General features: G+C 62.8%; 57 protein-coding genes and 2 tRNA genes (2 of these 59 only partly in view). 31 read left to right on the top strand and 28 right to left on the bottom strand.

The genetic code is table 11. The annotated features are described in order from the left end of the window. From AC3WT6_RS07705 to AC3WT6_RS07670, 8 genes are all read left to right on the top strand, one after another. A protein-coding gene (locus AC3WT6_RS07705; RefSeq protein WP_492652999.1) for a heavy metal translocating P-type ATPase crosses the window boundary here: on the top strand, window positions 1-709 show its end. The gene continues 1,385 nt to the left of window position 1, outside the view; 709 of the gene's 2,094 nt are visible here — the last part of the coding sequence; its start codon lies beyond the left edge, outside the window; it ends in the stop codon at window positions 707-709. 83 nt (window positions 710-792) lie between these two features. Then, the gene (locus tag AC3WT6_RS07700) at window positions 793-1,269 is read left to right on the top strand and encodes a DUF411 domain-containing protein (protein ID WP_492652998.1); all 477 of its coding nucleotides are present in this window, start codon (window positions 793-795) and stop codon (window positions 1,267-1,269) included. After that, window positions 1,266-1,814 carry a hypothetical protein gene (locus AC3WT6_RS07695; RefSeq protein ID WP_492652997.1) on the top strand — a complete coding sequence of 183 codons (549 nt, stop codon included), beginning with the start codon at window positions 1,266-1,268 and terminating at the stop codon, window positions 1,812-1,814. The genes AC3WT6_RS07700 and AC3WT6_RS07695 overlap by 4 nt, the downstream gene beginning before the upstream one ends. 187 nt (window positions 1,815-2,001) lie before the next feature. Then, complete coding sequence (locus AC3WT6_RS07690) at window positions 2,002-3,228, top strand: efflux RND transporter periplasmic adaptor subunit (RefSeq protein ID WP_492652996.1); 1,227 nt, start codon at window positions 2,002-2,004, stop codon at window positions 3,226-3,228. A gap of 12 nt (window positions 3,229-3,240) precedes the next feature. Then, the gene (locus AC3WT6_RS07685; RefSeq protein WP_492652995.1) at window positions 3,241-6,357 is read left to right on the top strand and encodes an efflux RND transporter permease subunit; all 3,117 of its coding nucleotides are present in this window, start codon (window positions 3,241-3,243) and stop codon (window positions 6,355-6,357) included. A 118-nt stretch (window positions 6,358-6,475) separates the two neighbouring features. Then, a complete protein-coding gene (locus tag AC3WT6_RS07680; protein WP_492652994.1) occupies window positions 6,476-7,462 on the top strand; it encodes a rhodanese-like domain-containing protein in 987 nt (328 codons plus the stop codon). Between the two features lie 15 nt (window positions 7,463-7,477). Then, on the top strand, window positions 7,478-8,536 hold the full coding sequence (locus tag AC3WT6_RS07675) for a DMT family transporter (RefSeq protein ID WP_492652993.1): 1,059 nt from the start codon (window positions 7,478-7,480) through the stop codon (window positions 8,534-8,536). A 458-nt stretch (window positions 8,537-8,994) separates the two neighbouring features. Further along, window positions 8,995-9,345 (top strand): DsrE/DsrF/TusD sulfur relay family protein, encoded by a 351-nt coding sequence (locus AC3WT6_RS07670; RefSeq protein WP_492652992.1) that lies wholly within the window; start codon window positions 8,995-8,997, stop codon window positions 9,343-9,345. Between the two features lie 293 nt (window positions 9,346-9,638). Here AC3WT6_RS07670 and AC3WT6_RS07665 read toward each other — a convergent pair whose 3' ends face one another. The 20 genes from AC3WT6_RS07665 to AC3WT6_RS07570 all read right to left on the bottom strand — a co-directional run bounded on the left by AC3WT6_RS07665 (window position 9,639) and on the right by AC3WT6_RS07570 (window position 28,872). After that, window positions 9,639-10,430, bottom strand: coding sequence for a cytochrome c3 family protein (locus tag AC3WT6_RS07665; RefSeq protein WP_492652991.1), 792 nt, complete (start codon window positions 10,428-10,430; stop codon window positions 9,639-9,641). Continuing rightward, window positions 10,427-11,122, bottom strand: coding sequence for a hypothetical protein (locus AC3WT6_RS07660; RefSeq protein ID WP_492652990.1), 696 nt, complete (start codon window positions 11,120-11,122; stop codon window positions 10,427-10,429). Before AC3WT6_RS07660 ends, AC3WT6_RS07665 begins: the two co-directional genes overlap by 4 nt. Before the next feature lie 4 nt (window positions 11,123-11,126). Then, entirely contained in the window at window positions 11,127-12,986 is a 1,860-nt protein-coding gene (locus AC3WT6_RS07655; protein ID WP_492652989.1) for an FAD-binding oxidoreductase, read from the bottom strand. Between the two features lie 128 nt (window positions 12,987-13,114). Then, the gene (locus AC3WT6_RS07650; protein WP_492652988.1) at window positions 13,115-13,423 is read right to left on the bottom strand and encodes a hypothetical protein; all 309 of its coding nucleotides are present in this window, start codon (window positions 13,421-13,423) and stop codon (window positions 13,115-13,117) included. Continuing rightward, entirely contained in the window at window positions 13,414-14,397 is a 984-nt protein-coding gene (locus AC3WT6_RS07645; protein WP_492652987.1) for a copper resistance protein B, read from the bottom strand. Before AC3WT6_RS07645 ends, AC3WT6_RS07650 begins: the two co-directional genes overlap by 10 nt. After that, on the bottom strand, window positions 14,394-16,097 hold the full coding sequence (locus AC3WT6_RS07640) for a copper resistance system multicopper oxidase (protein ID WP_492652986.1): 1,704 nt from the start codon (window positions 16,095-16,097) through the stop codon (window positions 14,394-14,396). The genes AC3WT6_RS07645 and AC3WT6_RS07640 overlap by 4 nt, the downstream gene beginning before the upstream one ends. A gap of 11 nt (window positions 16,098-16,108) precedes the next feature. Further along, a complete protein-coding gene (locus tag AC3WT6_RS07635) occupies window positions 16,109-16,636 on the bottom strand; it encodes a hypothetical protein (protein WP_492653842.1) in 528 nt (175 codons plus the stop codon). Further along, window positions 16,566-16,841: a DUF2933 domain-containing protein gene (locus AC3WT6_RS07630; protein WP_492652985.1), complete on the bottom strand. Its 276-nt coding sequence runs from the start codon at window positions 16,839-16,841 to the stop codon at window positions 16,566-16,568. The genes AC3WT6_RS07635 and AC3WT6_RS07630 overlap by 71 nt, the downstream gene beginning before the upstream one ends. Window positions 16,842-16,925: 84 nt before the next feature. After that, window positions 16,926-17,348, bottom strand: a complete 423-nt coding sequence (locus AC3WT6_RS07625; RefSeq protein WP_492652984.1) for a hypothetical protein — start codon at window positions 17,346-17,348, stop codon at window positions 16,926-16,928. A 29-nt stretch (window positions 17,349-17,377) separates the two neighbouring features. Continuing rightward, window positions 17,378-17,719 carry a hypothetical protein gene (locus AC3WT6_RS07620; protein WP_492652983.1) on the bottom strand — a complete coding sequence of 114 codons (342 nt, stop codon included), beginning with the start codon at window positions 17,717-17,719 and terminating at the stop codon, window positions 17,378-17,380. A gap of 230 nt (window positions 17,720-17,949) precedes the next feature. Beyond that, entirely contained in the window at window positions 17,950-18,342 is a 393-nt protein-coding gene (locus AC3WT6_RS07615) for a MerR family transcriptional regulator (protein WP_492652982.1), read from the bottom strand. Window positions 18,343-18,382: 40 nt separating this feature from the next. Then, window positions 18,383-19,660, bottom strand: a complete 1,278-nt coding sequence (locus AC3WT6_RS07610; protein WP_492652981.1) for a type II restriction enzyme NmeDI-related protein — start codon at window positions 19,658-19,660, stop codon at window positions 18,383-18,385. After that, complete coding sequence (locus AC3WT6_RS07605; protein WP_492652980.1) at window positions 19,657-20,175, bottom strand: DUF411 domain-containing protein; 519 nt, start codon at window positions 20,173-20,175, stop codon at window positions 19,657-19,659. The genes AC3WT6_RS07610 and AC3WT6_RS07605 overlap by 4 nt, the downstream gene beginning before the upstream one ends. Before the next feature lie 8 nt (window positions 20,176-20,183). Beyond that, a complete protein-coding gene (locus AC3WT6_RS07600) occupies window positions 20,184-22,523 on the bottom strand; it encodes a heavy metal translocating P-type ATPase (RefSeq protein WP_492652979.1) in 2,340 nt (779 codons plus the stop codon). Window positions 22,524-22,546: 23 nt separating this feature from the next. Beyond that, complete coding sequence (locus tag AC3WT6_RS07595; protein ID WP_492652978.1) at window positions 22,547-23,599, bottom strand: nuclear transport factor 2 family protein; 1,053 nt, start codon at window positions 23,597-23,599, stop codon at window positions 22,547-22,549. A gap of 14 nt (window positions 23,600-23,613) precedes the next feature. Next, on the bottom strand, window positions 23,614-25,077 hold the full coding sequence (locus tag AC3WT6_RS07590) for a multicopper oxidase family protein (RefSeq protein WP_492652977.1): 1,464 nt from the start codon (window positions 25,075-25,077) through the stop codon (window positions 23,614-23,616). Next, complete coding sequence (locus AC3WT6_RS07585) at window positions 25,077-25,358, bottom strand: hypothetical protein (protein WP_492652976.1); 282 nt, start codon at window positions 25,356-25,358, stop codon at window positions 25,077-25,079. The genes AC3WT6_RS07590 and AC3WT6_RS07585 overlap by 1 nt, the downstream gene beginning before the upstream one ends. 49 nt (window positions 25,359-25,407) lie before the next feature. Beyond that, complete coding sequence (locus tag AC3WT6_RS07580) at window positions 25,408-27,267, bottom strand: TolC family protein (RefSeq protein WP_492652975.1); 1,860 nt, start codon at window positions 27,265-27,267, stop codon at window positions 25,408-25,410. Window positions 27,268-28,123: 856 nt separating this feature from the next. Further along, window positions 28,124-28,510 carry a hypothetical protein gene (locus AC3WT6_RS07575; protein WP_492652974.1) on the bottom strand — a complete coding sequence of 129 codons (387 nt, stop codon included), beginning with the start codon at window positions 28,508-28,510 and terminating at the stop codon, window positions 28,124-28,126. A gap of 2 nt (window positions 28,511-28,512) precedes the next feature. Then, window positions 28,513-28,872, bottom strand: coding sequence for a hypothetical protein (locus tag AC3WT6_RS07570; protein WP_492652973.1), 360 nt, complete (start codon window positions 28,870-28,872; stop codon window positions 28,513-28,515). A 208-nt stretch (window positions 28,873-29,080) separates the two neighbouring features. Between AC3WT6_RS07570 and AC3WT6_RS07565 the strand changes: the two genes are divergently transcribed. The 7 genes from AC3WT6_RS07565 (at window position 29,081) to AC3WT6_RS07535 (ending at window position 32,712) form a co-directional block, all read left to right on the top strand. Further along, on the top strand, window positions 29,081-29,365 hold the full coding sequence (locus AC3WT6_RS07565) for a helix-turn-helix domain-containing protein (protein ID WP_492652972.1): 285 nt from the start codon (window positions 29,081-29,083) through the stop codon (window positions 29,363-29,365). 277 nt (window positions 29,366-29,642) lie between these two features. Next, complete coding sequence (locus tag AC3WT6_RS07560) at window positions 29,643-29,864, top strand: hypothetical protein (RefSeq protein WP_492652971.1); 222 nt, start codon at window positions 29,643-29,645, stop codon at window positions 29,862-29,864. Window positions 29,865-30,016: 152 nt separating this feature from the next. Next, window positions 30,017-30,364: a hypothetical protein gene (locus AC3WT6_RS07555; RefSeq protein WP_492652970.1), complete on the top strand. Its 348-nt coding sequence runs from the start codon at window positions 30,017-30,019 to the stop codon at window positions 30,362-30,364. Between the two features lie 32 nt (window positions 30,365-30,396). Then, window positions 30,397-30,897, top strand: a complete 501-nt coding sequence (locus AC3WT6_RS07550) for a hypothetical protein (RefSeq protein WP_492652969.1) — start codon at window positions 30,397-30,399, stop codon at window positions 30,895-30,897. Between the two features lie 11 nt (window positions 30,898-30,908). Continuing rightward, entirely contained in the window at window positions 30,909-31,238 is a 330-nt protein-coding gene (locus tag AC3WT6_RS07545; protein WP_492652968.1) for a hypothetical protein, read from the top strand. Between the two features lie 421 nt (window positions 31,239-31,659). Beyond that, a tRNA-Ile gene (locus AC3WT6_RS07540) sits at window positions 31,660-31,763 on the top strand. A gap of 10 nt (window positions 31,764-31,773) precedes the next feature. After that, a complete protein-coding gene (locus tag AC3WT6_RS07535; protein WP_492652967.1) occupies window positions 31,774-32,712 on the top strand; it encodes a metallophosphoesterase in 939 nt (312 codons plus the stop codon). 85 nt (window positions 32,713-32,797) lie between these two features. Here AC3WT6_RS07535 and AC3WT6_RS07530 read toward each other — a convergent pair whose 3' ends face one another. From AC3WT6_RS07530 to AC3WT6_RS07495, 8 genes are all read right to left on the bottom strand, one after another. Further along, window positions 32,798-33,205, bottom strand: coding sequence for a hypothetical protein (locus tag AC3WT6_RS07530; protein WP_492652966.1), 408 nt, complete (start codon window positions 33,203-33,205; stop codon window positions 32,798-32,800). A 1,044-nt stretch (window positions 33,206-34,249) separates the two neighbouring features. Continuing rightward, complete coding sequence (locus tag AC3WT6_RS07525; RefSeq protein WP_492652965.1) at window positions 34,250-35,566, bottom strand: hypothetical protein; 1,317 nt, start codon at window positions 35,564-35,566, stop codon at window positions 34,250-34,252. A gap of 42 nt (window positions 35,567-35,608) precedes the next feature. Beyond that, window positions 35,609-36,493, bottom strand: a complete 885-nt coding sequence (locus AC3WT6_RS07520) for an ATP-binding protein (RefSeq protein ID WP_492652964.1) — start codon at window positions 36,491-36,493, stop codon at window positions 35,609-35,611. Between the two features lie 89 nt (window positions 36,494-36,582). Continuing rightward, complete coding sequence (locus tag AC3WT6_RS07515; protein WP_492652963.1) at window positions 36,583-38,481, bottom strand: hypothetical protein; 1,899 nt, start codon at window positions 38,479-38,481, stop codon at window positions 36,583-36,585. Continuing rightward, entirely contained in the window at window positions 38,478-39,116 is a 639-nt protein-coding gene (locus AC3WT6_RS07510) for a hypothetical protein (protein ID WP_492652962.1), read from the bottom strand. The genes AC3WT6_RS07515 and AC3WT6_RS07510 overlap by 4 nt, the downstream gene beginning before the upstream one ends. A gap of 209 nt (window positions 39,117-39,325) precedes the next feature. Further along, a complete protein-coding gene (locus AC3WT6_RS07505) occupies window positions 39,326-40,357 on the bottom strand; it encodes a cytochrome-c peroxidase (RefSeq protein ID WP_492652961.1) in 1,032 nt (343 codons plus the stop codon). A gap of 59 nt (window positions 40,358-40,416) precedes the next feature. Further along, window positions 40,417-40,746, bottom strand: a complete 330-nt coding sequence (locus tag AC3WT6_RS07500; RefSeq protein ID WP_492652960.1) for a high-potential iron-sulfur protein — start codon at window positions 40,744-40,746, stop codon at window positions 40,417-40,419. 212 nt (window positions 40,747-40,958) lie between these two features. Beyond that, a tRNA-Lys gene (locus tag AC3WT6_RS07495) sits at window positions 40,959-41,034 on the bottom strand. Between the two features lie 120 nt (window positions 41,035-41,154). Between AC3WT6_RS07495 and AC3WT6_RS07490 the strand changes: the two genes are divergently transcribed. From AC3WT6_RS07490 to AC3WT6_RS07415, 16 genes are all read left to right on the top strand, one after another. Continuing rightward, window positions 41,155-42,000: a ParA family protein gene (locus tag AC3WT6_RS07490; RefSeq protein WP_492652959.1), complete on the top strand. Its 846-nt coding sequence runs from the start codon at window positions 41,155-41,157 to the stop codon at window positions 41,998-42,000. Continuing rightward, window positions 41,997-43,583 carry a ParB family protein gene (locus AC3WT6_RS07485; RefSeq protein WP_492652958.1) on the top strand — a complete coding sequence of 529 codons (1,587 nt, stop codon included), beginning with the start codon at window positions 41,997-41,999 and terminating at the stop codon, window positions 43,581-43,583. Before AC3WT6_RS07490 ends, AC3WT6_RS07485 begins: the two co-directional genes overlap by 4 nt. Before the next feature lies 1 nt (window position 43,584). Then, window positions 43,585-44,283: an STY4526/YPO1902 family pathogenicity island replication protein gene (locus AC3WT6_RS07480; RefSeq protein WP_492652957.1), complete on the top strand. Its 699-nt coding sequence runs from the start codon at window positions 43,585-43,587 to the stop codon at window positions 44,281-44,283. Further along, on the top strand, window positions 44,280-45,722 hold the full coding sequence (locus AC3WT6_RS07475) for an STY4528 family pathogenicity island replication protein (protein ID WP_492652956.1): 1,443 nt from the start codon (window positions 44,280-44,282) through the stop codon (window positions 45,720-45,722). Before AC3WT6_RS07480 ends, AC3WT6_RS07475 begins: the two co-directional genes overlap by 4 nt. An 85-nt stretch (window positions 45,723-45,807) precedes the next feature. Beyond that, window positions 45,808-46,419: a type IV toxin-antitoxin system AbiEi family antitoxin domain-containing protein gene (locus AC3WT6_RS07470; RefSeq protein WP_492652955.1), complete on the top strand. Its 612-nt coding sequence runs from the start codon at window positions 45,808-45,810 to the stop codon at window positions 46,417-46,419. Next, a complete protein-coding gene (locus tag AC3WT6_RS07465; protein WP_492652954.1) occupies window positions 46,416-47,264 on the top strand; it encodes a nucleotidyl transferase AbiEii/AbiGii toxin family protein in 849 nt (282 codons plus the stop codon). The genes AC3WT6_RS07470 and AC3WT6_RS07465 overlap by 4 nt, the downstream gene beginning before the upstream one ends. A gap of 141 nt (window positions 47,265-47,405) precedes the next feature. After that, window positions 47,406-48,293 carry a PFL_4669 family integrating conjugative element protein gene (locus AC3WT6_RS07460; protein WP_492652953.1) on the top strand — a complete coding sequence of 296 codons (888 nt, stop codon included), beginning with the start codon at window positions 47,406-47,408 and terminating at the stop codon, window positions 48,291-48,293. 75 nt (window positions 48,294-48,368) lie between these two features. Further along, window positions 48,369-48,812, top strand: a complete 444-nt coding sequence (locus AC3WT6_RS07455; RefSeq protein WP_492652952.1) for a hypothetical protein — start codon at window positions 48,369-48,371, stop codon at window positions 48,810-48,812. Between the two features lie 65 nt (window positions 48,813-48,877). Continuing rightward, complete coding sequence (locus tag AC3WT6_RS07450; protein WP_492652951.1) at window positions 48,878-49,306, top strand: single-stranded DNA-binding protein; 429 nt, start codon at window positions 48,878-48,880, stop codon at window positions 49,304-49,306. A 53-nt stretch (window positions 49,307-49,359) separates the two neighbouring features. After that, a complete protein-coding gene (locus AC3WT6_RS07445) occupies window positions 49,360-49,917 on the top strand; it encodes a hypothetical protein (protein ID WP_492652950.1) in 558 nt (185 codons plus the stop codon). Between the two features lie 3 nt (window positions 49,918-49,920). Beyond that, the gene (locus AC3WT6_RS07440; protein ID WP_492652949.1) at window positions 49,921-51,936 is read left to right on the top strand and encodes a DNA topoisomerase III; all 2,016 of its coding nucleotides are present in this window, start codon (window positions 49,921-49,923) and stop codon (window positions 51,934-51,936) included. Between the two features lie 110 nt (window positions 51,937-52,046). Further along, complete coding sequence (locus AC3WT6_RS07435; protein ID WP_492652948.1) at window positions 52,047-53,159, top strand: 2Fe-2S iron-sulfur cluster-binding protein; 1,113 nt, start codon at window positions 52,047-52,049, stop codon at window positions 53,157-53,159. Then, window positions 53,159-53,908: a MerR family transcriptional regulator gene (locus AC3WT6_RS07430; protein WP_492653815.1), complete on the top strand. Its 750-nt coding sequence runs from the start codon at window positions 53,159-53,161 to the stop codon at window positions 53,906-53,908. The genes AC3WT6_RS07435 and AC3WT6_RS07430 overlap by 1 nt, the downstream gene beginning before the upstream one ends. Window positions 53,909-53,913: 5 nt before the next feature. Next, complete coding sequence (locus AC3WT6_RS07425) at window positions 53,914-55,161, top strand: ferritin-like domain-containing protein (protein WP_492652947.1); 1,248 nt, start codon at window positions 53,914-53,916, stop codon at window positions 55,159-55,161. A gap of 138 nt (window positions 55,162-55,299) precedes the next feature. Further along, entirely contained in the window at window positions 55,300-55,971 is a 672-nt protein-coding gene (locus AC3WT6_RS07420) for a transglutaminase-like domain-containing protein (protein ID WP_492652946.1), read from the top strand. 8 nt (window positions 55,972-55,979) lie between these two features. After that, window positions 55,980-56,699 carry the 5' portion of a PaaI family thioesterase gene (locus tag AC3WT6_RS07415; RefSeq protein ID WP_492652945.1) on the top strand. Its footprint extends 243 nt past the window's final position, so only the first 720 of its 963 coding nucleotides appear in the window; its start codon is at window positions 55,980-55,982; the stop codon falls past the right edge of the window.

Here is a 56,699-nt window from a genome sequence, read left to right as displayed (position 1 = left end):
GGCCGATACGCCGGTGCCGGCCGATGTGAGCCAGGCCAATCGAACCTTGGTGGAGACGGGCCGCACCACCATGATCGTGTGGCGCGGCAGCCGCTACCTGGGCGTGATCGGCGTTATGGATACGCCGCGCCCGGTGGCCGCGCAGGTTATGCGCGAGTTGCAGGCGCTGGGCATCAAAAAAATGATCATGCTGTCTGGCGACAACCAGCAGGTGGCTGATGCGGTAGCGAAAACGGTGGGCCTCACCGAAGCGCGCGGCGACCTGATGCCGGAGCACAAGGTGGAGACTATCAAGGCCCTCATCGCCAGCGAAGGTAAGGTGGCGATGGTGGGCGATGGTGTGAACGACGCGCCCGCGATGGCCAACGCCACGGTGGGCATCGCGATGGGCGCAGCAGGCTCGGACGTGGCGCTGGAGACCGCTGACGTGGCACTGATGTCGGACGACCTCGCGCATCTGCCTTTCGCCGTAGGCCTGTCCCGCGCTACCAGCCGCATCATCAAGCAGAACCTCTGGGTGAGCCTGGGCGTAGTGGCGGTGCTGATCCCCTCGACCATATTTGGCCTGAGCATCGGCACGGCGGTGCTGTTTCACGAAGGCTCGACGCTGGTCGTGGTCATCAATTCGCTGCGGCTGCTGTCCTACAAAGGCAAAACTCCGGCGGCTGCCTCCGGCCCCGAACAGACCGCAGCAGCGGCTTCGGGCTGATGGACGCAATCACCCCGCAGGATGCTCTGGGCTGAGCGGAAATGGCCAGCAAATCGAAATCGCGTCGCGCGCCGGAAAAGCCGATGCCCGACCTGCCGAACGCGGTGCCGAAAGAGTTCAAGGCGGCGCTGGTCATTGCGCTGCCCTTCGGCGCGTTGGCGGCGGTCATCCTCAACTGGCACCTCCTGTTCCCGGTGCCGCCGGAGCAGCTGGTAGAGGTCGCCTGGACGCATGAATGCCGCTGTGTCTCCAACTGGATGAAATCCCTGCGTGCCGAGGGCTTCACGGTGCGCGACGTGGAGATCGATGATCTCAGCACCATGCGGCGCAACTGGCATGTCCCCAACACCGCGAGGGGCTGTCATCCTGCCAGCTACATGGGCTATTTCATCGACGGCCATTTCACTGCGGAGAACCTGCGACGGATTGCGCGCGAGCATCCAGGCGGCATCGGCTTGAAGATCAAGGACGCCCGCCCCGGTGACACGCCCGCCAGCGAGGCCGCAAGGCCAGAGATGGTGCTGGTCACTCAAAGCGGCGCGGAAACCCCCTGGCCGTGAATGCGAAGCCTCGGCGCGACGGTGCGGTATCGGCTGATAAACTGTTCGGCATGTTGAATCGCGCCCGCCAGACAGCTCCCACTGTCGCCCTGCTGATCTGTGTCGCCTTGCTGGCTGCATGGTTGACGGGTGCGCACGCTCACCGGCATGTAGGTGGCGCCGGGCACAAGCAGAGCTTGCACGCGGGGAGCGCGGTGGACTCCGCCCATACGGCTGGTCACGGCCACGATGGGGATTTTTCCTCTGCGAGCGCACTCGATCACGGCACCGCCGAGCACAGTGAGAGCGGGCATTCCGATGCTCACTCGTTCGCGCTGATTCACGAGGACGGGCACGAAAATATCGAGTTCCAGGCCTTGCAGCTGTCGCCCGGAAAAGCAGCCCTGGATTTTCCCTTGTTGCTGCTGCTGTGCTGCGCCGTCCTGGCTCTGGCTCGAACCCAGACGCTGGTGGTCAGGGTCATCCCCGATCCACCCGATCCCAAACCAGCCGATTGGTCTCTGCGCCCGCCACTACGCGGGCCGCCTTCGTTCTCCGTCGTTTGAGCTGACCTCCCGGCGCTGCCGGGTCTGCCCCCGTGCGCATGCGCACACAGGGCCGTCTTACGGAGATTCAGTATGTCGTTTCTTTACCGCGCGCGGGATCACCGCCTGTGCGCTTGGCTGCGCCACTGAAATAGCCCATCTGACCGGCGCAGTGCCCCGGCACGATCCCCACCGAATGAGATCCACCATGAACAAGCTACTCCCGCTGTGCCTGTTGCTGAGCCTCGCCGCCTGTGGCGGCACCGAAGCCCCCAAGGCCGCTGGCGGTCACGATGCGCCCGCCGCCGCACCCGTCAAGGGCCCGCATCGCGGGGTGATGCTCAACGATGGCTCCTTCGCCATCGAGCTGGCCGTTTTCGAGACCAACGTGCCGCCCGAATACCGCGCCTGGCCGACGCTGGACGACAAGCCGCTGCCGCTCGGTGAAGTGACGCTGACGGTCGAGGTCACACGCCTGGGCAACAAGGTCAACACCTTCCAGTTCAAGCCGGAAAGCGACTTCCTGCGTGGCGACGGCGTGCTGAAAGAGCCGCATTCTTTCTCGCTGAAAGTCACGGCGATCCACGCGGGCAAGACCCACGCCTGGGCCTACGACAGCTTCGAGGGCCGCACGACGATTGCCACCAAGATTGCCGAGGAAGCCGGTATCAAGACCGAGCTGGCAGGCCCGGCCCGGCTGACTGAAACCCTCACGCTCTACGGCCAGATCGCGGCGAACCCGGAGCGCCAGCGCGAGGTGAGCGCGCGCTTCCCCGGCCTGATCCGCACCGTCGGCAAGAAGCTCGGCGATACGGTGAACGCGGGTGAGACGCTCGCCACCATCGAGAGCAACGACAGCCTGCAAATCTATGCGCTGAAAGCACCGCTCGCGGGCATCGTGACCCAGCGCGATGCGAATCCGGGCGAGGAATCCGGCAACCGAGTGCTGTTCACCGTCACCGACACCCGTGCGGTGATTGCCGAGCTTTCGGTGTTCCCCAAGGACCGTGCGCGCGTGCAGCCGGGTGCGGCGGTGAAGCTGCGGCTCGCCGATGGCGAGGCGGAAGTCAGCGGCAAGGTAACGCGCGTGGACGTGAAGGCATCGAGCAATCAGTCGGTGCTGGCGCGGGTGACCATCGAGCAGCACGACGGCAGCTTGGTGCCCGGCAGTTTCGTCACCGGCGAAGTGGCAGTGGCGGAGCATCAGGTGCCGCTGGCGGTGAAAACAGCGGGCCTGCAGGGCTTCCGCGATTTCACCGTGGTGTATGTGCAGGTGGGTGAGACCTACGAGGTACGGATGCTGGAACTGGGCACGCCGCAGGGCGAGAGCGTGGAGGTGCTGGGCGGGCTGGAGCCGGGTGATCGCTACGTCACCGAGAACAGCTATCTGATCAAGGCCGACATCGACAAGTCCGGCGCGTCCCACGACCACTAAGGCGACGCCACCATGATCGAAAAACTGCTGCAACTCGCCATTGCCCGCCGAGGGCTGGTGATGGTCTTCGCCCTGGCGCTCGCCGCCCTGGGTGCCTGGAACTACACGCGCCTGCCGATTGACGCGGTGCCCGACATCACCAATGTGCAGGTGATCGTCAACGTGCCCGCACCCGGCTATACCCCGCTGGAAGCCGAGCAGCGCGTGAGCTTTCCGATGGAGACCGCGATGTCGGGCCTGCCGCGTCTGTCCTACACGCGCTCGCTGGCGCGCTACGGTTTGGCGCAGGTGACGGTGGTGTTCGAGGACGGCACCGACATCTACTTCGCGCGCCAGCAGGTCGCCGAGCGCATGAATGCCGCGCGCGCACAGTTGCCGCAAGGACTGGAGCCGACGATGGGGCCGATTGCCACGGGCTTGGGTGAAATCTTCATGTTCACCGTGGACGCCGAACCCGGCGCGAAGAACCCGGATGGTTCGGCGATGACCCCGACCGACCTGCGCTCGGTGCATGACTGGATCATCCGCCCGCAACTGCTGCGCGTGCCGGGTGTGGTCGAGGTCAATCCGATTGGCGGCTACAAGAAAGAGATTCTGGTCGCGCCCGATCCCGCCCGGCTGCTGGCCTATGGCCTGAGCGTGGAGGACGTGCTGGCGGCGCTGAAAGCCAACAACGGCAATCGCGGCGCGGGCTTCATCGAACGCAACGGCGCGCAATGGCTCATGCGCATTCCGGGGCAGGCCGAGGGTATGGATGATCTCGGCAACGTGGTGGTGAAATCGCTCGACGGCGTGCCGCTGCGGGTGCGCGATGTCGCTTCGGTCTCGCTGGGGCAGGAGTTGCGCAGCGGCGCCGCCACCCAGAATGGCCGCGAGGTGGTGATGAGCACGGTGTTCATGCTGATCGGCGCCAACAGCCGCACTGTTGCGCAAGGTGTGGCCGACAAGCTGGAAGCGATCAAGCCCAGCCTGCCGGAAGGCGTGGTTGTCACCGCTGCCTACAACCGGACGGTGCTGGTCAATAAGACGCTCGCCACCGTGCAGAAGAACCTGCTCGAAGGCGCGCTATTGGTGGTGGTGGTGCTCCTGCTGCTGCTCGGAAATGTGCGTGCCGCGCTACTCACCGCCGCCGTGATCCCGCTGGCCATGCTGATGACCATCACCGGCATGGTGGCCAACAAGGTCAGCGCCAACCTGATGAGTCTCGGCGCGCTCGACTTCGGCCTGATCGTGGATGGCGCGGTCATCATCGTCGAGAACTGCCTGCGCAGGCTTTCCCACGAGGCCCGCGAGCGCGGAACCTTGATGCCGCTCAAGGAACGCCTGCAACTGGTGTTCGAGGCGACGCAGGAAGTAATTCGCCCGGCGCTGTTCGGCGTGTTCATCATCACGGCGGTGTATCTGCCCATCTTCAGCCTCACCGGTGTCGAGGGGAAGATGTTCCACCCGATGGCGTTCACCGTGGTGCTGGCGCTGGTCAGCGCGATGCTGCTGTCCCTCACTTTTGTCCCTGCTGGCGTGGCGCTGCTGTTCCGCAAGCCGGTGGCCGATAAGGACAATCTGGTGATGCGCGGTGCGAGCCGCGTCTATCGTCCGGTGCTGGCGGCGGCACTCCGGCTGCGCTGGGCTTTGCTCGCGGGTGCGGCGGCGCTGGTCGTGGTGTCGGGCATGCTGGTGACGCGCATGGGCAGCGAGTTCCTGCCGAATCTGGATGAGGGCGACATCGCCATGCACGCGCTGCGCATCCCCGGCACCTCTCTGGGGCAGGCCATTTCGCAGCAGAAGCAGCTCGAAGCGGCGATCAAGCAGGTGCCCGAAGTCGAGCGCGTGTTCGCCAAGATCGGCACGGCGGAAGTGGCGACCGAAGCGGCACCGCCGAGCGTGGCCGACAACTTCATCATCCTCAAGCCGCGCGAGCAGTGGCCCGATCCGCGCAAGTCGAAGACCCAGGTGGTGGCCGATCTGGAAGCGGCGGTCACGCCCATTCCCGGCAACCGCTACGAGTTCCTGCAACCGATCCAGATGCGCTTCAACGAGCTGATCGCCGGTGTGCGCGCCGAGCTGGCAGTTAAGGTCTTCGGCGATGACCACGACACGCTGGTGGCGCTCGGTGCGCAGATCGGCAAGGTTCTGGGCAGCGTGCCGGGCGCGGCGGACGTGGCGGTCGAGCAGGCCACCGGCCTGCCGGTGTTCACTATCAAACCCAAGCGCGAAACCCTGGCGCGGCTGGGCCTGAACGTCGCGGACGTGCAGGATCTGGTGGCGACCGCACTCGGCGGTGAAGTCGCCGGACAGCTTTATGAGGGCGACCGTCGCAGCGAGATCATCGTGCGCCTGCCGGAACGCCTGCGCGGCAAGCCGGAGGCTTTGAGCAATCTGCCGGTGCCATTGCCGCAAGGCGGCTATGTGCCGCTGGGCGAGGTGGTCGAAACCGAACTGGTGACGGGCCTCAACCAGGTCAACCGCGAGAACGGCAAGCGCCGGGTGGTGGTGACGGCCAATGTGCGCGGGCGCGACCTCGGCAGCTTCGTCAAGGACGTGCAGACGGCGATGGCCGAAAACGTCGAACTGCCACCCGGCTACTGGCTGGACTACGGCGGCACTTTCGAGCAATTGCAGTCGGCCACCAAGCGTCTCGCCATCGTGGTGCCGGTGACGCTGCTGCTGATTGCGGGCCTGCTCTACATGGCGCTGGGGTCGGCACGGGACGCCGCCGTGATCTTCAGCGGCGTGCCGCTGGCGCTCACCGGCGGGGTGTTTGCATTGTGGCTGCGCGACATTCCGCTCTCCATCTCGGCGGGTGTCGGCTTCATCGCACTCTCCGGTATTGCCGTGCTCAATGGTCTGGTGATGGTCAGCTTCATCCGGGACCTGCGCCAGCACGGCATGGGTCTGGACGAGGCCATCATCGAAGGCGCGATGACGCGCCTCAGGCCCGTGCTGATGACCGCCCTCGTCGCGGGCTTGGGCTTCGTGCCGATGGCCTTCAACACCGGCATCGGCAGCGAAGTGCAAAGGCCGCTCGCGACGGTGGTGATCGGCGGCATCCTGTCGTCCACCTTGCTCACGCTGCTGGTGCTGCCGGGGCTATTCCGCTTGGCGCACCGCAAGGAGAATGCGCTATCGTGATTGAGGCGCAAGCAGCGGTTGGCTCCATGACGTCCGGGCAATCTTTCAAGAGGGACAGTGGTGACCCGCACGCCCTCGTCACTGCTTTGCATCAACCCCGTGATCGATGGCCTGATTGATGGAAACGAACGTGCAAACCAAAGAGCACTGGCAGAGTGTGTACTCAAGCAAGGCGACCAATGCGGTGAGCTGGTTCCAGGAGCGCGCCGTGGTCTCGTTGCAGCTCATCCGCGAGACCGGAGTGTCTCTGGACGCCGCCGTCATTGATGTCGGCGGCGGCGCGTCGGTGCTGGTGGACGATCTGCTGGCGGCGGGCTTCGTGAACCTCTCGGTTCTGGATCTTTCCGCCGCTGCCCTCCGTGCGGCGCAGGATCGTCTCGGACCGGAGCGGGCGCAGATGGTGCGCTGGATCGAGGCTGACATCACCCAGGCCGATCTCCCGGCCCAGAGCTATGACGTCTGGCATGACCGCGCGGTGTTCCATTTTCTGACCAGACCGGAGGATCGCGCCGCCTATGTGCGGCTGGTCTCGCGGGCAGTGAAGCCGGGTGGCCACGTCATCGTCGCCACCTTCGCCGAGGACGGCCCCGTCCAGTGCAGCGGGCTGCCAGTGATGCGCTACAGCGCGGAACAGTTGCACGGAGAGTTCGGCCCCGCTTTCAACTTGATCGGACATCGCAAAGAGGTGCATCGCACGCCCTTCGGAACAGATCAGCGGTTTGTCTACTGCTACTGCCGTACCGCGTTCAACAATCCCCTCCCGACTAAGGACATTCACATGACTGGTGCCGTCGAATCGAAACCCTCACCGCCGATGGTTGACGTGCAGAAACTTCGCAATCTTTCTGCGAGCGACCCGTCGGTTGTCATTGTGGATGTCCGCTCTGCCGCCGAGTTCGGGGCCGGGACCGTTCCCGGCGCGATTCACCTTCCTGCCGATCAGTTGAGCGAGCTGGCGAGCAAGCTGCCCAAGGACACGACCATCGTCACCGTCTGCAATCACGGCGGCTCACGCTCCTGTGGTGCCGCCGAGAAACTGCGCGCGATGGGTTTCGAGAATGCTGCTGCGCTGAAAGGTGGCGTTCATGGATTCGACTCGAACTGATCCCGGATAGCTAAAGTGATCTGGAAAGAGGGGGTGCGACAGTCGGGAGTGGCGGCGGCATTGCTTGCTGCGCTGCTCTTCGGTGCCGGCACGCCGCTGGCCAAGCTGCTTTTGCGGAACCTCAGTCCTTGGCTGCTCGCGGGTTTGCTGTACCTGGGTTCGGGTGTGGGATTGACTCTGTATCGACTGTTCATCCGAGCCGAACCGGTGCGTCTGCCGCGTGCCGAATTGCCGTGGCTCGTCGGGGCGATATTGTCTGGCGGTGTTCTAGCGCCGGCGTTGCTGATGCTGGGCCTCGGCGGACTCCCGGCCTCCGGCGCTTCACTACTGCTCAATGCCGAGGGCGTTTTCACGGCTCTGCTGGCATGGTTCGCGTTCAAGGAAAACTTTGATCGCCAGATCGCTCTCGGCATGTTAGTGATCCTGGCCGGCGCTGCCGTGCTGAGCTGGCCAGGCGAAGCTCGCTTCGGTGGTGGTGGCTGGCCGGCTTTGGCGGTCTTGGGTGCCTGCCTTTGCTGGGGAATCGACAACAACCTCACCCGAAAGGTGTCCCTCAACGACGCCGCCTGGATCGCTTCCGTCAAGGGACTGGCGGCCGGTTCGATGAATCTGCTGCTGGCGGCTCTGCTAGGCGCGCATTGGCCTGACCTCGGCTCGGTGGCGGGTGCGATGAGCTTGGGCTTCCTGGCTTACGGGGTCAGCCTAGCGCTTTTTGTGGTGGCGCTCCGCCATCTCGGCACGGCGCGCACTGGCGCCTACTTTTCGGTGGCTCCGTTCTTCGGCGCAGCGCTGGCATTGGTACTCGGCGAGCCACTGACGACGACCTTCCTGGTGGCGGCGATGCTGATGGCTCTCGGAATCGCCCTGCATTTGAATGAGCGGCATGAGCACCTGCACCAGCACGAGGCACAGGAGCACGAGCACGAGCACGAACACTGTCACGATGAGCACCATCAGCATTCCCACGATGAGTGGTTGGAGCCCGCTGAAAAGCACAGCCACCGACATCGGCACGAGCCCCTGACGCACTCGCATGTGCACTTCCCGGACGCCCACCACCAGCACCGCCATTGATTCGGCAAGTGGATGCGGACGTAGCGCTAGTGTCGGAATCCCACAAGCTCCTTGTACCTATCGTCAAGAATCGGCGCGTCAGCGGCCAACTGAGAAGTGCGAGCCTACGCACCTGCAGCAGGCTCGCTCGATTCCGCTCACTGAACTCAAGCAGCGTCTCTCCGAGCTGCCCAAGGGCCAAGAGATCGTCGCCCGCTGCCACCGCATTTTTGTCTGTTCGCGGAGGAATCTATTGCACCGCTCGCGGCGCGCTGCGTGATTTCCCTTTGAAACGTAAATTGCATAGAAGATGGAGCTGGTGGATGAGAGCGGGCTGGCCGAAGGAACGCCATGCCCGTGAAGAGATTTCTCGAAATGAATACGAGCAGAAGCGATGCGACCCGGCTATATATCGATAACGCGATAGATGAGTTCGTCGCAGGTCTGCTTCAGGCAACGTGAAAGTCGGGAGATAGGAAATGAGCGCCATACTTCTCATCATCAATGACGCGCCTTACGGCAATGAGCGTGCCTACAACGCACTGCGTCTGGCCGGGGCACTGTCGGCAAAGGACGGGCAGCAGGTGCGGGTCTTTCTGATGGCGGATGCCGTGAGCTGCGCGAAGGCCGGGCAGAAGGTTCCCGTGGGGTTCTATAACGTCCAATTGATGCTCGGGAAGATTGCCCACAAGGGCGAAGTCGCCCTATGCGGAACCTGTATGGACGCGCGCGGCCTGACCGAACAGGAGCTGATACCCAGGGCCATGCGCTCGACCCTGGCGCAGCTCGCAGAATGGACAATCGAGGCCGACAACGTACTGGTTTTCTAGGAGCCACAAAGATGTTATTTCAAGCAACTGGCCGCGAAAGATGCCTCGCTGTCCAAATTCTTCGGCCACGCCGGTAAGGTTTCGAAGCGCATCGCCGCGCCGATGGTGGACGGCATGATTACAGCGCCTATGCTGTCGATACTTGTGATTCCTGCAGCGTGTCTGCTGATGTGCCGGCGAGGTCTGAAGGGGCCGCCGTCATGGTGCCGAGCATGACAGTGAGTAGCCCCAGGGCCTCGAACGCAACCCCAACCGCTTCCCATGGCGCAGTAGTACGGTCCTTCGTCGCGTGCTCAGTGGTGGTCGTACAACCCGACACTGCGGATGTCGTTCCAGGAAGTAGTCTGATGGCACAAATAGCACTGTCGCACTTCCGCGTTCTTCTGCCCTGCCACTTTCATCGACACCATGCGGAAGTGTTCCATGTAATGACTGGGCGGCGCCTGATGACATTGCGCGCAGTCCTGCGAACTCGGCGGTGGATGGCGGAACTCCGGCAGCGTCCACTGCGTGACCGCGTGACACTGCGCGCAGTCCGTTCCGAACTGGCCCTGGTGGCGATCCTTGGTCGCATGACAGGTCGCACATTCCAATGCGGATTCCGCCGCGCTCAAATGGGGATTGGCGGACGGGCCGTCCGGCCGCGTGCCGATCCAGGCCAGTAGTGCGCGGTGGCGCTGCTTCGCATCGCTGTCGTCCGCCCCGGCCGCAAGTTCCTTGAGACCGATGCGCGCCAGCGCCGCGTGGTCCATACGCCCACTCAGGCCTGCGGAGCCTTCGTGCTCGCGATGACAGCCCACACAGGTGCCGACACTGGCGTGGAAGGCGGTGGCTTGGCGTTGCAGCAGCGAGGTTTCGCTGGCGTGGCAGACAATGCACTGCGCCGCTGGCACGCTGTGCAGCGTGGCATGGCACGCGGAGCACTGCGATTCCAGAAAAGCATGTGCCGGCGCGAGCGGGCCGGGGCTGGTCTGCTGACGCCACCAGCCAGCGTCCTGCAGCTGCGGATAGGCGGCCCAGACGAATCCGAACGCGACGGCAACGAGCGCGAGCCACGGGCCCCATCGAAACCATTTCCGGTTCATGCGAACCATCTCAGGCCGAACTCGATCGCGGCCCAGACGTGCAGACCCAACAGCCCGTACAGGATCGAGGAAATCAGAAGATGAAAGCGCAGCCACAGTGCGAAGAAGCGCCGCAGCCTCTCCTCGGCACTCAGGCCGTATTCGAGGTCGGCGATCGACTCCACTAGCGGCAGAGCCTGTGCCCCGGCGGCCGGCAAGGCTGCGACTTGCGGTGCCATCGCTGGCGTCTGCTCCAATTCGGCGGCCACCCGCCGATATTCGGCGCGTAGAACTTCAAGCCGGTTGCGGCGGTCGCGCGCATCCTCGGCGATGAAACCCAGCAGATAGCGGCCGACGAAGCCGCTGAGCACCACCAGCAGCGTCATCGTAGTCAGTGCGATGCCCAGGGTGCTCTGAAATTTGTGTCCCGTGTGGACGATCACCAGAATCGCACCGACCAGCCCGCCATAGATATGCACCTGCAGAAACCGGCCCATGCTCAGGTGCGCAGTTACGGTTCTGCGCAGCGGACCAATGCGCTTGACCAGCGCGTAGGCCAGCGGAACCAGCATCAGCATCGCGCCCGAGACCGCGAATACGCCGCCCCAGGCGCTGCCGGCGAAGTCCGGCGAGCGGTGCAGCACAAAGCCCAGCCACAGCACCAGCATCAGCAGCACCAGCCCGGACACGATGACGCGGTCGTCGTTGCGCATGACTTCAGGCGTCCACCACAACGCTGCCCTGCGCTTTGGCCTGGCAGGTGAGGATGTAGCCGGCAGTCTTGTCGGCCGGTGCCAGACCGTCCTCGACCGCCATCGTCACGGCACCTTCCAGCAACCGCGCTTTGCATACGCCGCAGAAGCCCTGCCGGCAGGAGTAGTCGAGTTCGACGCCGGCCGCCTCCGCAGCTTCCAGCACGGTCTGGTCCGGTGCCAGCGCCACAGTCTTGCCGGAACGCGCGAGTCGGCAGGTCGCTGCCGTGACGGGGGCCGCAGCTTCCCGCAGTGGCGCTTCCACGGCCTTCCTGACCTCCGCGCTCAGGAACAGCTCGGTCTTGAGCTGTGCCTCAGGCAGGCCGGCCAGCGCCAACTCGCGCCTGACCGCCTCCATCATCGGCGGCGGACCGCACAAATGGACACGTCGTGTGGGTAGTTCCGGCACGGTGTTCTTGAGTAGCTCGGCGGTCACGAAGCCGCGCGCGCCACCCCAGTCCGTAGCCGGTTCATCGCTGAGCACGAACGTCAGGTGCAGGTTCGGATGGCGCCGCGCTAGGTGCTCCAGTTCTTCGCGGAAGATTACTGCATCAAGCCGCGAGCAGGCATAGATCAGGAAAATGTCGCCGCTCCAACTCTGGTCGGTGAGATAGCGGACCGAACTCATCATCGGCGTGATGCCGACGCCGCCGGCGATCATCACCACGCTCGGTGCTTCGCGGCCGCGGAAGGTGAAGCGGCCGAAAGCGCCACTGGCGTCCAGCACATCGCCGACACGAACGCGTTCGTGCAGATACCCCGATACGGCGCCGCCGCGCGCGTGCTTGACGGTGAGGTCGCAGAAGCCGTGGCAGCAGGGTGAAGATGCTATCGAGTACGAGCGCCGAACGGTCTTGCCATCTAGCAACACCGACACGGTGAGAAACTGGCCGGGTTCGAACCCAAACGGCAGGTCTTCGCCTGACACTGGCGCCAAGCGAAAAGTCTTGACGTCCGCGGTTTCCTGAAAGATGCGCACCACCCGCAGCGCACCGGACCAGCCGCCCACGCTCGACGCCGGCAGGCGCGTCACTGCGGGAGCGCCGGCGGGCACGGTGGCGGGTGCCGCCGTCAGTTGTGCAGCCAGTGCCACGGCGCGGCGCTGGCGCGCCCAGGTCATCGCCGCTAGAAAAGCCGCGAAGGCCGCGATCACCGCCATGGTCACATAGTGGAAAGCCGACAGTCCGAAGACTCCATGCGGCGTTACGGCCGGTGGCGCGCCGAGCAGATTCATCTCGCGCTTGAACCAGGTCAGCGCGACGTTGCGCGGTGCCTTGCCTTCGGCCAGCGCCCGGTGGGCCGCCAGCCCGCTGTCGAATTCGGTGAGAGCTTGCCGCAGGCGCCGGGTTGCCTCCTGCATGGCCGCGTAGTCGTCACGCCCGGCGGCGCTCGACAGCTCGGTCAGCGCGCTGCCCATGAGGCGCGTCCCTTCCGCCATGCGCTGGTGCGCACGCCGCTCAAGCTCGGCGCGCTTCTCCAGCGGCAAGTCAGGCAGCTCCATCAGCGCGGGATAGAGTTCCTTTACCGGCCGTGCGCCCATGCTCTGCATCATGGCGCCCATGCCTTTCATCATGGATTCCATCGCTCCCGCACCGGGCGCCATCGGCGCTGGGGAGGGCGGCATCGCAGGTGTGACCGTCGCGTCGACTGCGGGCGGTTGCGCGGTTGCGGCCGTCGCGTTGGCTGCGGGCTGCTGAGCGGGCTCGGCTGCGGGCGCGCCGGGATGGTGTTGCGCGTGTTCTTCGGGCGATTGCGCGAAAGCCCTCGACGTCAGACCGAGGCAGATCGTGATGACTGCCAGCAGTGCTGCGGCCCGGAAAGTCATGTCACTTTTCATCGGTGTTGCCCGGGTTGCGGGCCGCCAGGGAGCGGATCGCCGAAATGTGGTCGGGGTCAAGCGCATGCCTCATGCCGACCAGGAAACCCAAGGCTACTGCTGGTGCCATGGGCGGGCTACCCATACATCGAAACCACAATGGCAAAGCCAAGGTAGGCCAGAAGAATCCAGCAGAGCCAATACAGGGCTTCAACCCAAGCAATCCTGCCTTGGCTGGCGGCCCTCTCCGCCTGATGCACTCGGAACATGCCTATCGCATGCGCGAGCAGCCCTACGCCGATGATCGCCTCGGCATGCGCGGCAAAGCTGCCACCGAACTGCAATGCCAAGCCAGCGCCGAGCACCATTGCCCCGAGCGAAGAAAGCAGCTCCGCACGCTTACGGCGCGCGAGGGGTTTCGTGGTCTCGGCCGGCTTTACCACCACGCCCTGACACCGGCAACCAACCGATGCTCGCTTACCGGTTCGCCGCCCGCGCGGAGCCGATCCGCCGTTCCAGAAAATGATCGTTCCCATACGTAGCCGAGGTACGGGGCGAACTTGCGACGCAGCTCATAGCGCAGGCGCAGGCCGCCTTCGAGATTGCCAAGCCCGGCACCTAGGCCGCGCTCGTCTTCCGCCTTGCTGTAGAGGTTCGCCTCGACGCCGGGCGCGAGGATCAGGCTATTGGTGAAGCGGATGTCGTAGGCCGCCTTGAACCGCGCCGACAGCCGCCCGTCGTCACCGACGTAGCCGGTGGCCTCCATCTCGAACCAATACGGCGCCAACCCCTCCACGCCAACAGCGAGATAGGTGTGTGCACCAGTGCCGAAGTCCTGGCGCAGTCCAAGCTGTGTGCCCCAGAACACCGTGTAAGGACGCCACCACAGCAGTTCGCCGCTAGTTGTCGAGTCCCATCCGCCGGGAACCTTCAGCCCCTGCGTGCGCAGCCAGAGTTTTTCGGCATCGCCGCCGTAGTTCGCCTGCACGTTCCAGGCGTAGCCGTCGCTCTCGTTGCCGGACAGGAACTCGAATTCGTCGATGAGCACCTTTCCAAAAACGACTTGATCGGTCGCCTCCCAGCCTGCCAGGCCGAGATAGGCGTAGCCGTCGGAAAACGCATCTGGATCGCGTGCATCGGGCGGTGCCGATCCGTCTTGCATCGGGCGCATTTCCATCACCCCAGCAGCGGCCGGCTTCGACGAGCTGGTGGTGTGCCCGGCATGTTCTTCGGGAGACGCGGGCTCTGGAAGCGGCGTGACATGCCCAGTATGGGAATCGCCTGGCGGGGTGGCGTTCGTGCCGTGCCCGGAGTGTTCTTGTGTCGAGCTCTCCTCCGCGAATGCGACGCCAGCCACCAATAGCAGGGCAAGTCCCAAGCGACGGCCAGGAATCGGCTTTTCCGCAGCCGGCGCGCTCACGCCACCACCACTTCGCGGAACATGCCGGCCGCCATGTGGTACAGCAGATGGCAGTGATAGGCCCAGCGCCCGCGCGCGTCCGCGGTCACCGAAAAGCTCACCCGCTGCGCCGGTTGAACCGTGATCGTGTGCTTGCGCACCTGGAAACTTCCATCTTCCGCTTCCAGATCGCTCCACATCCCGTGCAGGTGCATCGGATGCGTCATCGTCGTGTCGTTGTGCAGAATGATCCGCAGCCGCTCGCTTTCGCGGAAATGTATCGGTTTGGCGTCGTTGAGCTTCAAGCCGTCAATCGACCACTCGAAGCGCTCCATATTGCCGGTAAGGTGTAACTCGATCTCTCGATCCGGCGTTCGCGCATCGACTGCACCCCCGACGGTACGCAGGTCGGCGTAAGTCAGCACGCGTCGGCCGTTGCCGCGCAGGTTGACGCCCGGATCGTCGAGATTCCTGCGTGGATAATCCACGCGCATGTCCACGCCGGGGGCGTATTCGGTGCGGGCGTGTCGCGCCGGCGGACCCATGTCCATTCCCGGCATGTCCATCATGCCGGCCATCGCGCCCATCATGTCGGCCTCGGTAAGCCAGGCGGGCGCGTCGGGCCCTGGTACAGCAGCTTCCATGCCCGCGCGCGGCGCCAGCGTGCCCCGCGCGAAGCCGGTGCGGTCCATGGTCTGCGCGAAGATCGTGTAGGCACGGTCGTCGGGCATCCGCACGATCACGTCGTAAGTCTCGCCGGGGCCGATGCGGAGTTCATCGACATCGACCGGCTCCACCTCTTGTCCGTCGGTGGAAACGATAGTGAGCTTGAGCCCGGGAATGCGCACGTCGAAGAACGTGGCAGTGCCGGCGCCGATGAAGCGCAGTCGCACGCGCTCGCCGGCATGCGCGATGCCGGTCCAGTTGCTCGCCGACGTCACGCCATTCATCAGGTAGGTGTAGGTCGCACCCGACACGTCGCTGTAGTCGGTCGGGTTCATGCGCGAGCGGTTCCACATCCGCCGCCGGGTGAGCGCACCGGACAGCCCCACGCGTGACAGGTCCGCGTACAAGTCGCCAACGGTGGGCAGCCCGTGGTTGTAGTAGCTGCCCATCTTCTTCAGGTTCAGATAAACCTGGAGCGGGTTCTCGTCGGTCCAGTCGCTGAGCAGAACGGCGTAATCACGCTCCGTCCGCGCCGGCGGCAGCGTGCGCGGCTCGGCGATGATCGCGCCGTACAGGCCCGTCTGCTCGTGCAGCGTATGCGCGTGATACCAATAGGTGCCAGTCTGGCGCACGATGAAGCGATAGGTGAAGGTTTCGCCGGGCGCGATGCCGGGATAGCTGATACCGGGAACGCCGTCCATCTCCGGCGGCAGGATCAGCCCATGCCAATGAATGGCGGTCGGCTCGCTGAGGCGGTTCGTTACGCGGATTGTGACAGTGTCACCTTCGCGCACTCGCAGCAGGGGCGCCGGAACCTGTCCGTTTACGGCCGTGGCCACGCTGGCGCGGCCGGTGTAGTTCACCGGCAGTTCGGCGATCTCCAGATCGAATTCCGTGCCGCAGAGTTCCGGCGGGCAACCAGTCGCCGCCAGCAATGGCGCAGGCCACGACGCGCAGGCGCCGAGTGCCGTGGCGGCCGCCACGCCTTGAATGAAGGTCCGCCGGGTACACCGCCCAGAAAGGCCGGTCATGTTCATTCCCTGCAAGAGTTTCATGAGCGGCACACTCATTCGCCGGTTGGCGACGGTTCGGTGTGTCGCGCCATTTCGCGGTGCCATTCGGCAAGCGCGCGATACTCGCGGACGTCGTCTTCCCGACCCTCGATGAGATGGTCGTAGGGTTCCAGCGCGCCCGGTTCCACTGGATGATCTCCGGGCTTCCAGCGGTTCTCATAGCGCCCCCTCAACTCGCGGTCTGCGCCTGCTTCGCGTTCGGCGGCTTGGGCCTGTGCGTCGTAATACGTGGCCAGGTTCTGATGATCGGCCGGCGAGGCGGCTTGCTGGACTTTGTCCGCCACGTTGGTGTCGGTAACGCTGCTGGCGGTGGTCGTCGCGTATTGACTTGGAGCGTTCCTGTTGCAGCTGGCCAGTGCGAGCGCACCGGCTAACACAGCGATCATCAGCGTCGCCGATCTCGAAGGGAACGACGGATGGCAGGTCATGGTTCGATCTCCGGGTTGACGATCAAGGCAAATTACGGCGAGCGGGGTCCACAGAATCCGACGCATCGCTACTGCCGTGACGATGTCCTCCATGTCCGTGCCCGAACAGATGCATCAGCGGGCAGGCCAAGATCAGCAACCACGTGAGAGCCTGGGCGATATGACTTTGATGTTCGGTGGCGTACCAGTAGCAAGCCGCCGCCAGTGCGAGCAGCACGGCAGTTGCGAGCCACGCTAGCGCGCGTCTGCTTGGTTTTGATCGATGGCCGCTCGGTGGATGTTCGTGCGCGCTTTGCATCTGCAACCCTCCGGCTTCTCAAACAACTGGACAACGGCTCCACACTCCTTCGCCGGACACCGACTCCGGAGTGTGGACGTCGATTCACATGTCGCTCATGCCGCCGGACATGGGGTCTGGCTTAGCGGGGGCGGCAGGAGGCATCTCCATGGCATCGTCCGCCTTGTCCATGTCGTCCATCATTCCCATGCCGCCCTTCTGCATGCCCTTGTCCTTCTTCATTCCCATGCCTTGCTTGCCCATGGCCTTACCGGACGCTGCCGCAGGAGGTGTCTGCCGTTGCGCCGAGGTGGCGCCGTGCTGAGCCTGCTGCAGTTGCCGAACCTGCTCGCGCAGTGCCTCAAGTTCCTGTTGAAGCTGCGCGTTGCTGGGAGGAGTAGCGTCCGCTGGTGCGGCTGCCTTCGGCGTCGCCTGCGCATGGACCGTGCTCACCGAAAGACCGAGAGCGAGCGCGAGAACCGCCCCGGCAATGGGAGACAAAGTGAACTTCATTGACGGGGTTTCCATAGCAATGTCTCCTGGAAAATCGGACGGCTTCAGTTCTGGCCCGGCGTCTTGTGCTGATGCGCGGGCAGTTCGACCGGCGGGGCTTTGTCGGAGCTTTCGCAGTCCTGCATGTGCTGCGCCGGATCCATACCCTTCATGCCGCGCGTATCGGGCATCGGATGGTCCTTGGCGTCGTGCGTCATCGCTTCGGTGCCGGGTTTTGGCGTGCAAGTGATCGTGGGCTTGGTGGGCTTGTTATCCGGATCGTGGAACTTCGGGTCCATGCCCTGCATGCCGCGAGTCTGCGGCATCGGGTGCTTGTCCTCGGCTGCGGAAGCCAGGCCAGCGATTGCCAAACACACGGCGGCGAAACTGAGAGAAAACTTGTTCATGACATCACTCCTAAATTGAGAACTGCGCGGAAGTAGTCCGGCCCCCGCAATCCGGTCGAAATTGCAAAATCAGAATCATGGATAACAAGTAGATATGCATTGACCTGCGTCAACCGGCCGGCCCTGGGTAGTTGTCGGGTTTTATTGAAATCGGAGTGAATTATCTTGCGCAACACGGAAACCTCTGACATTTGAGCAAACTCCAACCCTGGCACGCGAAGCGTCAGTGTTTAAGGAGCATGTTCTTCGGATGTGAGCAGCGCTTCAATGACAGGGAACGGCCGACCGGGAGGGTGCTTTGCGCGCGCGTTCAGCAGATCGCGTAGGCACGCAAGCTCTCCAAGCTTCAGTTCGATATCGCGGAGAAGTCGGCTGATCGAGGCTTCGAGAGTGACTTGATCCCCTCCTCCCGCGTCGAGCAGAAGCAGCGCACTGATGTCATCGAGTGAGAAGCCCAAGGTTCTGGCGCGCCGAATGAACCGCAGCCGGCTCACGTCGGCCGGACTATAGGTCCGATACCCGGACAGACTCCGCTCGGCCCTCGGCAGCAGGCCGATGCGCTCGTAAAACCGGATCGTATCCGCGGCAACGTCGGCAAGCTTGGCAACCCGTCCGATGTTCATGGGACTGATCCAGTGTGGCGAGAGTGAAGGTCCGGCTGCATCAGAGAAGCGCTCGCGCGAGTGATTCCACAGGCCGCAATCCTTGCCCGAAGCGCGCGATCGCTTCGCGGTGCGAACGCAGCTCGCTATACGCCAAATAGCGCGGTGCCAAGCGGCCGATGCTTGAAAAAGCCGGCCGCCTCAGCTGCTCTCTCACCTGGTTCTCGCGCGCATCGGGAGCCACGAGAAAGTAGAGCGCGTTCGCGTGTTCCGGTGCGCCGAGCGCAAGATCGAGCATCCGCACGATTCCCGAGTAGATGCTCGTGCTGTGCTCAACCTCGAAAGCCGCCGCTACACGACCGGAGGCCGCGTCCAGCCACAGCACGTCGATCAGCCGCACGGTCTCGGTTACATCCAGCGAGGTAGGCAGAGTTTCCATGCAGCCGTCCGAGAGATGCCCACCGGCGTAGGAGCGGCTGCGGTCGTTGGCGGCGATCCAGACCCCAAACCCGAGCGCTCGGCCGAGATCGCGCAGCCAGCCCTGCACTTCGGTGTGCGTCGTGTCGCCCTCGCGTGCCTGCGCCTGCGCTTTGGCCGCAGCAGTGGATTCCTCGCGTACACGGGCAAGATCATCGCGCCATTGCGCGAACGCGGAGGCGTCGTCGGTTGCTGGCGGAAGCAGGTAGCGGCCGCTGCCCAGGTCGAACAGCAGGCCGCCGATGGCACCCAGATCGTTGGATAGCAAATCTCGCAGGCGTGCGTTGATGCCCAAGATGCCGCGCCGCATCGCGAGGTACTCGGACCAGCGGCCCAGCTTGACCGATGCGCCGGTCAGCAGGTTGTAGCCCTTGACGATGGAGGTGTTGAAGGGCGGCACGCGCGTGGGATGCAGGAAGTACAGCAGGTTCGCAGCCGCAGGCCCTAGTCCCTTGATGGTGCGTGCATCCAGCGCATGGATCGCCTCCACGATGGCGTCGTCGGTGGAACAGCAGGCGCAGTGATGCAGGAAGCGTGCGAAGGCAAGCTGGTTCTCGCGGTTCTCGTAGATATCTGGAATGCGCAGCTTGGGTTTCCACAGGAAGGCGTGGTCCGCGCCTTTGAAGATCTGGCGCTGCTCGGCGATGGAACCGACGACGGTCTCCAGCGAAGAACCCTTGTAGAGGTTGCCGAAGCGCCCCGCCTCGATTTCCGCGACCACGACTTCGAGGCCGCGGCGAATCGAGCGGAAGTTCTTGAGCCGCTCCTCCCACAGGAACCAGCTTCGGTAGGTGCTGCCGGCATCGGTGCGCCAGCGTTCAATCAGCGCACGTAGCGATGCATCTTCGAGGGTAACGGTCACGGAGCGCTTTCCGCTCGGCCATGCACAGCAAATACCTGTGGCTTGCCCGTATCGCTGAACAGCAGCACTTCATAAGGATCGATGCGGTCGCCCTGCTCCATGCCGGGCGAGCCGATCGGCATGCCGGGGACGGCCAGGCCCTTGGCCTGCGGCCTTTCGGTGAGCAGGCGCTGGATGTCTGACGCCGGGACATGGCCTTCGATGACATAGCCGTTCACCAGAGCGGTGTGGCAGGAGGCAAGGTCCGGCGGAACGCCCAGCTTGGCTTTGAGCGGGTTCATGGCGTTCTCGTTGTGAACCTCGACCTTGAGCCCCGCCTGGCGCAGATGCTCTACCCACTTGGAGCAGCAGTTGCAGGTGGCGCTCTTATAGACGACGACGGTGCCGGGTTCCGAGCCTTTGCCTCGCCAGCCGAACGAGGCCGTTCCCAGCGCGACAAGCGCGATGGCCGCGGCGGCCAGGCCGATGCCGAAAAGCCGCCGGCGTGTCGGGTGCGGCGATGTCGATATTTTCATGGTGAACCTCACAGGCGAAGAGAGCGCAGCCGCAACGCGTTGCCGATCACCGAGACCGACGACAGACTCATCGCCGCGCTGGCGATCATCGGTGACAACAGCACGCCGAAGAATGGGTACAGCACGCCAGCCGCCACCGGTACGCCGAGCGCGTTGTAAACGAAGGCGAAGAACAGGTTCTGGCGGATGTTGCGCATGGTGGCGCGCGACAAGTGCACGGCCTTGGCGATGCCGCGTAGATCGCCCTTGAGCAGGGTCACACCGGCCGACTGCATCGCCACGTCGGTGCCAGTGCCCATGGCGATGCCGACATCGGCGGCGGACAGCGCCGGGGCGTCGTTGACGCCGTCGCCGGCCATCGCAACGACACGGCCTTCCTTCTGCAGGCGCTGCACGATGGCCGCTTTGTCCTGCGGCAGCACGTCGGCGATCACTTCATCCAGGCCCAGTTCCTGTGCCACGGCGCGCGCCGTGCGCTCGTTGTCGCCGGTAAGCATGAGGACGCGGATGCCGGCGGCCTTGAGCGCGGTCACGGCTTCGGGCGTCGATGGCTTGATGGCGTCGGCAACGCAGACCAGGCCCGCAGGCCGGCCGTCCACCGCAACCAGGATCGCGGTCTGGCCTTTGGCGCGATAGTCCTCGGCGGCGGCTTGCAGCGTTGCGGCATCGACTTTCCGGGCTTCGAGCAGGCGCAGGTTGCCGACTAGGACGCTGCGGCCTTCGACGCTACCCCAGACGCCCAGGCCGGGATCGGACTCGAAGCCCTCCACTGCGGGCAGGCGATCAAAGCCCTTGGCCTTGGCGCCTTCGATGATCGAGCGTGCCAGTGGATGCTCGCTGGGCGATTCCGCTGCGGCGGCCAGACGCAGCACCTCGTCTTCGGTGAAGCCGGCGAGCGCCACCGTCGCGCGCAGACTCGGCTTGCCTTCGGTGAGCGTGCCGGTCTTGTCGACGACCACGGTATCGATCTTTTCCAGCCGCTCCAGCTCGGCGGCGTCCTTGATCAGCACACCGGCCTGCGCGCCGCGGCCGACACCGACCATGATCGACATTGGCGTGGCCAGGCCCAGCGCGCAGGGACAAGCAATGATCAACACACTGACCGCGACCACTAGCGCGGTCGCGAGCTGCGGCGGCGGGCCAAACAGTGCCCAGACCAGGGCCGCGGCCATCGCGACGAGCACCACCGCCGGCACGAACCAGCCGGAAACCACGTCGGCGAGCCGTTGCACCGGTGCGCGCGAGCGCTGCGCCTGCGCGACCATCTGCACGATCTGCGCGAGCAGCGTGTCGTTGCCGACGTGCGCGGCTTTTACCAGTAGGCTGCCGCGGTCGTTGAGCGTGCCGCCGGTGACCGTATCGCCCGGCTGCTTGCGCACTGGGTCGGGCTCGCCGGTGATCATCGATTCGTCGACGTGGCTGCTGCCTTCGAGCACCTCGGCATCCACCGGAATCTTCTCACCGGGACGCACACGCAACCGGTCGCCGATCTGCACATGGCCAGCGTCGACGTCGGCTTCATTGCCGTGCTCATCGACGCGGTGCGCGATCTTCGGCGCCAGCTCCAGCAAGGCACGGATGGCGCTGGATGTCTGCGAACGTGCGCGCAGCTCCAGAACCTGGCCCAGCAGCACCAGCACGGTGATGACGGCGGCCGCTTCGAAGTACAGCGGAGGCGCGCCGCCGGCCATTCGGAAAGCCTGTGGCAGTAGGCCGGGCAGCAGCGTGGCCACCACGCTGAAAGCGTAGGCCGCACCCACACCCAGCGCGATCAGCGTGAACATGTTGAGGTTCCGCCGCACCAGCGACTGCCAGCCGCGCGCGAAGAAGGACGCGCCGGCCCAGACGACCACCGGCGTGGCGAGTACGAACTGGGTCCAGGTCCACAAGACGTGGCCCATGCGTCCCATCAGATTCAGTGCCGGCACGAACTCGCTCATCACCAGCCCCAGCAGCGGCACAGTCAGAACGACGCCGATCCAGAACCGGCGCTGCATGTCGCGCAGCTCGGTATCGTCTTCATCGCTCGACGGCTCCACGGGCTCCAGCGCCATTCCGCACTTGGGGCAGGTTCCGGGGCCGCTCTGGCGCACTTCCGGATGCATCGAACAGGTGTAGATCACATCCTTACGCTGCGAATGCGCAGACTCTGTGCCCACGGCTTCAGGCGGCGCTTGCAAATACCGCCGGGGATCGGCGACGAACTTTGCGCGGCACTTCTCTCCGCAGAAATAGTGGATGCGGTCGCCGTGTTCGTGACGCAGCGCCGTCACCGGATTCACCTTCATGCCGCAAACGGGGTCACGCACGGTCAGTGCGTCGTTCGAGGTGCTGCAGCAGTTCGTCATGGGGATAGTCTCGGATGGGTCAATCAGTTGGTAGGGGTAGGCGTGGGTGCCTTGTAGTCCTGCGAAGACCAGTGCAGATGCGTGATGCGCCAGCCCTGCGGCGTCTTGCGCAGCAGCGCGGTCTCGGCGCTGAGCACATCGATGTCACTGCCCTTCGACGACTTGCCGCGGACGCGCATTTCAGTGGTAACCCAGGCTGCGTCGCCACTATCGCCCGAGCTGCGCTTGAGCCGTTCGGCCCGCGAGGTCTTGAGGAAAGCCATGTCGGCCTGCAGGTGATGCGCTGCGTATTCGTTGCGCGAGCGTTCGGCGCCACCGCCCTCGTAGATCAGCACGTCCGGCGCAAGCCATGCGAGGGCCGCTCTAGCGTCGCCGGATTTCAGCGCGGTCTGGAAGGCATCCACCACGTCCTGTGCCATGCGCGCGGCCTCGGTGTTCACGCCGGAAGGACTCATGCCGGACATGTCCATGCCGTCGTGCTCGCCCTCGCCGCCCGAGCCGTGCTCCTCATGCCCCATGTCGCCCTCGGCGCGGGCGGTGAGGATCTGGTACTGCGACGGCGTCAAGGTCGGCAGCTTCTGCAGGAAGGCGACCATCGCCCAGATACGGGCGTCGTCGTGCGTCTTGCCGAACGCCGCCATGCCGCTGGCCTTGATGCCGTGCTTGATGATCCAGAACTGGCGCGCGGCGCCGTTCTTCGCAATGCCGTGACCGTCGCCCTCATTGCCTCCGGCGGGATGGTGCGCTTCGGCACTTATCGCGAGGTTCGGCGGTCGTGGATACAGACCTTGACTGATTTCGTTGTCGATCTCACCCGGCTTCAGGTGGCAGCCGGCGCACATGTCGTTGTAGTCGGCGCCGCCGGCCAGCAGCATCTGCGGATTGTCGAGTGGCGGCACCTCGATGTCGCGGATCGAGCGCGCGATGGAACGCTCGCGCAGCGTATCCAGCGCCCAGTAGGTGGGCGCGTTATGTGGCACGTCCGCGCCCATCGGGTACCACCCGGAGTAGAGGAAGCCAAATCCACCCAGGCCAGCCAGCAGGCCGGTGGCGAGTAAAACCTTGAGAGTCTTCATGAGAGGCCGCGCGTTCACTTGCCGTGCTTCGAATGGTCCATGCCCGGCATGGATTCGCCCTTGGGCACCGCAGGCGTTGCCAGCGGCCCGGAGGTGGATTTTTCGTAGGGATTCCGCCGTGATGGATCGCCGAAGTCGGGATCGCCACTGATCTTCTTGGCGGTCAGGTGCTTCGGATACCGATACCAGCCGGGATCGCTGTAGTCGCCGGGCCTCTGGTCGTCACGCACCTTGACGATGGTGAACATGCCGCCCATCTCGATGGGGCCGAACTGGCCCTCCCCGGTCATCATCGGCAGCGTGTTGTCCGGTCCCGGCAGACCCATCGCGACGTGGCCGCTGTGCTCGGCCATGCCAAACTTGCCCATCGCGCCGTAGCCAGGCAGGAACCTGCGGATGTCAGCCTCGACGCCGGACTGGTCCACGCCGACCGGGTTGGGAATGACGTGACCCATCGGCCCCATCGTGTGATGCGACATGTGGCAGTGGAACGCCCAGTCGCCAGGTTCCGTTGCGATGAACTCGATGTCACGCATCTGGCCGACGCCGACGATCTCCGTGACTTCGCGCCGCCACTGGTTGCGGGGCCAACGTCCGCCGTCGCTACCTGTCACCCAGAACGGATTGCTATGCAGGTGGATGGGGTGATTCCACATCGAGAGGTTGCCGATGCGTATGCGCATCCTCTCGCCGGTGCGCATGACCAAGTTCTCGATGGCCGGGAACACCTTGCTGTTGAAGGTCCACAGGTCAAAGTTCTGCATCACCGCCGGATCGGGCCGGTAGGTGCCGGGATGCAGCGCCCAGTTGTGCAGCAGGAAGGCGTAGTCGCGGTCGACGGCAACTTCTTCGCCTCCCTTCGGGTGAATGATGAACAGGCCCATCATTCCGAACGCCATCTGCGTCATCTCGTCGGCATGCGGGTGATACATGTGCGTGCCGTGCTGCTTGAGCGTGAACTCGTAGGCGAAGGTTTCGCCTGGTTTGATCGCGGGCTGGTTCAGACCCGCTACGCCGTCGTAACCGGCAGGCAGATCGATGCCGTGCCAGTGCACGCTGGTGGGCTCACCCAGACGATTGGTGACCAGCAGGCGTACGCGGTCGCCTTCGACCGCTTCGATGGTCGGGCCTGGCGTGGTGCCGTTGTAGCCCCAGCACTTGGCGCGCGAACCCGGTGCAAACTCGTGCTCGATTTCCTCGGCGACGAGGTGAAATTCCTTGACGCCGCCCTTGATCGTGTATTGCAACGTCCAGCCGTTGAGCGTGCGCACCGGCAGATAGCCCTGCGGATGCCGCGTGAGCGCCGCGGGTAGTGCGAGGTCCGCAGGCGGCGACACCGGTTCCCTCCGGTTCTCCGGCATCTTTGAACCGGACATGTCGTGGCCCTCGTGCTGGGCCTGCGCGCTGCGGGAGACACCGGCCAACAGGCCGGCGCCCCCCACCGCGAGCGCTTGCAGAAGATCGCGTCGTGAGGTCATCAGTGCCCCCCGTGCGCGTCGGGCTTGCTCGGCGTACCGGCCGCCTTGCTGTGATCCATGCCGGCGTGCACATCCGCGCCACCGCACTTGACCATCATCGCTTTCATGACTGGGTCGTTCGGATCCATCTTCGAGTGATCCATGCCCTTCATCGCAGCGCAGTCAGGGGGGGCGTTCTTGGCAGCGGCCTCTTTGGCGTGCTCGGCCGGGTCATGCGCGAAGGCGAGCGGCGCGGCAACGACGAGGGCGAGAATCGAGAAGCGGCGAGTGATGCGGTTCATCGTGAGACTCCTGTGAGCAAGGCGCGGACTTGCGCCGGTGGAAACGGGTTCAGTGCGCATGGCCGGACTCCGGCTGGGCGGCAGGCGATGGACGACCGTGATCCATGCCTTCCATCGATAGGCCTTTCATGTCGTGTCCGGCGTGCGGATCGGCAGGCGCGGCCGCACCGCCGCAACGCGCGAGCAGAGCCTGCGTGACCGGGGCCTTCGGGTCGAGCCTTGCGCGTTCGGCCGGCGTGAGCGCGGCGCAGTCGGGTCCCTGAGGCGTCTTGGCCTGCGGCTTGGCGGCGGGCGACTCGTGCGACATGCCTTCCATCGGCTTGTCGCCCATGTCGTGGCCGGCGTGCGGATCGGCCGCAGCGGGCGCGGCGCCGTGCCCGGAGTGATTCATCCCCTTCATGCCTTCCATGCCGCCCATCGAGTGCTGGCTGTGATCCATGCCACCACCCTTGGGCTTGAGCAGCTCGGCGGGATCGAGCGTGGGGTCGGCAGGCTGCTGCGCGCTCGGCAGGTTGCGGCCGACGGCGCGGGCGAGCTCGGTGCGGGCGGTCCAGTAATCGCGCACCGCGTCGATGTAGCCGGCGTAGGCCTCGTATTCCTGCTGCTTGGCGAGGATCACCTCGAAGAGGCCGATGAGCATGTAGTTCTGCTCCAGTTGCATCTGCGCGACCACCGCCTCCCGCTGCGGAATCAGCGCGCCCTTGAACTCCCGCGCCAGCGCACGGTTGGCCTGCACCTTGGCCGCTGCGAGCTGCACCTGGTTGGAGACGTCGAGCACGCGGCCGTCGAGCTCGGTCTCGGCCTGGTCGAGCGCGGCCTGTGCCGCGGCCACGCGACCGCCACCCCAGTTGAATAACGGAAGTTTGAGTGCGACCGTCGGACCTGCATCGAGCGCGCCGTCGAAATCACGCTCGCGCTTGGCGCCAATCTCGATGCCGTCGATCAATCGCGTCCTGCGCGCGAAGCCGTAGCGATCTGCAATGGCCTCTGCGCGGCGGTGCAGACTGGCGAGGTCGAGGCGGCTTTCCAGCGCCAGCTTCTGGAGCACCGCGACCTCGTCCTCCTGCGGCAGTGGCTCGGCCAGTCGCGCATCGAGCGCCCACTGCGACTGCGCTGCCGACAAGCCCATGAGCCGGTTGAGCGCGGCGCGCGACTCGACCGCTTGCGCGCGAGCCGAGATCGCGGCCAGCACCGCCTGGCTCGCCGCCGCCTTTTCCATCGCCAGCTCGCGCGCGCTGATGTTGCCGGCGTCGAAGAAGCGCTGCGCAAGATCGGCGGACGCGCGCTGCGCCCGGGCCGCAGCGTCGCGCATCTGCGCGAGCTGGTCGGCACCGACGGCCGCGTACCAAGCGCTCTCGACCTCGGCGGCAAGGTCCATTGCCACCGACGCGACTTCGAGCTTGGCAGCTTCGAACTGCGCTCCGGCGATGCGGCTGTTGGCTGGCAGGAACAGCAGATTAGCGAAGTTGAAGGCGAGGCCCAGGGTGAGCTGCGGCACGTTCGCGCCCGCGCTCGAATCGCCGGACATGCGGGTGAGCGAGAACACGGGGTTGGCCAGCCGTCCGGCGTTGTAGACCTCGGCCGCGGCAAAGCCCAGGCGCGCCGTTTCTCGGCGCAGGTCGGGGTTGTTGATCAGCGCGAGTTGCACCGCAGTGTCGGCGGTCAGCGGGGTGCTCAACGCTTGCGTCGTGAACGATTTGGCGTCGGCCACCTGCGGCACCGCACGACCGCGCTCGGCTGTCATCTTTCCTACATCGGCGCGGCCCCAGTCGGCGGGAACGCTGGCACAGCCAACGAGCCCTGCAGCGAGCAGGGACGCAGGCAGCAGTTTGAATCGGGAAACCACGAAAACCTCCCACACGTCTTGAGGAGCGCTGCGGCCGCAAGCGGCGACGGCGGGCTCGAACAATCGTGGCGCAGGAGCACCCTGCGCCGCGACTGCGGCTTTGCCTCAGGACATACTGGGTGGTCGAATCAGATCAAGGCCGTGCGCGGAACGCAGGCGCGAAGGCGCTTCATGGAGTGGAAAGGCGACCGGAGCGGCCACGAAGAATCGGGTGGCACTCAGACTGACGATTCCGGGACCGCCACCAGCACAGCCGACGGTCATACAGTTACATCCGCACTGGCAACCGATCTTTGAGGTGCTGACCTTTGCGTCCGCAGCGGGGCCTGTGCCGGAACCCATGTGATGGTGCTGGTGTGCCGCCGGACTGGCCTGATCCATCGGCATCGCCATTCCACCGTGGTGCATGCCGGCAGGCATGGCAGCGCTTGATTCCGACACTGCCATCTTGCCGTGCGCACAACGCATGCCCATCGCCGTGGCGGTGGATTGAAACCCCACACACCAAGCGATCAGCAAGACGAACAGACGGAAGGCGGACGGACGCATACCAAAGATTAGACGCGGAACGCGGTAGAAGTTCAATGGACCGGTGATGCCGGCGCGCATTGATTGCGAACATCGCTCAGGACTACGATCAATTTCTACCCTTGAGTGCGGCTCAGGGTCAAGTTTGCCGCCACGGCTAAGCCCTGCCACTGACATGACGACTCGCCCCAGCGCTTGGAGGCGCAGATGCTCTGGCCGTTCACGCGCTCGGCGTAGTCCGTTTTGCGTCCGATCCTTGCTTAGAAGAAGCCTGGCGACTGTGGGTGCGATGCGCCATCCGGAAAATGGCCCCTGCAGCCCCGGCAGGGGTGGACTGGGCGGCGGGCAATGCCCCCTTGAGTATTCGCTGTTCGAATGCAACCTGCTCCGATCAACCAGGCAGATCAGCCGTTGGATCGGTGTTGTCTGATGAACTTTTGCGGACTCTCAGCGCTTCGGAGATGAGACGCCCCGAATGCTGCTTCCATATCTGCTCTGAAATCCAGAGCGCCAAGCGCTGATCATCAACGTCCATTCCCCAGATTCGGTCGGCCATCGAGGGAATGAGCAGTGTCGAAGGCTCCGCCTGCCCGAGTTGTTCTCTCCCTACCCTGGCGACTACCGCGATCTCATTGGTCGCAGACAATCCGTACTGGAACCAGGTGATCTCCGGGTACTCCTTATCGGTCAGATCGTCGCTGTAGTCGATGGCAGTTTGTGCCTGCAGTTCGGCAGCCACTCGCAGGGCCACTGCTTCAGCGGATTCGCGATCGGCCATCGTCAAGCTCCCCTGGCCGGCTCGGCGTAACCCTTGCGGCGCCGATATCTTTCCGAATGGGTACCGAGGAAAACCGTCATGGACGCTCGGTACTGCAGCACCTCCGGAGGAATTTCCAAAGACAGCTCCTTGGCGATAGCGACCGCGTACTTGATCTGCCGCTCCGTGGGAGCCAAAACCTCGCACTCGAGGAGTGCCGTGATCAGGTCCACCAAGCGACGGGCCAGATCCTTGCGGCTCATCTCAGAGGCATCACCAGGTTCTTCCTGGCTGACAAGCTTTAGCAGCCGTTCCTCGACATGTTCCTCGAACGGCAGAAGAAGCGGGTATTCGAAGTCCCCGTACACCAATTGAAAATACACGCGTCACCTTGTCCTATCGAATGTTCACGAAGCACGCACCTCGTCGTACTTCTCTCGCGAATTCGGACTGTCCGCTGACGCTTTGAGAGTTGGAGGTCCTTCTGTCGGCGATAGGCGTGAACCCCTCGCGCCGACGCTGAACCCCGCCACATAGCGTCTCAGACAATAGTCCGTAGATCAATAGTCTTCGGGGATTCATTGTCGCCTAATGGCGGCGCTCCCCAAGCAACGTACTCCGGTCGCAATCGCGTTTGGCAACGTGCTTCGCGCTGCCCGGACGCGGGCGGGCCTTTCCCAGGAAGCGCTTGGACTGGCTTGCGAAATTGATCGGACCTATGTGTCGCTGTTGGAGCGGGGAGAGCGGGCTCCAACGCTGACCACCCTGTTCGCGCTCAGTGAGCAGCTGGATGTGCCGCCCGAGTTGCTGGTGGCGGAAGCCCGGACCGAGATGCGCCGGCTCGTGCCGACCAACCGGCAGGGCGCTCGGCGGTAGGCTCCTGCCCAGCCATCAACACGCGCTTTCGGAAGCAGGTCGGTGGTCGTTAGCGCCGGTTGGAAGTCGCGAGCGAGCTTAACCGTCTCAAAAAAATCAGGGCCGACCTGAGCATCATCTGATTCTGGTTTCCCGGCCTAAAAATAGATCACCGACGGGGCGGCCGCCCTACCCCACTAACTGATTCGCCAAAGCGGATGCATCGTGCTGCCCCCCTCAGTGGTGCCCGGGGCGGGAATCGAAGCCTATTCGGGCGTACTGACACGGTGGCAAGCCGTTGCGAACGATCTCTCGCGGGGCGTACAGCCAGGCCTCGCGGCCCAAGGCGATCAGCCACCCCCTGGCGACCGTTCCGTTCGACGCGATCGGCGAGCAGGAAGGCCTCCCACTCGGGCTGCTTGGCGCAAACGGAGGCTGCACGACCTTTGACAAGTGGCAGCTGCTTAATGTCGTCGTTGATCAATATCGTGTCCTTGGCGCGGTGCAGACGTTCTTTTGATCTCGCGCAGACGGCCGCACGATTCCCTTGCAATCGGCTTTGAACGGCAGCACGATCCCGTCGGGATGAGAGCGACAAAACTGCGGGCTGACAGACTGGCACTTCACAGCGTCGATTCTCGATATCAGCTGGCCAAACCAAGGGGGGTCGACGTGCTTTTCGACAGTGAAGAGGACCAAGTTGCGGATCGCTATTTCGGATTCGTAAACGATGTGGTGGGCGTGATGGCACTGTCCCTCGCGGCCACAGCGCTGCAATTCGAACGACCAGCACCTTTCGCTGTGATTTTCCTGGTGAGCTTGTTCGTTTGGGCTCTTTCCAGGGGTGGCGAGTACAGAAAAATCGCCAAGCGCTATCTCCTTCGCTATCAGGGGTTTTGGGGGTTCCTGATGCTCACCTGGAGGCTGATCATCTTCCTGATTGGCTTTCTCGCGCTGATCGGCATCATGCTCGGAGTGGTCACTAAAAATTCGATCTATGCAGCCCTGCCATTCCTCTGAGGAACAACTGTAGCTGAGGCCTGGGAGAGCTTGTGCTGGTCTTTCTGGACACCGAGTTCACTTCGTTGGAGTGGCCAGCCGAGCTGCTGTCGGTCGCCTTGGTCACCGAGGATCCAGAGCTGAAGCTTTACCTCGAGAGAACCGATTTTCTGGTGGAGAACTGCAGTCGGTTCGTAGTCGACGAAGTACTACCCCTGTTTGGGCGGATTGCAGACTCCCAAGTCCGATACGACGACATCGGCCCCCGAGTCTGGCGATGGCTCAATACGCTCGGCACGTCCGTGCGGCTCGTTTCGGACTCGGCAATCGATGCGCGATTACTTCTTCCTATGTTGCCTAAACCCCTACCGGGTCAACTCTGCGCTGAGCCGCTGTTGTTAGGCAATCTGATCCGGCATCCGGCGTTCGAGTATGCAGAAGCGGAATCGTTTGCCGCCACCGGGGGATGGCGACACCATGCTTTGCACGATGCTTGGGCCCTAAAAGCCGGATATCTGGCCCTACCCGCGTCCCTGCGGCGAGCACACGTTTAGCCGAGTGACTAATGTCGCTCTTCCTGCCTCTGGACGACATGATTGCTGGCTCGGAGGCGCTACACGCGCAGCTGGCGGCGCACTTTCCAGATCAAGTTCATTTCAGCAGCGCGCGCTTTGAACTGGCCTCTGTTTCGGCTAGCCGACGATCATCCGTCGCTCATGGCAGGCCAGATGTCAATGCAATTTTCCTCGTCGACTCGTTCGAACTGCTTCGGAGAGTGCTGATACGGATCATTGACCGTGGGGCCTTGCCAACGAAGCCGGAGTTGGATGTCGCGCTGCTGGGCATGGAGCCCTGGGCAGATCGGGAATCTCCTCGACCAATGGATTCCGAGTAGTCGGGGCTGAAGCGCCAGAAGACTCAAAGCCGCTCGACGCCTTGCCAAAAGCGGCAACGAAGGTCTAGCATCCGGTCGTCCTTGGTTCACCGCTAGTTCCCGTGAGCATGCCCTACCAGCTCTATCTGCCCGCTCTGTGCACCTCCGGTGCTGGGCTGGCCGTGCGCCCGGCAATGTTCATATGCGGCTCGGCCACTGCCTCCGTATCCCGGGCCTGAACTGAGTAATTCCAGAGGCCGGTGATCCCGACCTCCCTGTGACCCACGCCCCGGGAGGCTCGAATCCGGGGCGTTTTCGTTTTAGGCGTTGGCTGAGTCTCCAGGCGAGCCACTGTGTTTGTCGTCAACCACTCCACCATTCACTCGCAGGTTGCCAAGCATCTCTGGCCGACCCGAATACGCCGGGCGTGAAGTCTTCATGCGCCTCGGTGGCTGACATTGGTCAAAGCGCCGGACTTATAAACCGGTTCACAGCACTCGCCCGATAAGCGAGCTGATGCGGGTTCGATTCCCGCCCGAGGCACCACTTCCGATTCATGGAACGAAGCCTCATGCGTTATCCAGGACAAACCCTCGTGCGACTTCCTCCCAACTGGGTCGGGCGGGACTTTTACGTGGGAGATTTACACGGCTGTACCCGGCATTTGGAGGTACTGCTCAAAGCCGTTCAGTTCGACAGGACCGTCGATCGCCTTATCTCGGTCGGAGACTTGATTGATCGAGGTCCCGATTCTTGGGGAGCGACTGCCCTGATCGACGAGCCTTGGTTTCACGGAATCTTGGGCAATCACGAGGTCTTCGCTTTGGCCTGCGCAAAGGTGGAACCTTTCACGGGCTGGCGGGACGTCATGAGGTATTCCGGGGCTTGGCAGCGTGGGCTTCCGCCCGATCAGCAAGCTCTGCTGGTGGAGCGCCTTAATTCTCTGCCGGCGGCCCTGGAAATCGAACAACTGGATGGACGGCGCTTCGGCGTTATCCATGGGCAGATTTCTTCGCGCCCCGGATGGAGTCTTCTGAGCTCCCTAGGTCGGGACGACTTGAGCCCGAACGGGCGATTCGGCGAGTCCGTGATCTCGAACCTTTTCCTGGGTCGCGAGCAGTGGCAAACAGCTCAGACTGCGTTGGGGTTGGATAGATATTCAGGTAGCACCTGGCCTTGGCGGCGATGGAACAGCCGGGAATATCAACGTCTGGCCTGCGCGACGCGAGGAATCGACCTGATGATTTCTGGCCACAGCATCATCCTTAACTGGAGGCCTCTGGCGATCGGAAATCGGCTGGCAATTGATACCGGCGCTTTCTACCCCACCGGCCGTCTATCCCTGGTGGATCCAGTGTCGTGGCGCTATTGGCAAGTCGGATGGCGGAAAGACCTCAAACGACCGAGATTCAGCGTTGCGGCGCGACGTCTACCAGTTCCGTTGAACTCTTGGCAGTTACGAGCCCTTGGTTTGATGCCCAGAGAGGCCGACTAAGAGTGGGTCTGCCGCTCTCGAACTCTGCCGATGGGCGCAACAAAGCGAGTTAGGGCAGGCTTCTTCTGGCCAGCCTCGCTGACGGTCATGTTCGCAGCTGCGGCGGCCCGAATTTGCGCTCCAGTCTGGTCTCCTTCTCCGTTCCAACGATACTGGAGACCTGTCGAGCGATCGACTGTTTCCACTCGCGTGGCCTTGCTGCGAGAAGAAAATCAGCACTGGTGTCCGCAGCCAAGCCGCGAACCACGAAAACGAAGTAGGCCTGCGAAGCAACGTGAACGAGAGCGTCTGCTTCTGAGCTGCTATCTGGATATCGCGCGCATCCAATTTCCGCAGCCGCGCTTGCAAGAGCCAGGTAGACATCGCGTCGTATTAGCTCGTCCAGCCATCGAAACAAGTCAGCAGACAGGGCTTTGGACGGTGATTGGAGCACAGCAAGTTCAAGTAGAAAATACTCGACCAACTCGTCGGCCGCACGCTTGTCAGCGCTCACTTCGGCCCACCACCTCATGGTGCGGACCGCTACCTCACTTCGAAGACGTTTGTGTCTTGCGAAGTCAAACAGGACTCTATCAATGAGCGCCCTGCGGCCCGTGCGGCAGTAGGAATCGATGTGCTGACGAAAATCGCGCCAGGTCGAGCAAGAGACAACATTGCGGTGCTGCCCTTTGTATGGTGATTCATTTCGACTTGCCGGCCTGCGCCCAAGGACCTTCCACGAGTGCACTGTCGGAACACTCAGCTGCACCGGCGCAGTCGGCAGCGAACGTCTTTGAATCTCGCAGCAGGCCCGCCAGGTGGCCGCGAGCGGCTGAGCTTGGTTTCTCCATATTGGCCGCGAGTCGATTTGCCGCATCTCGAACTGCCGTGATTTGCACCATCGCAGGTGATCCGTCCACCGGCCAAAAATACTCGCTCGCCACAGGCCAGCCCGATCAGGAAGACACAGCACGTCTACACAACCGCAGGCGCGCCATCCGCAGGCAGTACAGCCGAAGGGATTCGAAACTGCGGCCGCAATCTCGTTTCCCGGAATCTGGGCATTGCAACGCGGACAGCCGATCCGAAGCAGTCGCCCATGGACCTCACAGCGCGTCACGAATGGCAGCTGGTGCGCAACGAAATGCTCGCCGTGCTCCAGACATACGGGGCAGTATCGAAGAATCCGAAAGCAGTGCTCGCTGATCCCGAACCCTGCTGATTGCAGGGGTAGCCATTTTTCCGCGCTCGCCCACTCGTCAATCGGCCCGGTTGCCCGTAACACGTGCGACAGAGCTGCAAAAAGTCGTCGGTTCGCCGCATACCCAGAATCCACGATGGGATCCGCGAACCCTCTCCGGAAAAGTCGCCGTGTGTCCTGAGGCTCAAGCGAATTCAGTAGCGCCAGGCGCGCAACGAAACAATACGGTGATCGGAACTTGATGTGCCCCGCCCTGTCAGTCAGGCCGCTGAAATGGTCGGGCCAAGCTCGGTACACCTTTCTGCCTCCTTGCGACCACGAAAATCGCGTCGATATCGGGGCAATCCGCCCTTGCGGTCACCGTTCGCCAAAATATGTTGAGTTCTGCAGGGAGAGGGTGGCGTGGACTTCCAAGGTGTCGTGGCCAACACAGTCCAGGACTCCAGAGAACCTACGCACCGCCGGATCAAGTAAACCGCCGTTTGTGGTGTCCATACCGAGCAAGAGACTCTCGACCGCTTCCCGGTAGCGCGCAAAGTTTAGTTGGATGCAAAGGTCCGCCCCGGTGTCTATCTCCTCCTTGACGTCCAACCTTAAGGATTTAGGAGCCTTAGCCAAATAGAAATACGTTTTGGAAGGCGCTGCCCAATGTAGCAAATCATTTAGCCAGTCAAATACAGAACTCGGAACATGCCTCGTCGGAATACGGGCGCGCACGACATCATCGAATTCTTCAAACTGAATCTCGAAGTCTGGATTCCACTTTTTGACACGCCTCAGCAACGGTAGCCAGGTGAATTCTATATCCCGCGCCATGTAATGCTGGCATTTATGGGCGTGCCTCCAGCGCTTGAGAATCCCGTGATCAGATTCGTCGAGGTCGGATAGCAAATTATAATCCAACGATTGCAGCCTAACATCCCACAATTCAACGTGAGGCGTCATGAAATGGACCGGCTCGCCTACCCTTACGTTGAAGCGCTTCTTACACGCATCGATGATGCTGAATAGCAGGTTCCAGTCCGAAAGTCCGTGCAGATAATTTGATTCCAGGGTTGTTACACAAAACGGGGTATAAAAGTGAAAGGCATCCCTCACACGGTCAAGCCACTCGCGATACTTCGCAAGTTCAAGATCAATCTCCTTTTCGTGCCCTGAAACCGCCGCAACGCGCCTAAAATCGAAGCCGCATGCGTACGAACACTGGAACATATTGGGAAGAACTTTGGTACGCATTTCTGACCAGAGTTTCGTTCCGCCGCAGCACGGGCAGCAAGTAGTCAGTTCACTGTCATGAACTGGACACTTGTCGACAATCGTATGTTGAAATGCCCAGGTATGCGTTCCGTCGCGCAAGCACCTGGGGCAAAATCGAATGGGAGCGTCTAGTTTGGGGCGCTCACCCCAAATCGGGTTCCATGCTTCCGGAGAGGACCTGGCCCTGTTAGGCGAAGAATTTACGATCGCCTCGTCGAATATGCGCAGCGGATCGTGCGGCATCTCGACATGCCTTGCCGAAAGCTGAATTTCCTTCGGTCCAACGATCTTTTCAAGTTGTGGACGACTCAGAGCATTGAGCCCTATAAGCCTAGAAACATCTGCGTAGAACGAACCGAACTGCGATTCGCTGCGGGCCGATCCTACGAGAAAGCCTTTGTTGTCTGAGAGAATCATTGGCAAGGCTCCATCGATTCGAATCGTGTTGAAGAGAATCGACTAATCAGTACCTGCTCTCGTACTTGGCAGTTTTTCAAGATATGCAGCTGAACCTATGGCTGAAGCGACATCTTTCGCAGTGAACCCTGTAAAATTATCTCGTCGGGCAACCTTTCTAAAAAGAAATCCTGTTACCGCTACGAATGACTGCATCGCAATGCCATGCGTTTCATTGGCAGGCCGATTCTTTATAAATTCGCTCCAAATCATCTCGGCGTGCGATTCATAGCGCCAGCCATTTCGAAATGCGCCCGGGCAGTAAAATTCAGAGTACGATATTTTGGTATTTTTCGGCCAGAACAACTCGGAGTCAAACTGCCTCGCGCAGCTCTGTATTTCTTTTACGCTAGCCAACCCAGTAAATGCGACCGTTACCGAAAGAAAACGTCCGATAATTTGATTTGCAGTTTCATGGCTAAACTCTTCGCGACGCGAAGCTAGCTGGGTTTGTCCAATGAACAGATAGAATGGCCTCACGCCATCCTTCACCAGCTCATTATGAATAGTTATTAACCAATCAAATTCGACATAGCTGAGTCGATTCGCTTCGTCGAATATCAAAAGGATGCGCCTGCGCGGATCGTGCGACGCCTTTTCGATGAGAAGAGTTACAAGTCTCTCCAGCTTCTTCAGCGGTGAGCCGGCCGGCAGTGAGTGTCCGAATGACCTGAGCAATTGACTTCGAAAAGAACCCTCGGAACGCTGTCGACTCGGCGCTTCGCAGAGGTGCATGAGTACGGGAATCTGTTCCCCCAATGCGTCAACAGTGTTCGTCAGGATGTACTCAGCGCAGTACGTTTTGCCGTACCTTGGGGGGCCTGCCACGGCGACGCCAGGCAAATTGAATTTCAGCGCGATCTTCAGTTCTTTGAAGACGCGGCGCATGGGCTCGCTAACACAAACGAATTGGTCTATCGCAAGAGGATGGGAGCCCCTGTCACCTTCAACTGCCAATGTATCCCCTGAATCCATCGCTAAATCTCCGATAGCTCATCGTCGTCAACAAACATTGCTGCCAGTGCCGATTTGGCGGGCAGACGTCCTGTCGCCCTAGGTGCGATTTTGGGGGCGGCGACAAAATTGTCTTGAAGCGGATTGGATGGCGGTAACTGTGGCTCGTTAGAGTTAATTCGCGTGAGTTCAGTCGCGGCTCTCTTTTCATCGGCAGCCCTTCGCTGGAGATGCTTCCTAAAGCAGTCGAGCGCGTCCACATTTGGATCGAATCGAAACCCATTTAACCGCATCTCTCGATTTATGGATTTTCTTAGCCTTATGTCGTGCTTGAATGTGCCCCAAGGATATTCAGCAAGTAACTCGTCGGGAATCCAGCCATTAATCGAGATGGGCCTAATAGTTCGCAAATCATTTAAATCGACATAAGCGTCAAACGATTCAATGCCCTGTCGAACCATGCTGCTGAGAGCTTCAGATCTATATTTCGCCTCAAGATAATTTACGTGAGCAGCATGGCTTCCAGTCTTTTTTACGGAGAACGTTTGCTTGATTGCGGACAGACTTCGCCATGGAGCTTCTTCGCCCATATCCGATCTGAAAAGGCTTTTCGGATTTTCTGCAGCGAGATGTTCTAGGGGAGTCTGACCGAAAAGACCACGATTTTCTCTGCAATTGAAATTTGCCAGCACAACGTCCAAAAACTCCAACATTTCGTCAGCGGTGGGAGATAGGGTTTCGGCGCATGTGGTTGCGTCTTTATGAGAGGTTTTATTTTTAGTAAAACCTGTCGGCAGTTGCTGAATGACTCCCTCAGTCAACCATTTGAAGAATGTCTCAATGATGGCGCGCGCATCTGGATCGCCCGCCACCCCCCAGTTCACCGTTCCATGCAAGGTTTCCAAAATCGCATACTGCGCGTCTCTGGAGAGGTGCGCCATCGCGTTGTCGAGATGGTACATGTCGGCCATTCGGCCGGCGCAATGCGGAAGCACTCCCGACGGGAAGCCCGCTTTGGGCTCATAGCTGAGCCCAGGGATTGTGAGTTCTCTCTTAGTCCACGGAATAGATATTCTTTGAATGCACGTTAGCAAATCGAGTCGATTTATCTCCTTGGCAATTACCATATTGTAAGAAAGCGAGGAGCGGGACTTTCTGTCGCGCGCTACTAGAACCCAAAGTCGATCTATTTGGCGAATTTTTGTGGATCCATTCGGAAGCAAAACTTTAATCTTTAGAACGACATCCAACTTGTGCGCATCTATTTCCACATTCGAATAGGGCCGATCGCGCCATTTGGAAGACCGGGGATCGCGCGAATAATCGGGTTCTGCTGCTGCGACGATTAGGATTCGTGCTGAATGGAGCGCCGCCTTGTATCCCTCGAAGCCCTGATGCGCCAGGTTGAATGGATAGGTATTCTCGTGGTCGCTTATCAACGTTCTGCATAGTTTCATAAAATCAATATGCAGATTCTTAATTAATACGCGTTTGCCGTCGTGCTTTGATTGTTCGAGCTGGCCGGCTTGGGCTCTCAGCAGCTCTTCCAACTTGGGAAACGACTTCAGCAGCTTCTTGAATAGCCCGCGCGTGCCTCGTCCATCGCGCACCAGATCGTTCTTGGGAGCCGAGGTTCTAGTGACCTCTTCCACGTAGGTTCGAGGAACCAATGCTCGGTACCCCCAGATGCGCCCATCCTCATGGTCCTTCTGACATCTGGCGATGAATCGGATGAGTTCTTTAGCCGCAACCCGATAATTCTTTTGCACAGAGGCAAAGGTGGATCCCTTTTCGAATGCACGAATCGCCGCCTTTCGATCATTGAAGGCCTTGAGCTTTTCTGGTGCGATTTGGTCCGACGCCAGGTCGGGCCAGTCTGCCGTGGCGACTCGAAAGTAGTTGTTGCGACGAACCGTACTCATCGCTTCTTAGAGATGCGGCTATCCAGGTCAGCCTGACCCGAAAAATCAACTTGCAGTTTCCCTTCGAAGACGAGGGCGAAGAGCGCTGATCGCACCTCGATACCGGCGCCACCGAAAGACCGTTCAAGGTCCCCGATGGTTGTCGCCCCGCTAGCGGTTAAAGCGAGTAGCTTGAGTTCGAGTTCTCTGGATCCACGCTTTCGATGCTGTGAAACGTACGGCAGCGCCTGAAGTGCAAACTCAACCTCACGCTTGATATCGCTGCTGGACTTCTCATCAAACCAGCTTGGCTTGGCGTTCTTGGTGCGTATCCAAGCCTCGATGCTCGCCAGCAAGTCATCGTGCTGTGACAGCTTCCTGCGCTCGACGGAATGGACGACCCGGGTGTTGTCAGCGTGTACCGCGACGAAGTCCGCGATCCGAGTTGCCGTGTTCTTGCCCCAAGGGCGTTCCGAGTAGACGAGCACGTCCGGCTGAGACTCAAGCCATACCCCCAAGCGATAGGCATCGGGCCCGACACAAAAGATGGACCGACGACACTTTGGAGACCAGTAGGCGAATACGTCTGAAGCCTTCAGCTGAGCTGGGCTGAGCTTATGCGGAGCCTCGATGGGCGGTGCGGAACTGTTCGACATTGAACGCACTCCGGCAGCTGCCCGCAGAAATTAACGTTCTTTGGCCCCGCGATGCAAGGCTATCAATGTTAACAAGGCTGCCTAAAAGGGAGTTCAGCGCTAGAGGTCGGCGTTTACAGAGTTAGCGATGCAACAGATTGATTGCAGCCAGTGGTCTCAAGGTCTCAACAGATAGATGGCCACTCTCGTTTAGAGGAGGACGGCCTAAGCTACTGAAGCAGGTCCCCAGGCGTCGGCGGTAGCCGAGGCATCAGCTGCTCGGGAAATTCACCAGTGAGCGATTCCAGAAACGCCACGATGTCCCCGACCTGTTGATTGTCCAGGTCGCGATTGAGCTGACTTTTGGCCATCACCCGAACAGCTTCATCAAGGCTCTTGACCGAGCCATTGTGCATGTATGGCGCGGTATAGACGAGGTTGCGGAGAGTCTGCACTCGCCAAAAGTTTTTGTCCGCCGGATCCTTGGTGACCTGCATACGCCCGGTGTCATTCGCCAACTGATATGTGGTGACGTAAATGCTGTCAGGGAAGATCGGCATCTTTTGGTAGAAGCCGCTGCCCTGCGGAAGGTTCGGGCCGTTGAAGTTGGGGCCTGAGTGGCAGGCGGTGCAGCCGATCTGGGCGAAAGTTTCCATGCCCCGTACCTGTTTCGCGCTCAGGGCTTTTTTTTCGCCGCGGACGTAGCGGTCGTAGGCGCTGTTGGGGGTGATAAGCGTGCGCTCGTACGCCGCGATGGCCTTGGCAATGTTGTCCATGGTGATCGTGTCACCCTTGCCAAATGCGCGGGCGAAATACGGCTGGTAGCCTGGAATCTGACCAATACGTTTCGCGGTCGCCGCCAAGTCCGACATGCCCATTTCTATCGGGTTCACCGGCGGCCCCTTGGCTTGGTCCTCCAGTGTTGCCGCCCGGCCATCCCAGAACTGCGCTGAGTTGAATGCGGAGTTCCAGACCGTTGGTGCATTCCTGCCGCCAACCTGACCGTGCACGCCAATGGATGTCGGACGATGGTCGTCCCCACCCTCCATCACGTTGTGGCAGGAAAAGCAGGAGACGGTGCCGGTGGACGAGAGTCGCGGATCGAAGTAGAGCATCTTGCCCAAGGCCACCTTGTCCGGAGTGGTTGGGTTGTCCGCCGGCGACGGCGCCTGTGCTGGCAGCGCCTGCCATTGCTGGGATCTAGCCGGCAGACTGATACCGGCGATAAGCAATGCAATGAACAGCATTTCAGTGCTTTTCATGATTCCGCCCTCCTCCACCAAGGCCAACTTGGCGCCTAACGACTCAGACTCTTAACGGCTTAGGCTTTGGGTGCGAAAGCCCGACACCAACCCTTGGCGTTCACCGCTTTGCCTGAAAATGCGAGGCAAGGGGCAAATCCAGCCTCGGCCTTGGCTGCGTCATAAAGCGCACAACCTGAGCAGATATTGCCCTTCTTGAAGGCGGGCTCCTTGGCGGCGCTGAGCTTCGCAGCATCTTCCGCATAACCCAAGGCCTTGGCTTGCGGATCGTCCATGCTCAAACGCGGGGCGGCAGCCCAAGCAGAGAGGCTATTTCCGATGGAAAGGCAAGCGGCGCCAGTCATGGCGAGTTGGAGGAAGCGGCGGCGGGAGCTATCGGTGGGAGTCATGGCTTGGTCTCGTTGAAGAGCCTGGCTAGGCGACCGTTATCGTAAGGCGGCCGCCTCGCTCGCCAATTGACCAAGATCAATGTACGGCGACAACGTACCCACCGAGCCGCAAGCATCTGATCTGCGCGCCAAGGTGCGCCGGAAACAAGAAAGCCCAGACTCTCGTCTGGGCTTCGGCGGGTGCAAACTACTATCTTCTACTGAAAGTAATTTGGTGGGTTGCCAGGGACTCGAACCCCGAACCTACTGATTAAGAGTCAGCTGCTCTACCAATTGAGCTAACAACCCATACAGGTTCTGCAACCCCAACTTCTCTGACGCGCGCCGGTATGCAAGTCTAGAAAAGCTCGACCGAAGCTCACTTCGACATCCGTGTTGGCTGGATCACCAGCCAACCGGAGCAGCTACATGAACACCACGTCGAGCGGGAGTGTCATTCTAACAGTGTGCAGCACCAAAGGTGGAGTCGGAAAATCCACCTTGACAGCCAATCTGGGGGCTGTTCTAGCGGATGCGGGGCATCGTGTCTTGCTGGTGGATACCGATAGCCAGGCCACGCTGTCCAACTATTTTCCGATCCAGGAACGTTCCAAGCGCGGCATCACCGCCTTCCTGACCGAAGGCGACATCGAGAGCACCGTCAGTCATACCGACGCGGGCTGCGACCTGATCCGCTCGGATCACGCGCTGGGCGAGCTTCAGAACTGGGTCTTGCACACGCCGGATGGCCGCGTGCGCATGAAGCACACACTGGGACAGGTGAATTGGTATGACTTCGTTCTGATTGATACCCAGGGCGCGGTCGGGCCGCTTCAGGACGCGGCGGTGCTCGCCGCCGATCTATTGCTCTCCCCTATCGTTCCGCACGCCCTGTCGGCCCGCGAGTTCGCGCGCGGCACGCTGGCGATGATCGAGCGGCTCAAGCCCATGCAGTATCTCGGTGCACCGGTCGGGCCGCTGTATGGCGTGATCTACAAGATGGATCGCACTGCTGAGGCGACCCGCATCGCGGCCGAGTTCCGCAGGGAATCGTTTGCGCAGTCGCGCGGCGCGATTCGCATCCTCGATACCGTAGTGCCGGAGAGCGTCAGCTACCGTGAGGCGGCGACCAGCCAGATGCCGGTGCATCGCTACGAGCGGTCGCGCCGTGGCGTCATGCGCAGCGCGCACGACGTAATGCTGTCCCTTGTGGGCGAGCTGTTTCCTCATGTCGAGCTGACCGCGCTCGATGCGCGTCAGGAGGGCGGCCAATGAGCAAGAAGCGTCCGTCCGATGCCGAGCTGCGCTCGGCGCTCAATCTGGGCATCGAACCGCCCCAGCAACAGGAAGCCCGTCTCGCGCCATCCGATCCAGTGATGGCGATGCCGATGAAGGTGGACATCGCGCAGATCGCGCTCTACGACCACAACCCGCGCCGCAGCCGCAACAGCGCGCACGAGGACATCAAGGAGTCCGTCCGTGCCCAGGGCCTCAAACAGCCGCTGGTCATTACCCGCCGACCCGGTGCGCCCACCTACATGCTCAAGCATGGCGGTAACACCCGACTAGCCGTGCTCAAGGAACTGTTTGCCGAGACCAGCGAGCGGCGCTTTCAGATGGCGGACTGCCTGTTCGAGCCGTGGAAGGGAGAAACCGATGTGCTGGTCAGCCACATCGTCGAGAACGAGGTGCGCGGCAGCCTCACCTTCCTGGACAAGGCCCGCGCGGTGCGCGAAGCGGCGGTGATGCTAGAAGCCGATGGCGGAGAGAAGCTCTCCCTGCGCCAGCTCTCCGATGCCCTACGAGAACGCGGTTTTCGCATCAGCGCCGGAATGATCTCGAAGTGCTTCTACGCCCTGGACACGCTGGCACAAGCGATTCCACTTGCGCTGGAAGCGGGCATCGGCAGACCGCAGATCGAGAAGCTGCGTCAGCTGCATACGGGTGCCAAGCAGGTCTGGGACAACCACCGGCTGGGGTCTGCGGCCCTTTTCGAGGAAGCATTCCGCGAAAGCCTGGCGAAAGCGGACCGCGAGGACTGGAGCCATGAGGACGCTTGGCGCGCTGTTGAACTCGTGTTGTCGCAACGCGCCAATGTGCCCTTGAATCGAGTCGCCGCCGAACTGGAGGCGGTGCTGGCCGGTAGCGGGAGCAGCGACGAGGATGCGCCGTCCGCAGCGGCGACACCGCTTCAAGTGCGGACGCCGGCGCAGGACGCTGCTCCGACTCGTGACGCTGGCCGCGAGGAGTCGGTAACGGCAAGCCGCCCCGTCGCACGGCCCGCTACGGGGCCAATCGGCGACCCAGCAGCGCCGTCCGGCCACCCCGCAAAGGTGTTTCCAGTGGAAACACCTGCTGCCCAGCAAGAACTCGAAACCCCGGAGCCCGCCGCAGTGCTGCGCGAGCGTCTCTATGAGGCCGCGCACCGTGCCGCTGCCGAACTGGGTCTCGCCCCCTGCGTCCGCCGCTACGAGCACGGCGCGGGCTTTCTGGTGACGGAGTTTCCGCCGGATGGCTTTGTTCACGGCGATCCGCAGCTGGTGCAGGCCACGTCCTGGTGGTGGTGGTTTCTGGTCAGCATCAGCGAGACCCTGGAAATACCCGCCGCGCTGGCCCGAAAGCTCCTTCCCCCCGATTGCGCCGTCGGTAAGGCGCACCTGATCGCCGATGAACAGGCGCGCTACGACGCCATGTTCTCGAAGGCAGGCGCACCAGATGTGTCCCGCTTCGGCCTCTGCGTGCTGTCGGAGATGAGCAACAGCCTGCTGCGCAGCTACCGGCAGCTAGAGGATGACTACCGCGCCCTCATCGGCCTCAAGCGACAGCGCGGCGAATCTCTGCACGCGCAGGAGGTGTGAGATGAACACCGCAACCCTGATGCGCGAGCGCAGCAAGGAAAACGAACTGGTTTTCGCCGTGCTGTCCTATGCTTCCCGCTGCGTGGCGGAGGGCGATCTCCACGCCTTCCGCTCGCTGGGCTTCGACCTGGACGACATCCAGACCATCGAGCGTCTATCGCTCACCGAGCTGCAACTGCTGGCCGCATCGCGCAGCCATGCCATCAACATCAGCCTGGATCGTGAAGCCTGGGGCTGGCTGCTCAAGCGGATGCGACGCCAGCGCAGCCGCGATGCACTCGCCCTGGCCTTGATCCGGCTGGACGCGCCGAAGGCCATGATGGCTTCGCTATTCGGCACCACCGACCGCGAATACTCCACCCGGCGCGAGGCCTGCGGCATCACCGAGACTGTGGCCGGCGGACGCCCGCCCTCGGCGAGCGAGGCCGAGGAGCGGCATCTCTGGGAGCTGTGGGTGCGTCTGGCCAAGCCGGACACCCCGCAGCAGCTGCGCTCCGACGACCTCTGGTTGGTCATCGCCAGGGAGGGCCGTCCCGCCATTCGCACCGCCTGGAGCCTGATCCAGAAGTGGGCGCACGAACGCTATTCGCTCACCGCCTTCCAGCGGGATCGGACGCTGTTGAGCGCCGACGAGATCCGCCGGGCCGAGATCGAGCTGCGTGAGCGCCACGGCGTCCGCGCAGCGGAGGACGGCGGATGATCCCCCAACGAAAAGAACCTGGTGCCGCCTCGCCGCGCACCTTGGCGCTGGACGTGATGATCCGCGCCTCGCTGGAGCGGCTGCTCGACGCCCCGACGGGTGCTCAGCCCTCCAGCGAGGCGCTGCTGTTCATGGGCAACTGGCACGACGCCATGCCGCGTCTGCTGATCCAGGACGCGGTGCTGGAACCCGTGGACAAAATCGTCTGGCAGGTCATCAAGTTGCAGGCGCAGTCGCAGAGCGCCACCAGCTTCCCCAGTTACGCGCAGATCGCCCGCCATGCCAATGTGTCGTCGGACGCCACCGTTTCCCGCGCGCTGGCCATCCTGCGCACGACGCGCTGGCTCACCCTCTGTGCGCGTGCGCGTGACCAACGGGGCCGCTTCCGGGGAAGCATCTACGCGCTGCATGACGAGCCGCTACCGCTGGCCGATACCCTCTATCTGGATCAGGACTACATGCAGTTTCTGATGCACACCGCCGAGGCGCATTCGCACAACCGCGCCCGGCAAATCGCCCAGGTCGCCCTCGAAACCCTGCAAGGCGAGATTGAGGAGGGCAGCCAAGTGCTCGATCCGCCCGCACCGCTGGCCCAACGGCTGGCCTTGCAGGCCGCTGTTGCCGGGCAACTGCCGGTAGATCGAACCTTGTCGCGTGGCTTGCCCATCGGCGCGCGCTGGGTAGCGTCGCTGCACCGCGCGCAGTCGACGGTGATGCCACCCCGGCTTCAGAAATCGAAGGCGGACGAATCACCCTCGCCGATGGCCCGGCTACAGGAATCGAAGCCGGCATCACCGGCTTCAGTTTCTGCGGGCGCTTCAAAAACTGGCCCTCTTCAGAATCTGAAGTCCGCTGTTGCTGGTAGTCGTAGTGGTAGTGAAGAAATAAAAAATACAACCACTACAACAACCCATCCCAGCCAGCCGGAGGCAGCGGCAACCGCCGTCACCGGGATGCTCAAGACCCTGCGGTTCCCAATACGCCTTTCGGACAACGACCGGCGCATCGCGGCCATGCACCTGCGCAAGACGCCGGAGCATCTGCGGCAGATCGTGCTCGATCTTCTGGATCGCAAGCTCAAGGCCGAGGAGAGCGGCGGCGAGCAGCTGCTGTTCCCCACGTCCTACCTCGCCAAGCTCTGCCAGCGCGCTCAGAACAACACGCTCGTGCTGGAGAACAGCCTGCCGACCCAGAGCAAGGCGGAGCAACGGGCCGAGAGCGAGCGCGAGAAGCGTCTGCGTGAGCTGAAGGCGCAGGCGCTGGCTGCTCAGACCGACATCCAGCACTGGACGCGGATGCAGCAGCTCTACGCGAAATCACGCCCAGACGATCCGTTCCCCGCCCGCAACATCCAGAGCGCGCAGGCGCGCCATGCCGAGGTGCTGGGGCAGATCAAGTCACTGACGGATGCCTGGACGGCCCCGTGCCGTGCGCTTTGAGGTGTTTCCAGTGGAAACACTTGCACTGTTGCTATGACACGGTAGATGTTGACATCTACAGTGTCTTTGCAACAATCTGACCACGATGAGCCAAGCCCCTACAACCCGCAAAGCCACGCTGAGTCTTGCTCACCGCAAGGGGCTGCTGCGCGCGCGTGACCTGAAGGCCGTAGGTCTGCCCACCGTGGCACTGACCCGGCTGGTGAAGTCCGGCGAGATCGAGAGGGTCGCTCGCGGCCTCTACAGCCTGCCCAACCGGCCCCACAGCGAACACCGCTCTCTGGCTGAAGCCGCGCTAAGGGTTCCACGCGGCGTCATCTGCCTGCTCTCCGCCCTGCGCGTGCATGAGATCGGCACCCAGGCCCCCTTCGAGGTCTGGATGGCGCTGCCGGTGCATCTGACGGCTCCCAGGCTGGATCAGCCCGCGCTGCGGATCATCCGCATGTCGGATACCACACTGGCCGCCGGTGTGGAGAAGGTCAAGATGGACGGCGTGCAAGTGCCCGTGTTCTGCGCCGCGAAGACCGTGGCGGATTGCTTCAAATACCGCAACAAGATCGGCCTGGATGTGGCGCTCGAAGCCCTGCACGACGGCTGGCGCAAGAAGAAGTTCACGATGGATGCACTGAACCACTATGCCGCCATGAACCGGGTGGCAAAGGTAATGCGGCCTTATCTCGAATCGCTGGTCGCATGAGCCGCAATCTCGCCGCCTCCATCCGCGCCCGACTCAAAAATCTGGCCGATGCGCGAAAGCAGGACTACAACCTGGTGCTGACGCACTATGGACTTGAGCGTCTGCTCTACCGGCTTTCCGTTTCCGAGCACTCGTCCCGCTTTCTGCTCAAGGGTGCGCTGCTGTTCTCGCTCTGGTATGACCTGCCGCACCGGCCAACCCGCGATGCCGATCTGCTGGGCTATGGCGATGCCGACATCGGCGCGCTGGTTCGGGTCTTTCAGAGCTTGTGCGCTTTGGAGGTTGCCGACGGCCTGCTGTTCGACGCGGACAGCGTGCAGGGTGGCGAGATCCGCAAGGACGCCGGTTACGGAGGCGTACGCATCGAACTGCGCGCTAGCCTGGACGGCGCACGGCTTTCGCTCCAGGTGGACATCGGCTTCGGTGATGCCGTCACGCCCGCTCCAGAAGCCGTGCGCTACCCAGTCATGCTGGACGATCTGCCCGTGCCTGAACTGCGGGCCTACCCCAAATACACGGTGGTTGCCGAGAAGGTTCACGTCATCTGCACGCTGGGCCTGGCCAACAGCCGGATGAAGGACTACTTCGACCTCTGGGTGCTGCTGCGCGAAAACGACCTCGACGCGGCCGAGCTTCGGCGAGCCATCGCCGCAACCTTCGAGCGCCGGAAGACCTCCGTCTCGCGGACGCTGCCGGTAGGCTTGAGTGAAGCCTTCGCCACCGATCCTGGCAAGCTGCTGCAATGGCAAGCCTTCCTGCGGAAGAACCGGCTGGCCGCTCTCTCCCTGGCAGAAGTGGTCGAGGTGCTCAGAAGCCGTCTGGAATCCATCGCTTTCCCGGTCTGAAGCACTGCGTCAGTCGTGCAGAGCCGGTGTTTCCACTGGAAACACCCGGTGGCTTGAACCCCACCAAGCCTAGCGGTCGTTTTGACTTCGACTGGCACCGTTAGCCGCCCATCATGGCTCGCGCCGTTACCAGGAGCCGCGATGCCGAAAGTCCCGAAGAAAACCGCTGCCATCTCCGCAGAGACGGCCCTTGATGCCAGCGAGTTGCTGGAAGCGGTGCCAGGGGATGACGACGCCTCTCCCGGTCCGCTGCGCTCAGAGTCCTGGATCACCCTGCAAACTCGTCAGGCGCAGCGCCTGGTCGGCGGACGGCGTGCCGAGGATGGAACCCCCGGCATCGTCGGCTTGACCCGCTTTGCTTCGATGCTGCGCCCGCTCTGGAACGCCGCGCGCGCCGACGACCCCTGGGCCGACTGGTGGCTTCTGAAAGTGCATGACGCCATCGAGCAGGGCCATCAGGAACTCGATGTGTTGCTGGAGCACGTTTCCGGTCTGCTCAAGAAAACGCCGAATGTTTCGGTGACGATGGCCGTGTCCATCGAGCCGTTGAAAGTGCCGCTGACTTTCACCAACCCCTATGCGTTTCGTGGTGCCTACTTGCTGGCGAAGTTCGATGACCTGGTGCGCGCCGTGCTGACGGCACGGCATGTGGCGATGCTCGACCGCGACAGCAGCGAACGCCTGATCGCCGATGGTGGCCGCCAGGTGCGGCGGGCCTACAACGCGGCACTGGGCTACCGCTTTCTCGCCATCAGCCGCGAAGACGCTCGCCTGATGACGGCACGGATCAAGGAAGCCGAAGCGCAGATGGGCGCGTTGCCGCCGGACATCCTCGACGCCAAGTTGCGCGCGCCCTTCGCGCCGGAGATCGTGCGGCCCGCACGCGGCATGAGCATGTCCGCTGCTGCCGTGGTGAAGCTGCGCAAGGGCAAGGCCAAAACCGCAGAATCTGCAACAGCGGCTGACGGAGCGACTGGCGGCGAAGCCCTGACGGAGCGAGTCGCCGAAGGCCCTGCCACAGCCCTTTAAGGGTAAGGGAGCCTCGACGCGCGCAGCGCGCCGCGAGGCGACCCTACCACCTGGAAACTGCGTCAGCGCCGCACGGTGTCCCTCGCTCGCCAAACCCTCAGCAACAGCGTGCTGGCAGATCAGCCGATCCCCGCGTTGCTCGAACGTTTCGATGAGCTGACGCAACAAGCGCAGGCCCTGGAGCAGCAGGCCGGCCAACTGATCGAACACTGGCGCAGCCGAAGTCGGACGCTACCGTTCTACCTGGCCCGGCTCAGCGGTGAGTCGCTGACGCTGCTGCGCTGGCGCAGGCGTGCCGATACCGCAGGCTGCGGCGGACGGCGCTTCGAGCTGCTGGACGATGCAGCCGCGCTGCAAAAGCTGGAGGCGGCAGACCTCACCGCAGTGCTCGACATCGAGCGCCAGCGCGGGGCCATCAACTTCGCCTATGCCCTCTGCACCTATGAGCGCCAACGGCTAAATGACTTGCTGCTCAACCGCCGTCGTCTGGCGGAGGCGCGGAAACTGCGGGCTGGCTGATGGAGGTTTTGTCTTATCCGCCGAAAGCCTTGCGCCAACACTGAGGCCTTAACCAGGAGCAGGCGATGAACCGATTCAGTGGCGTGGGCAACTTGGGCGACAAGCCCAAGCACAAAGTGGTGCCGGTGGGCGACGAGCAACGCGATGTGCTCGATCTGCGCATCTACTTTGACCGCTCGGTGCCGGATGGCGACGGCGGCTACACCGACAAGGGCGGCTTCTGGCTCAGCGCCAACCTCTGGGGCCAGCGCGCCAAGACCCTGAGCGAGCTGCTGGACAAGGGGATGCGCGTGCGTGTGGAGGGCACCCTGATCCAGGAGACCTGGGAAGACCGCGAGGGCGAGGAACGCAGCGGCATGAAGCTCGACCTCGACGCCCTGACGCTGGAATTGGTGCGCGTAGCCAGCATCACCATGCGCTCCCGTGAAACCGGCGCGGAAAGCCCGGAGCCGGAGCCCGCGCCGTCGCCACGCTCGCGCAAGGCGAAGTCCTGACGGCGGACAAAACCGTCAGGTTTCACATGGAACTCGACGCTTTTGTCTCGACCATGAGCGACGCTGAAAACCCTGATGCCGAGAGCGAGGCCCTGCGGATCACCGTGGAGACCGCCGCCCAAGCCTTCGGCTGCGCCTGCCATCACGGCGTGCGCCTGCGGGTCGCCACGTTGTGGATCATGCGGGCGCGCGGCATGACGGTGCCCAGCCTCGCCGCGACGCTCGACGTAAGCGAGTCACACCTCAACCAGCTACTGGTGCATCCGCACCGTCATTACTTCCATCGCCGCAAGCGGCGCTTGCTCGCGGAAGAACTCGGCTTCGATCTCTGGCTGTATCCCGAATCCCTGTGCAGCGACTCCGCACCGCGTGACCTCGACCTGCTGCTGCAACGCCTGCGGCTCTTGGGAATGCCGGCCGCGATGGCCGCGAACATGGCGCTGGATGCGCGCGGCATCCAGATCGCGCGTGACCTGTGCCCGCTGCTGGGACTGGGCTATCGCGCAATCAAGCGGCGGCTGGAGGGTCAGATCACGCCCAGTGCCGATGAGCGCGCCGCGCTGCTGCCGGTGTTGGGCTTCGATCCCTGGGCCGCTGCCGCGCCCGCCTGAGTCATGCAGGTCTATCTCTGCGAGAAGCCCAGCCAAGCCCGCGACATCGCTGCCGTCTTGGGGGCTACACGCAAGGCCGATGGCGCACTGCTCGGTGATGCACTGGCCGTCACTTGGTGTTTTGGCCATCTGCTGGAAATGGCGGCGCCCGAAGCCTACGACCCCACCTACAAGCGGTGGTCGCTCGATACACTGCCCATCCTGCCTACCGCCTGGAAGCTGGAAGTCAGGAAAGATGCCGCGCGGCAGTTCCGGGCCATCCGCGAGCTGCTGAAAACGGCGCGCGAGGTGGTGCTGGCCACCGACGCCGACCGCGAGGGCGAAACCATTGGCCGCGAGGTGCTGGAAGCCTTGCGCTGGCGCGGCCCGGTGCGGCGACTGTGGCTTTCGGCGCTGGATACCGTCTCGGTCCGCAAGGCACTGGCGCAGCTGCTGCCCGGTGAGAAGACCGCGCCGCTTTACCTCGCCGGGCTCGGCCGTGCTCGTGCGGACTGGCTGGTCGGCATGAACCTCACGCGCGCCTTTACGCTGCTAAACGTCAGCGACGGCCAGGACGGCGTGCGTTCGGTCGGCCGCGTGCAGACGCCCACGTTGCGGCTCGTGGTGGAGCGCGATTACGAGATCGAGAGCTTCAAACCCCAGACGTTCTGGGACGTGACGGCGCACTGCATCTCAGCGAGCCAGCAGCAGACGTTCAAGGCGCGCTGGGTGCCTGGCGACGTGCCCAGCGATTCCGAGGGACGCTGCACCAGTGAACCGGCGGCCCGCACCGTGGCGCAGCGCGTCTCAGGCCGCAACGGACAGGTCGTGCTGGCCGAAACCCAGCGGCTGTCGGAAGCACCGCCGCTGCCCTTCGATCTATCCGGCTTGCAGCAGGAATGCTCGCGCCGATTCGGCATGGGCGCACAGGAGACTCTGGACAGCGCGCAGCGGCTCTACGAGCAATGGAAGGCCGTCACCTATCCGCGCACGGATTGCAGCTACCTGCCAGAGTCGCAGTTCTCCGATGTGCCATCGGTGCTGGCGGCCATCGCGGCAAGCGATCCGGAAAGCATGACCGACCCAGTGCGGTTGGCGGACGCCAAGCGACGCTCACGCGCTTGGGACGACCGCAAGATAACTGCCCACCACGCCATCATTCCCACCGCCGCGCGAGCTGCGGTGAAGGAGATAAACGAAACTGACCGGCGGGTGTATGACCTGATCCGCCGCCGTTATCTCGCTCAGTTCTACCCCGACCATGTGTTCGACCGCACGCGCATCGAGCTGCGGATCGAGAGCGAGCGGATGCGCTGCGCGGGCCGCGTGGTGGTCGTGATGGGCTGGAAAATGGTTGTGGAGTCCCACGCCGACGATCACAGCCGCGAGGACGACGCGGCGCTGCCTCCGCTGAAGCAGGGCGATGCCGTGCGGTGCAGCCGGGCAGAAGTCGAGCGCAAGCTGACCCAGCCGCCTGCGCGCTACACCGAAGGAACCCTGATCCAGGCGATGAAATCCATCGGTCGCCTGATTCAGGACGCGAAGCTGCGACAGGTGCTCAAGGAGACCTCCGGCATCGGCACCGAAGCAACGCGCGCCGCAATCATCGAAACCCTGCTGGCGCGCGGCTACGTGATCCGGCAAGGCAAGAAGAAACAGCTGGTCAGCACGCCCAAGGGGCGCACGCTGATTGCGGCGGTGCCGGAGGCCGTGAAAGACGCCGCCACCACCGCGCTATGGGAGCAGGCCCTCGACGACATCGCCCAGGGCAAGGCGGAATTGGAACCCTTCCTCGCTCGTCAGCGCGACGGACTTTCAGCTCTAGTAAGACTGCTGAAGGAGCAGGCATCCAGCGCGAATCGGCCTTCTGCAAACACTGCGAAAGCTGCGACAGCGCCCATCGAGGCACCGAAGCACTGTCCGAAGTGCAAGACCGGGAAGCTGGTGCAGAAGATCGCCCGCAAGGGAGTCCGAAGCGGCCAGCAGTTCTGGGCCTGCAACCGTTGGCCAGATTGCGGATTTTCGGGCCAGTCAAGGTGAGGGTGGCGACTCACGAAGGTTGTTGGCTTAACAATCTCATGTTCTTGCACGCACAATTTGCGTAGTGTATAGTATTACTACTTACTATGCATTTAACCTAGTCATTGCTCATGCCCTCCCGCGCAGAAACTCAGCACCCAGTATTGATTTCCTCTGGCCCTCGTCAGGGCGCCAAGCGCTGGGCACGCTTCGTCCGTCCTGACCAGCTCCACCATCGGGCGCAGGTGCGCCGCCTCGTCAACGAATCCAAGGATGCGGTGTCGGTCGTGCTAGTCCCGGACAACGGCATCCCCGAGAGCGTGCGGGCCGGCCAGTTCTTGACCCTCATCGCGCAGATCGACGGCAAGCCGGTCAAGCGGGCCTATTCCCTCAGCGAGCTCCCGAAAGACGGCACGCTCACCATCACCAGCAAGCGCGTCGAGGGCGGCGTGATGTCGGCGTATCTCAATACGCGGCTACGCGAGGGCGACTGGCTTCAGTTCGCTGGCCCCAGTGGCGACTTCGTCGTCCCCGCGCGGGTGCCGGATCACTACGTGTTCGCTGCGGCTGGTTCGGGCATCACGCCAATCATGGCCATGCTGGACCAGCTGCTGGGGCAGGAACACCGCATCACCCCGATCACGCTGTTCTATGGCAACCGCCGTGAGCAGGACATCCTGTTCCGCGAACGCCTGGATGCTCTGGCCCGCCGGAACAAGAACCTCGACATCCGCTACGTCCTCAGCAAACCAGAGAAGGGCTGGAATGGCCGTTGCGGGCGCATTGGCGGCGACGCGCTGCGGGACGCCGCGCCGGGTGCCGCCGCGCACTACTTTCTCTGCGGCCCTGATGACTTCAACGAGTCACTGCGCCGCCAGCTCGTCGCACTCGGCGTTCCGCCACCAGCCATTGCCAGCGAGCTGTTCACCACGCTGGCGCGCGAGTCCCGCCCGCATCCGAAAGACCCGCATCCCGTGCTGTTCCGCGTGGGTGGATCGGAGAAAGAGGTGACCGTGCGGCCCGGCGAAACCCTGCTGGAAGCCGGTCTGCGGGCCGGTGTCGCACTGCCTTTCAGTTGCACGATGGGGGGCTGCGGCCACTGCAAGGTGAAGGTGCTCGATGGCGAGGTCGCCACCGATGCGCCGAATTGCCTGACCGAACCCGAACGGCAGGCCGGCTACGCACTGGCCTGCTGCGCCTACCCGCATCGCCAGGCGACAGTGACCGTAGAGGAGACCGCGTGATGGGTGCCGCGGCGGAGTCCACTTACCGCATGGCCGAGGTGGTTCGGCGCTCGGGCGTGACCCGCGAGACCATCCACTTCTACCTGCGCGAGGGCCTGCTGCCGCCGCCGCGCAAGACCGCGCACAACGCCGCGCTCTATGGCGACGAGCATCTGCACCGGCTGCGGCTCATCCGTTCGTTGCGGGAGGAGCATCTGCTGCCACTGAAGGCGATCAAGAGCCTGCTCGCCGACCAGCCGGAACTCCAGTTCAGCGCTGACCAGTTCGCCACCCTGCAGGCCCTGCGGCGCCTAAGACTCAACGACCTTCGCCAGCAGAAGCCCGGCGGCGACAGCAGGACCGCAGGCGATCTCGCCGGTGAGCTGGGACTTGCTCCCGACGAGCTGCAAGAGTTGCGTGACATCAAGTTGCTCACCTCTGGCAATGACGAGGTGCTGGATGCCGACGAGGCCGAGTGCCTACGGCTCTGGTCGGTGGTGCGCGACGCCGGCATCAACGCCGAGAAGGGCTTCAGCCCGCGCGACATCGGCTACATCGACCAGGCCGCCAAGCTGCTGTTCGAGCGCGAAGTCGCCTTGTTCAAGGACCGCGTGCAGCAGCTGCGCCCTGCCGAGATCGATTCGCTGCTGCACACCGTCATCCCGGCCATTCACCGGCTGCTGGTGATCCGCCATGAACGCATGATTTCGGCGCTGCTGGAGGTGTATGGGGCCTCCGCCGCGCGCACGACCCCACCCCATGAGGAGTGAGACACATGAGCATCGCTACCGCTGCAACCCCGACACTTGGCCGCATGTTGAATGGCCTGCCGCTCAAGATGCAGAACAAGGTCACGCAGACGATGGAGAACATCTCCCTCGTCGCTGAAATCCGCGACCCCAAGGTCGGGGCGAGCATGTTGCCGTCGGCCTACCGCGGCCTCTGGCAGCGCAAGGGCAAGGGCGACGATCACGTGCCGATGAAGTCCGGCCACGCCGTGCATTTCGACCTGAACTACGGCACCGACTTCCCGGAGATGTATGACCTCTATCGCCGGGCGGTCGCCAACCAGTGGGACGGCGAATGGCAGCTCGACTGGAGCACCCAGGTCGATCCGATGAATCCGGAAACGCCTATCCTCGGCCACACGCCGTTTGCTCCGTTCGAGGGGCTGGAAGCTGCTGGTGTGAAGCTCGACGCCACCGAAAAGCAGAAGCTCAACTACCACTTCGCGGCATGGATGCTTTCGCAGTTCATGCACGGCGAGCAGGGCGCGCTCTACGCCTCCGCGCAATGCACGGAGGCCGTCAGCTGGGTCGACGGCAAGCTCTATGGCGCCACCCAGGTGATGGACGAGGCGCGCCACCTCGAAGTGTTCTTGCGCTACCTGGAAACGAAGATCGAGCGCGTCTACAAGGTCAATGACAACCTCTTCGTCATCATTGACGACCTGCTCACCGATTCGCGCTGGGACGTGAAGTTCCTCGGGATGCAGATCATGGTCGAAGGGCTGGCGCTGGGTGCCTTCTCCACGATGTATAACCAGACCGGCGAGCCGCTGCTGAAGAACCTGCTCCGCTACGTGATCCAGGACGAGGCCCGCCACGTCCACTACGGCGTGCTGGCCCTGCGCGAACACTTCACCAAGAACCTCTCGGCCTCGGAGCGCCGCGAGCGCGAGGACTGGGCTTTCGAGGTGGCGATGCTGATGCGCAACCGCTTCTTCGCCCACGAAATCCATGATGAATGGTTCGCGCACCGCGTCCCGCGTGCAACCTGGAACCGCCTGATGGCGGAGTCACCGGCCATGACCAAGTTCCGCAGCATCATGTTCCAGCGCCTCGTGCCGAACCTGCAATACATCGGTCTGCTCTCGCCCCGCATGGAGAGCTACTACGAGAAGGCAGGTCTCATGGCCTATGCCGGTGGCAAGAACGCCAGCCAGCTCTCCGAGCAGGACCTGCTGCGCGACAACGACACGCTCGCCCAGCAGGCCATCGAGACGCTCCGCAAAGCGGCGTAAGCCCGTCACGCTTCTGGGCTGACAGCGTTGCCGTCAGCCCAGGGGCCTGTTGTGCAGGGTCAGCACAGCAGTTCTGCTCTTCTATTTCAACAAGAACCAGGGTCTGACCGCCCCAACGATTTCGAGGGCGCTGCCACGATGCAGACCATCCCGGGGGCGCTCTGTCCCACTGCCATCATCAATTCCAACCATGCTGCGGTGGTGCGTTTCGCGCAGGAAAACGGCAAGGCCGGCCAGCCCACCCGCGAACGCGCCGTGGCGCTGTATTACGCCGTGCGGGATGGCTTCCGCTACGACCCCTATCAACTCGATCTGACCCCCTACGGCATGAGCGCCAGTCGCGTGCTGGAGACCGGACACGGCTGGTGCGTGACCAAGGCTGTGCTGCTGGCAGCCGCCTGCCGTGCCTTGGGCATCCCGGCCCGCGTCGGTTTCGCCGACGTGCGCAACCACCTCTCCACGGCGCGCCTGCGGGAGACCATGAAGACCGATGTCTTCTATTGGCATGGCTACACATCGATCCGGCTCGACGGCCAATGGGTGAAGACAACGCCGGCCTTCAATATCGAACTGTGCGAACGCTTCGGCCTGCTGCCGCTGGAGTTCGATGGCCGCGCGGACTCGATCTACCACCCCTTTGACCGTGCCGGAAACCGGCACATGGAATACCTGTCGATGCGCGGCGAGTTCGATGACGTTCCGCTCGCCAGCATGGTGACGACCTTCCGCCAGCACTACAGCCAGATGAGCCGTCTCGAAGAATCGAGCTTCGACGACGATGTGCGCAGCGAAGTCACATCCGCCCGATGAGGCCTGAGATGGCTGACGACCGCATGGCGGCGACTGATGCCCGCTTGAACGCTCTGGGCGATCCAGTTGCGCTCGCCCGCTTCTTCTGTGAGCGCGTCCCGCACAGCCGCGACCTCGGCATGGCGATCCTACCCACCGAAGGGCCGCAAGCCCGCATGCGGCTGGTGCCGCAAGCCCATCTGCTGGACGACACCAGAGTCTCGATTTGCAGCAGCGTGCTTTATTCGCTTGCCGACTCCGCAGCTGGCCTCGCGGTATTCGCTGCCACACGGACATTGACACCCATTGCCACGCTGGACCTGCGGATGAACTACCTGCGCCCTGCGCCTGGCGATCACGCCCTGGTCGTCGAGGCGAGATGCGAGGCCGTCACCGACGATGTGGCCTTCGTGCGCTGCCTGGTGCACGCCGAAGGCCGCGCGGAGCCAGTGGCCACGGGGGATGCCACCTTCATGCGCGGCACCCGAGGCCGGCGTTTCGACGCCGAACCGCCACCCGAGCCTAGACCGGTCGTCTTGCCGCCTGCACGCTCCCCAGTCCGGCAACCGAGCGAGCCAGCTCATTCCTATGCCCGGCATCTCGGCATCGGTGTGCTCGCCGGCAGTGAAAGCCTTTGCTGGTATCTGCCCTTTCGAGAGGCACTGATCGGCAACGTGCAGATTCCCGCCCTGCATGGCGGCGTGCTGGCTGGGCTGATCGAGGAGGCCGCGCGCGTGGCCGTCGGAACT

This window comes from Stagnimonas sp. FW305-C-60 (assembly GCF_058782965.1).
This window is presented reverse-complemented; position numbering and strand designations above follow the sequence as displayed.

Excerpts from the sequence above, each read along its gene's own strand:
- AC3WT6_RS07430 (WP_492653815.1), top strand. The coding sequence starts at position 53,159 with ATGGGTGCCGCGGCGGAGTCCACTTACCGCATGGCCGAGGTGGTTCGG.
- AC3WT6_RS07515 (WP_492652963.1), bottom strand. The coding sequence starts at position 38,481 with ATGAGTACGGTTCGTCGCAACAACTACTTTCGAGTCGCCACGGCAGAC.
- AC3WT6_RS07640 (WP_492652986.1), bottom strand. The coding sequence starts at position 16,097 with ATGAAACTCTTGCAGGGAATGAACATGACCGGCCTTTCTGGGCGGTGT.
- AC3WT6_RS07575 (WP_492652974.1), bottom strand. The coding sequence starts at position 28,510 with ATGGCCGATCGCGAATCCGCTGAAGCAGTGGCCCTGCGAGTGGCTGCC.
- AC3WT6_RS07465 (WP_492652954.1), top strand. The coding sequence starts at position 46,416 with ATGAGCCGCAATCTCGCCGCCTCCATCCGCGCCCGACTCAAAAATCTG.
- AC3WT6_RS07445 (WP_492652950.1), top strand. The coding sequence starts at position 49,360 with ATGAGCGACGCTGAAAACCCTGATGCCGAGAGCGAGGCCCTGCGGATC.
- AC3WT6_RS07450 (WP_492652951.1), top strand. The coding sequence starts at position 48,878 with ATGAACCGATTCAGTGGCGTGGGCAACTTGGGCGACAAGCCCAAGCAC.
- AC3WT6_RS07680 (WP_492652994.1), top strand. The coding sequence starts at position 6,476 with ATGGAAACGAACGTGCAAACCAAAGAGCACTGGCAGAGTGTGTACTCA.
- AC3WT6_RS07435 (WP_492652948.1), top strand. The coding sequence starts at position 52,047 with ATGCCCTCCCGCGCAGAAACTCAGCACCCAGTATTGATTTCCTCTGGC.
- AC3WT6_RS07600 (WP_492652979.1), bottom strand. The coding sequence starts at position 22,523 with ATGACGAACTGCTGCAGCACCTCGAACGACGCACTGACCGTGCGTGAC.
- AC3WT6_RS07545 (WP_492652968.1), top strand. The coding sequence starts at position 30,909 with ATGTCGCTCTTCCTGCCTCTGGACGACATGATTGCTGGCTCGGAGGCG.
- AC3WT6_RS07440 (WP_492652949.1), top strand. The coding sequence starts at position 49,921 with ATGCAGGTCTATCTCTGCGAGAAGCCCAGCCAAGCCCGCGACATCGCT.
- AC3WT6_RS07690 (WP_492652996.1), top strand. The coding sequence starts at position 2,002 with ATGAACAAGCTACTCCCGCTGTGCCTGTTGCTGAGCCTCGCCGCCTGT.
- AC3WT6_RS07520 (WP_492652964.1), bottom strand. The coding sequence starts at position 36,493 with ATGCGCCGCGTCTTCAAAGAACTGAAGATCGCGCTGAAATTCAATTTG.
- AC3WT6_RS07565 (WP_492652972.1), top strand. The coding sequence starts at position 29,081 with ATGGCGGCGCTCCCCAAGCAACGTACTCCGGTCGCAATCGCGTTTGGC.
- AC3WT6_RS07655 (WP_492652989.1), bottom strand. The coding sequence starts at position 12,986 with ATGACTTTCCGGGCCGCAGCACTGCTGGCAGTCATCACGATCTGCCTC.
- AC3WT6_RS07425 (WP_492652947.1), top strand. The coding sequence starts at position 53,914 with ATGAGCATCGCTACCGCTGCAACCCCGACACTTGGCCGCATGTTGAAT.
- AC3WT6_RS07620 (WP_492652983.1), bottom strand. The coding sequence starts at position 17,719 with ATGAACAAGTTTTCTCTCAGTTTCGCCGCCGTGTGTTTGGCAATCGCT.
- AC3WT6_RS07625 (WP_492652984.1), bottom strand. The coding sequence starts at position 17,348 with ATGGAAACCCCGTCAATGAAGTTCACTTTGTCTCCCATTGCCGGGGCG.
- AC3WT6_RS07660 (WP_492652990.1), bottom strand. The coding sequence starts at position 11,122 with ATGCGCAACGACGACCGCGTCATCGTGTCCGGGCTGGTGCTGCTGATG.
- AC3WT6_RS07420 (WP_492652946.1), top strand. The coding sequence starts at position 55,300 with ATGCAGACCATCCCGGGGGCGCTCTGTCCCACTGCCATCATCAATTCC.
- AC3WT6_RS07490 (WP_492652959.1), top strand. The coding sequence starts at position 41,155 with ATGAACACCACGTCGAGCGGGAGTGTCATTCTAACAGTGTGCAGCACC.
- AC3WT6_RS07505 (WP_492652961.1), bottom strand. The coding sequence starts at position 40,357 with ATGAAAAGCACTGAAATGCTGTTCATTGCATTGCTTATCGCCGGTATC.
- AC3WT6_RS07630 (WP_492652985.1), bottom strand. The coding sequence starts at position 16,841 with ATGCAAAGCGCGCACGAACATCCACCGAGCGGCCATCGATCAAAACCA.
- AC3WT6_RS07585 (WP_492652976.1), bottom strand. The coding sequence starts at position 25,358 with ATGAACCGCATCACTCGCCGCTTCTCGATTCTCGCCCTCGTCGTTGCC.
- AC3WT6_RS07615 (WP_492652982.1), bottom strand. The coding sequence starts at position 18,342 with ATGAACATCGGACGGGTTGCCAAGCTTGCCGACGTTGCCGCGGATACG.
- AC3WT6_RS07480 (WP_492652957.1), top strand. The coding sequence starts at position 43,585 with ATGAACACCGCAACCCTGATGCGCGAGCGCAGCAAGGAAAACGAACTG.
- AC3WT6_RS07685 (WP_492652995.1), top strand. The coding sequence starts at position 3,241 with ATGATCGAAAAACTGCTGCAACTCGCCATTGCCCGCCGAGGGCTGGTG.
- AC3WT6_RS07510 (WP_492652962.1), bottom strand. The coding sequence starts at position 39,116 with ATGTCGAACAGTTCCGCACCGCCCATCGAGGCTCCGCATAAGCTCAGC.
- AC3WT6_RS07635 (WP_492653842.1), bottom strand. The coding sequence starts at position 16,636 with ATGGAGGACATCGTCACGGCAGTAGCGATGCGTCGGATTCTGTGGACC.
- AC3WT6_RS07525 (WP_492652965.1), bottom strand. The coding sequence starts at position 35,566 with ATGATTCTCTCAGACAACAAAGGCTTTCTCGTAGGATCGGCCCGCAGC.
- AC3WT6_RS07605 (WP_492652980.1), bottom strand. The coding sequence starts at position 20,175 with ATGAAAATATCGACATCGCCGCACCCGACACGCCGGCGGCTTTTCGGC.
- AC3WT6_RS07700 (WP_492652998.1), top strand. The coding sequence starts at position 793 with ATGCCCGACCTGCCGAACGCGGTGCCGAAAGAGTTCAAGGCGGCGCTG.
- AC3WT6_RS07500 (WP_492652960.1), bottom strand. The coding sequence starts at position 40,746 with ATGACTCCCACCGATAGCTCCCGCCGCCGCTTCCTCCAACTCGCCATG.
- AC3WT6_RS07670 (WP_492652992.1), top strand. The coding sequence starts at position 8,995 with ATGAGCGCCATACTTCTCATCATCAATGACGCGCCTTACGGCAATGAG.
- AC3WT6_RS07665 (WP_492652991.1), bottom strand. The coding sequence starts at position 10,430 with ATGAACCGGAAATGGTTTCGATGGGGCCCGTGGCTCGCGCTCGTTGCC.
- AC3WT6_RS07485 (WP_492652958.1), top strand. The coding sequence starts at position 41,997 with ATGAGCAAGAAGCGTCCGTCCGATGCCGAGCTGCGCTCGGCGCTCAAT.
- AC3WT6_RS07595 (WP_492652978.1), bottom strand. The coding sequence starts at position 23,599 with ATGAAGACTCTCAAGGTTTTACTCGCCACCGGCCTGCTGGCTGGCCTG.
- AC3WT6_RS07470 (WP_492652955.1), top strand. The coding sequence starts at position 45,808 with ATGAGCCAAGCCCCTACAACCCGCAAAGCCACGCTGAGTCTTGCTCAC.
- AC3WT6_RS07460 (WP_492652953.1), top strand. The coding sequence starts at position 47,406 with ATGCCGAAAGTCCCGAAGAAAACCGCTGCCATCTCCGCAGAGACGGCC.
- AC3WT6_RS07535 (WP_492652967.1), top strand. The coding sequence starts at position 31,774 with ATGGAACGAAGCCTCATGCGTTATCCAGGACAAACCCTCGTGCGACTT.
- AC3WT6_RS07475 (WP_492652956.1), top strand. The coding sequence starts at position 44,280 with ATGATCCCCCAACGAAAAGAACCTGGTGCCGCCTCGCCGCGCACCTTG.
- AC3WT6_RS07590 (WP_492652977.1), bottom strand. The coding sequence starts at position 25,077 with ATGACCTCACGACGCGATCTTCTGCAAGCGCTCGCGGTGGGGGGCGCC.